This is a genomic window from Pseudomonas simiae (assembly GCF_900111895.1).
Lineage (GTDB): Bacteria > Pseudomonadota > Gammaproteobacteria > Pseudomonadales > Pseudomonadaceae > Aquipseudomonas > Aquipseudomonas simiae.
This window is the reverse complement of record NZ_FOKB01000004.1, coordinates 400,523-455,613: the sequence shown is the minus strand read 5'-3', so window position 1 is coordinate 455,613 and position 55,091 is coordinate 400,523. Positions and strand designations below refer to the sequence as shown.

Sequence of the window (55,091 nt, the reverse complement as noted above, 5' to 3'; positions counted from 1 at the left end):
GGATTTCACCTACAGCTGCGCGCTGCGGATCCAGGGCGAATTGCCCGAAGGTTTGGCCCAAGTGTGGAACGCATCGCGACGCTTTGCGCGGTTGTCGGTGCAAGGCGAGTTTTTGTTGATGGAAATGGACGTGGTGGTGGCGGGTGTCGGCGCCACGCACCTGCGCAGTCATTTGGAATTGTGGGACCGCCTGTTGCAGGAGTTCATCGTCTACCTGCGTGAATACAGCCAGCAGGCGGCGCAGTTGCAGGCTGAAGCCGAGGCACCGGTATTGTGAAGAAGCCAACCCTGATGGTCGGCGCGGGTGCGTTGGCCTTGCTGGTGGTGGCGGTGGGCTTGAGCCTGCGGCCGGGCAGCGACCCGGTGGCGGCGCAGCAACCGGCACCGGTGCTCAACCCTGTATCGGCCGGACCGGCGGTGGCCCGCCTGGGCAATCAGCAGATCGACCTGACGGAACTGAAAACCGTGCTGGCCAGCCTGCCTGCCGAGTCCCGCGAGCAATTGCGCGGCAACCGCAGCGCGTTGGAGACCTGGATCCGTTCACGCCTGGCGCAAAAGGCCGTGCTCGAACAGGCGGACGCCCAGGGCTGGCGTCAGCGCCCGGACGTGGAACAGCAGACCCGCGCCGCCGCCGAGCAAATCGTGTTTCGCGACTACATGCTGTCGGTCAGCCAGGTGCCGGCCGATTACCCCAGCGCCGCGGAGTTGCAGTTGGCCTACGACAGTGGCAAGGCGCAATGGGTGACGCCGCCGTTGTACCAGGTGAGCCAGATTTTCCTGGCGACCCATGACCCGCAAACCGTCGACAGCGTGCGCCGCCAAGCGCAGGAACTGAGCCGTCGTGCCCAGGCTGCGCCGGCTGATTTCGCCGCCCTGGCCACGCAGTTTTCCCAGGACACCGACTCTGCCGCGCGCGGTGGCGACTCGGGCATGCAGCCCTTGCAACAGCTGGTGCCGGAGGTTCGCAGTGCGGTGTCGCGCCTTAAGGTCGGCGCGGTGTCGGACGTGGTGCAGAGCGCGGCGGGGTTTCATGTGCTCAAGCTCACCGGCCAGCAACCGGCGCGTACTGCGACCCTCGACGAACTGCGCGAACGTCTTACGCAGGCTCTGCGTGCCCAGCGTCAGGAACAGATCGCCAAGGCCTACCTCGAAGGCATGCTCAACACCGCAACCCTGAGTATCGACGGCGCCGAACTGAACAAGGTGCTGGAGTAGCCCGCGTCAACCCGCATTGGATGCACAGACCGACAAGACAGGGAGTCTCCCATGGCATTTCTAGAACCGTCCGCCCCGCAGGTGCCGTCCTCTTATCGCGCCCCGGCGGAGGGGCGCAGTCGCTGGCTAGCCCTGGCCCATGAGATCGACCCGGAGGTGGCGCGCTACTTTCTGGTGAGCGCGCGCTGCGGCTGTTTCATGCAGGCGGCGCGCAGTCTGAATATCAAGGCGACGCTGTTGCGCAAGCGCCTGGCGCAGCTTGAAGAGCACGTGCGCCATTCGCTGTTCAGCTACCAGGGCAATGGCTTGGTACTCAGTCGCGACGGCCAGCAATTGCACGCCCAATTGATTGCCCTGGCCCATGAACGGCGTTTGCCGGTCACGGAGCAGCCGCTGATTCGGCTGGCGGTGGCCGAACCGATCCTGCACGACATCCTTGGGCGCGACCTGATCGCCTTGCTGCGTCGCAATGCCAGCGTGCGCCTGGAGATCATCTCCATCGACAGCCAGTTGTCGCTGCAAGCGGTGGATGTTGACGTGGTGCTGTGGCTGTCGGACGCCGATGGCCCCGTGCCTGGCCCGAGCTTTGCCACCGAGCCGCCACAGGCCCTGGCGCGCTTGCACTACGTGCCGCATATCGCCAAGCGATATTCACGGTTGACGACGCGGCCAGACAGCCTGGAAGACCTCGACGACTACATGCTGGTGCAATGGCAGCCCGATGCGCAGGTGGGCGCCTTGCGGGCTTGGAACCATGTGGTGGAACAGCGCCTGGCAGCGGTGGTGCAGGTGCATGCGTATTCGCTGATGCTGGAGATGATCCGCTGTGGCGCGTGCATTGGGTTGCTGCCGCATTACATGAGCAGTTTTGACCGGGGCTTGGTGGCGTTGCCGGGGTTGTTGACCGAGAGCATGCAGCGGCAGGTGTGGCTGGCGGTGAATGCGCAGGTGGCGGATAGGGAGGCGGTGCGGATGATTGTGGCGTTGATTGTGGGGACGTTTGAGGGGCGGCGGGAGTGGTTTGACTGACGGTTTCGATTTCATGCCAAACCCGGTTGAAAAGGTGGAGCTGGCTTGCCAGCTCCCACGGAAAGCCTACTGGCGGGCCTGATTTCAGCGCTGTAGGACGCCGCGAAAGGTCGTGCTCAGGGCTCGCAAGGTTTCCCTGGAGCGCACGTCACTGATACGGCTGTAAAGCACCACTTCACTGACTGGCAATGGCGGCAAGCCGTATTGCTCGCTCACCTCCACCGCACCCGTCGGCGCCACGCGATGGGCGAGGGCCGCCACGCCGAGCCCGGCGCTGACGGCGGCGCCCACGGCCATGACGCCACCGCCAACGAACACTTCGGTCCAGTCGATGCGTGCCTCATCCAGTGCGCGTGTCGCCAGGTGGCGAACGCCGCAGGGCGCGGCCATGGTGGCCATGCGCAGGGGCGTGCCGGGACTGTGTTGCCAGGTGGGCGCGGCGAACCAGCCAAAGCGTTCCACCGCCAACACTTCGCCGTCTTGGCGGTCGCCCTCGTTGCGCACGATGACCGCGTCCAGCTCATTTCGATCAAAGGCGGCGACCAGATCGCGGGAGGAGGCGATGCGCACTTCGAGGATCACCAAGGGGTCATAGGCGGCCAGGCGGCTGAGCCAAGTCGGCAGGTCGGGGCCGGCCACGTGGTCGCTGATGCCGATCACCAGGCGCCGCAGCAAGGGGTTGCCCATATCGGCCAAGGCGCGTTCATGGGCATTGAGCAGGGCGCGGGCGGCGACGATGAACTGTTCGCCGCGGGGCGACAGCCGCACATGCCGAGGCGTGCGTTCGAGCAGGCGATAGCCGAGGCGTTCTTCCAGGCGTTTGAGCTTGAGGCTGATCGCCGCCTGGGAGGTGTCGAGGGCTTCGGCAGCGCGAGTGAAACTGGCGAAATCGGCTACCAGCACAAAGGCCTGGACGGTGTCGATATCCAGCGGTTTTAGCGCGTCAGTCATATTGACTCCTTATCGCACCTATATTGGCTGATATCTTGTTGAAATGATCGTCGCTGCGCAAGCTCATCCCTCATCTTGCACAGGAGTTTTCGCATGTTTGCCAAACAATATTCACACCGCTTGCCTGCTGACTACGACATGGGCGTGATTCGCCGCCGCGCCGCGCAACTGGGGCCGTTGTGGGATCACGCCGAGGGGTTGCTGTTCAAGGCATTTATCGCCCAGGAGCACGGCGGCAATGTGTATTCGTCGGTGTACCTGTGGGCAGACCCGTTGCAGGCCGCTGACTTTTTACTCGGCGAGCGTTTTCAGAAGGTGCTCGATAGCTTTGGTCGGCCGCACATTGAGAGTTGGTTACCGCTGGATGTGCAACGTGGCCCGGCGCAGGGTGCGTTGAGCTTGTATCGCGAGGAGTGGCCGCTGGCGCCGGGAGCGGACAGGGCGGCGGTGCTGGCCGAGGAGAAGCAGCGCAATCGGCAGCTGGCTGACAACAGCGACACCTTTGCGGTGTTCCTGGCGCTGGATGTGCAAGCGTGGCGTTTGGTGCGTATTACGTTGTCGGCCAAGGCATTGGATACGGAGCACCCAGGTAGGGGTTACCAGGTGCTCTATCTGGCACAGGGCGTTGCGTCCCTGCGCTAACTGCTCCAATCTTGCTGGCCTCATCCCTATCTTTCAGGAAACCTGTGATGCAGGCCACTCGTTTGACACTTATTTGTCATGCCGTGACGCCACAGCAAAAAAAGGGCAGCTTCCCCGATAACGAGTCCGTTGCGATGGACTGGCAACATGCGGGCCTGTCCCTTGCCGGCCGCTATAAGAAAAGCCTGCGCCTGGTCTGCGGCCCAGAGGCGCGTACCCGCCAGACAGCAGGCTTGTTCGGTCGCAATCCCCAGGTGGATAACGCCTTGCGTGATGGCGACTTGGGTCGTTGGAAAGGTAAGGACATCGATGATATCGACCGTGAGGAGCTGATGGATTGGCAGGGCAACAGCGCCAGCACATCCCATGGTGGCGAATCGGTGGACCAGGTGTGCACACGGGTAGGGCAATGGATGAAGTCCCTGGAAACCCAACCCGGCCATATCGTCGCTGTCACCCACCCCTTTGTGATCCGTGCCGCAATGTTCTACGCCCTGGGGTTTCCCATTTCGATGTTCTACCTGATCGATGTCGAACCGCTGTCTGCCACTGAACTGCGCTTCAACGACGTGTGGCGCCTGCGCCTGGAAACTCACGCCTAGCCGCCTGAACATGGCAAAATCCACGCCCCGCAATGAGAGCAACCCATGAAACGCATCCTGATCATCGGCATTGGCGCCGGCAACCCTGACTACATCACGATGCAGGCCGTGAAGGCGCTCAATCGCACCGACGTGTTTTTCCTGATGGACAAGGGCCAGAGCAAAGACAAGTTGATCGACCTGCGTCGCGAAATCTGCGAGACCTACATCACCGAGCCTGGCTACCGTTTCGTCGAGGCCGACTGCCCCGAGCGTGTGCGCGGCGATATCGACTACACCACCGCCGTGCAGGACCTCAACCGCGACAAGCAGCAGACGTTCGAACGCATGATCAACGAAGAAATGGCTGACGGTGAAGTGGGCGCTTTCCTCGCGTGGGGCGACCCTGCGTTGTATGACAGCACCATCCGCATTCTGCAGGCGATTCTCGCCAGCGGCCGCAGTGAGTTCGAGTTCGAAGTGATCCCTGGCATCACCAGCGTGCAAGCCCTGGCAGCCCAGCACAAAGTGCCGTTGAACCGAATTGGCAAGTCCGTTGAGATCACCACCGGGCGCCGTTTGGCGGCGGGGCAGGCGAGTGATGCCGACACGCTGGTCGTGATGCTCGACGCCGAAGACTCCTATCGCACCCTGGCGGATCAGGACCTGGATATCTACTGGGGGGCCTACCTGGGCACGCCGGATGAGATCCTGATCAGCGGCAAAGTCAGTGAGGTAGCGCAAGAAATCGAACGGGTGCGCAAGGCGGCGCGCCTGCAAAATGGCTGGATCATGGACACCTATCTGTTACGCAAACCCTGAGGTAACGTCCCATGCTCAAACGCTTCGCCCTGGCGCTGACGCTGGTAGTCGGCACCGCCCATGCCGACGATGTATTGCACACCGACTTGCCTTTGTCGTACCTGGAACAGGCCCAGGGCGATGCGCGTAACCAGCCTCTGGTGATTTTCCTGCATGGATTTGGCAGTAACGAGGAGGACCTGTTCGGCATCAAGGATGCGCTGCCGTCCACCTGGACCTACTTGTCGGCCCGTGCGCCGATGCCAGTGGACCCGCACGGTTATCGCTGGTTTACCAAGACACCCGGCGACGGTGATTACGATGGCGAAACCGCTGACCTGCAGCGCAGCGCCAAGCTGATCGAAGACTTTGTCGGCAAAGCCACCGCCAAGTACCACACGCAACCGGATCGGGTGTTCCTGGTGGGCTTCAGCCAGGGTGCGATCATGTCCTACGAGGTGGGCCTGCGCCGGCCGGAACTGCTGCGCGGCATTGCGGCGTTGAGTGGCAGCGTGTTGCCGGTGCTCAAGGCTGAGCTGCAGCCGAACGCGTCACTGGGCAAACTGGCGATCTTTATCGGCCATGGCACGTTGGACCAGGCTTTGCCGTATGTGTCAGCGACACGGGCGAATGAGGTGCTGACCGGGTTGGGATTGAAGCCGGAGTTCCATGGGTACCCCGGCATGCCGCATACCATCAGCGAGGCGGAAGTGCAGGACCTGAAAGCCTGGTTGGAAAAAAGCCTGCACTGACCGTCGAAAGGTTATTTGCCGCCGGTAATCTGTTTGACCAACGCCGCATGCCCCTTGGCGTCATCCGCCCGTGAAATAGCCTGGATCACCAGCAGGTGGTTGCCCGAACCACCCAGGAACGTGGAGTTCAGCGTCTTGCCGCCGCCCTGGGTGGCGGTGCTGTCTACCTGGCGCAGGCCCAGGCCTTTGAACGTCAGTTTCTTCTCGCTCTGTTTCTTGAAGTCAGGCAGCGCAGCGCTCTGGTCCTTGACGAACCCGGCCACAGCGCCATCCAGGAATGGCGCGTCGTTGTCGCCGATGGTTACCCCATCGTTACGCACGGTTTCGGCGACGATCACCACACTTTTCGTGGTCTGGTTCGCATACATCGTGCCCTGGGTGTCGGCGGTGCCATCCTCGGCCTTGCCGGCCGGCAGGGTGTCGGCGACGTAGGCCTTGGGCAGTTTGAAGGTGAACTTGCCACCCAAGGTGGAGATGGTTTGCGTGGTCGGCTTGGAAGCGGCGAATACGCTGCCGGCGGTCAGCGCGAGGGCCAGCAGGACGGCGGTCTTGGTGAAAGTGGCCATGAAGCGCTCCGGGGATGAACGAAATTGCGCCGTATTCTGTCAGAAATTTCGCAAAATCGTTCATCCATAGCCTCACACCTTGTCGGACTCTTCCTCAAGTCGGTCCATCTCAAACAATCGCGCCAGTTCTGTCCGGGCTTCCTGGGCGGTTTGCATGACTTTGGCGGCGTCGTCGTACACCGCGTGTTGCGCGGCCAGCACTTGCAGGTCGTGGTTCTTGAAGCGGGTGATGCGCGCATCGGCCTGGGCCTGGCTCAATCCGAGGCCGACCAGGGTGCGACGGCTCATTTCCAGGCTGGAGTAGAAGGTCTCGCGAATCGGCGATGCGTCCAGGTCCACCAGGCGGTGCACGTGCTGGCGGTTACGCGCGCGGGCGATGATCTTCATGTGCGGGTAGAGGTTGCGCACCAGCTCGGCGGTCTTGATGTTGATCTCCGGGTCGTCCATGGCGATCACGAAGAATTCCGCCTGGTCGACCTTGGCGGCGTGCAGGATCTCTGGGCGCTGCGGGTCGCCATAAAATACCGGCATGCCGCCGAAACTGCGGGTCAGTTCGATGGTTTCCACCGACGTGTCCAGGGCAATGAACGAGATGTTCTGAGCTCGCAGGATCCGCGCCACGATCTGGCCCATACGGCCCATGCCGGCGATGACCACACGGGGCGCGTCGCTTTCGATGGTGCGGTACGCCTCGGGGATTTCCACTGGTTTGACCTTGGGCTTGAACAGCTTCGGGCACACCAACAGCAGCAACGGCGTCACCGCCATGGACAGGGTGATGGTCAGCACCAGGATGTCGTAAAGGTGCGGTTCGAACAGGCCCTGGTCGCGGCCTATCTTGAACACCACGAAGGCGAACTCACCGCCCGCTGCGAGCACCACGCCCAGGCGCAGGGCGCTCTCGCGATTGAGATCACCCACCATGCGGCCCACGGCATACAGCAGCGGCAGTTTCAAACCGATCAGCAGCAGCGTCAGGCCGATCACCACCAGCGGTGAGCTGAGCAGCAGGCTGAGGTTGGCGCCCATGCCCACGCTGATGAAGAACAGACCCAGCAGCAGGCCCTTGAACGGTTCGATCTGGGATTCCAGTTCGTGGCGGTATTCCGAGTCCGCCAGCAGCAGGCCGGCGAGGAATGCGCCGAGGGCCATGGACACGCCCACCAGTTCCATCAACCAGGCGGTGCCGATTACCACCAACAGTGCGGTGGCGGTGGACACTTCGCGCAGGCCGGTCTTGGCGACGACGCGAAACACTGGCCGCAACAGGTAGCGTCCGCCGATGATCACCACCGCAATGCTGCCGAGAATCTGCAACACATGCTGCAGGCCCTGGGCTTCGGTGGTCGGGTGATCGCTGCCGGCCAGCAACGGCACCATGGCGATCAGCGGGATCGCGGCGATGTCCTGGAACAGCAGAATCGCAAAGGCCAGGCGGCCATGCGGCTGGTTCAGCTCCTTGCGCTCGGCCAGGCTTTGCAGGCCAAACGCGGTGGATGACAAGGCCAGGCCCAGACCGAGCACGATCGCACTGTTCCACGACTGGCCGAACAGCCACAACGCCACCGCGCCCATCACCAGACCCGTGAGCAGCACCTGCGCCAGACCTACGCCGAACACGGCCTTGCGCATCACCCATAAACGCTTGGGCGACAATTCCAGGCCGATGATGAACAGCAGCAAGACCACGCCCAGCTCGGAGAACTGCGCGACGCTTTGCGGGTTGCCGATCAGGCCCAGCACCGACGGGCCGATGATCACGCCGGCGAACAGATAGCCCAGCACCGCGCCCAATTGCAGGCGTTTGGCCAGGGGCACGGTCAACACGGCGGCGAGCAGGAACACCACGGCTGCTTGTAACAGGTTGCCTTCATGGGGCATTAGGAACTCCAGGATCTTCAAAGCCAATCAACAGACGGGTATTAGAGCGCCTTTTACATTTCGATAATTGTGTTTTTGCCGCGTATGCGTGTGATGGAGCAACGTTTTTACAAGGGACTGAGCGCACGGGGGTCGTTGCTGAAGGATGTACAAACAATTTTCCGACCCCTGCGAGTGGAAGCCAGGCCACTTCATCTTCTAGTTTTAGGCTCTTGAGTTTATATTCCCTGGGTGGAATATTTTCATGGGTTGAAACATTGAGTACACGGATGAATTCGGCACCGGTGGTATGAGGAGCACGTCCCTGTGGCTGAAAAGCTGTATGACGTGCATTTGGAAGCATTGCGTAAAGAGGGCCGTACCCATGGCGAAGCAATTCGCTGAACTTCAAGCTCGCATGACGCCGCAGGCGCGTGCTGAAGCGCAGCAGCTGGTCCAGCAACATCTGCAGGAAATGCCTCTGCATGAACTGCGCAAAGCTCAGCAGTTGAGCCAGCAAAGCCTGGCCAAGGCATTGAATATCAACCAGGCCGCCGTCTCCAAGATGGAGCGGCGCACCGACATGTACATCAGCACGTTGCGCGACTATATCCGTGCGATGGGCGGCGAGCTGGAAATCATTGCGACGTTTCCCGATGGTCAGGTCAAGATCGACAATTTTGCCTGCTGAACGCGGTCGCGAACGCCTGGCCTCAAGGCAATGCTGCTCGCCGGCCAGGGCGTCGGGGATCTGGAACTCATCGTCCCTGCCCCCTTGGCCTGAGGTTTGCACGCGATGAGCGACTTTTATCGCCGGCGAGTCATGCAGGTGCTCGCGCAGCCCATACGCGAACAAAATCCTGAATTCATGCCATGACTATCTATCCATGTGGGCAATCGGCTGCGGTTCCACGGGCGCGAGATTGACTGGCCTGCGGTACAGGCCCACCGCCAGGCCAACAATGATGATCCCGATCGAGATCAGGTTCGGTGTGGAAATGCGCTCGTCGAGGATCAGCATCGAACTGGTGATACCAAACACCGGAATCAGCAACGACAGCGGCGCCACGGTGGACACCGGGTACAGCTTGAGCAGCGAGTTCCAGCCCCAGTAGGCAAAGTGCGTGGCCAAGTAGACCTGGAACAGGATCGAGAGGATCGCCGTCAGGTCGAGGCTACTTTGCAAACCTTCGAATGCCGCGCTGCCGTGCATCAGCCAGGCGGTGAGGAACAGCGGGATCGGCGGGATCAGGCTGGCCCACACCATGAACGAGAAGATCTCCTTGACCCCGGATTTCTTGATGATCACGTTACCTACGCTCCAGGCCACCGCACTGAGTACGATCAGCAGGACGCCCAGCACCGCATGGTTGCCCTCCTGAGTGGAGATGATCCCGGCCAGGCCAATCAAGGCCAGCACGGCGCCGATCATCTGCGCACCACGGATTTTCTCCTTGAACAGCACAAAGCCCCAGCCCATGGTGAAGAACACGCTGAGCTGAATGATCAACGACGCAATACCGGGACTCACGCCCACCTGGATGCCGTAGTTGATCACGCCCCACATGCCCAGCCCGAAGATAAAGCCGTAGGCGGCCACGTAGCTGAACTTGACGGCGGGGCGTTTGATAAAGAACACCAGGGGCAGGGCGGCGAGGGCAAAGCGGATGCCCGTGAGTACAAACGGATCGATGGCGCGCAGGCCCAGTTTGGTGATCGGGAAGTTGACCCCCCACACCAGGGTAACGAGCACGGCCAGAAACAAATGTTTTTTCAGCATGGACCCTCCTTGGGTCAGGCGGCACAGCGCGATCGCGATGTGCCGCCAGGAAGTCAGTTCAAGGCGAAGCGTTTTTGCATCAGGCACAGCCCGGCGATTTCCATCAGCAGGTTGTCTGCCGAGGCGCGTTGGGCGGTGGACAAGCTTGGCAGGGTTGCCAGCAACGCGCGCACTTTACGCGGATCGAAGAACGGCACGTTATTCAATGTCGGGCCGCTCAACACATCGTTGATCATTTCATACAGCTTCGATTGCGGGCTTTCGGACGCCGGTGGCGCGCGGAAGTACTGCTTCTTGCGATCCAGCACAGCCTGGGGCACGTAAGGGCGCATGGCTTCGCGCAGGGCGTACTTTTCGGTGGCGCCGCGTACTTTCATGTTCACCGGCAGGCGGCAGGCGGCCTCGATCACTTGGTGATCGAGCAGCGGTGGGCGGCCTTCCAGGCTGCCGGCCATTTCCATGCGGTCACCCAGGGAGGTGAGCACCACGTTGGGCAGGCTGGACTTGGCGACCATGTACAACGAGCGGTTCACCGGCTCCCAGCCGTTGAGTGCCCGTGGGCTCAGACGGTCGTAGAACTCGCGATAGGCATCGGTATGGCTGAAACGCTCACGGAAATCGTCGCTGTACAGTTGCGCCAGAGGGCCGAACAACGCCGATTGAGTTTGCAGCCAGGACACGCCGTGGCCCAGCTCGTCCTGTACCCATTTCACGTCATTCTTGCCGCCAGGCAGGTAACGGTCTTCACTGGCGTGCAGGCGTCGGCTGAGTTCGGCAATCGCCGACGGGTCCTGGTTTTCATGGTTGTACAGCACCATGTCGCGACGATAATGCGGGTAGCCGCCGAAGACTTCGTCGGCGCCTTCACCGGTCAGTACGGCGCGCATGCCCTGGTTCTGCACGTATTTGCACAGCAGGTACTTGGCCACGCTGTGAGCGTTGGCGAAGGGCATTTCGGCGTGCCAAAGGGCATTTTCGAAGTTGTCCGCCATGTCGGAAGAGTTCACCGACAGCACGTTGAGGTGGGCGCGGTTATGCCGGGCGGCCACTTCGGCGTACTGGCGTTCGTCGTAGGCTTGCTCGCCCTCGAAAGACAAGTGGAACGCCTGCAAAGATTGGCCGGTCAACTCGGTGGCGATGCCCAGCATGGCCGACGAATCGAGGCCGCCGCTAAGGCACACGCCCACCGGCACATCGGCGTGCAGGCGCAGGCGTACGGACTCCTCGATGGTGTTGCGCAGGGACTCGATCATCTCGGCTTCGCTGCGCTGTTCGGTCGCCTCGGCATCCGGGAAGTCCCAGTCCCAGTACTGTTCGGTCTGCAGGCCGCTTTCGTCGGCGATAATCCAGCAACCCGGTTTCACGCTGCGGATGTTGTTGAACACGGTACGGTCGCGCAGGATAAAGCCGCGATTGGCGTAGGCTTCGTGGTCCCACTGTGCCGGCACGCCGGCTGCAAGCAAGGCTTTGATCTCGGACGCGAAGTACCAGGCACCTTCATGTTCGGTGTAGTACAGCGGCTTGACGCCCACCCGGTCGCGCACGGCAAACAGCTTTTTGCGCAAGCGATCGAAAATCAGGATGGTGAACTCGCCGCGCAGTTGTTTGAGGCCACGCACGCCATGGCGGCGGTACAAGTGCATGGCGATCTCGCTGTCGGACGAGGTCTTGAAGCGGCAACCGTAGCCTTCCAGCTCGGTGCGGATGCGTTGATAGTCATAGAACTCGCCGTTCACCATCATCACCAGGTCGCCTTCGTCGGCAACGATAGGCTGGGTGCCGTTACCCAGGCCGACCAGGCCCAGGCGTACGTAACCAAAGGCCGCTTGGCCCTTGGGGTCGAACCATTGGCTGGAGCTGTCCGGGCCGCGATGATGGATGGCACGCAGGGCGGCATCGAACATGTTCGGGTTGAACGCACGAGGTTGTTTGGCAAAGACGCCAATGTATCCACACATGACAATTACTCTATTGAATTTGTAGTGATCAGCAGCACGCTGGTTTCAAACGGTGGTGACCGGTTCGTTCATCACCTGCAACTCGGGCAGCACCACTTCGGGGTGTATGCCGATGGAGCTGAGGATCTCGGGCATGGCCGAGTAGTCCGCTTCGCCGGTCTCGGTAAATTGAGTCGGTAGCAGCAGCGAGGGATCGCCGAATACTTCGAGCAGTTGCGGCAGGATGATTCGCCACGCTGAAATCTCGCGCATCGGGAAGATCCGGATGGAGTTGGCGATGCCGCGGGTGAACAAGGCGGTTTGCTGCGCGGTGAAGCCACCGACGACCTGCTGCACGAACAGCGGAAAGATGTGCTTGTGCACCAGTTCGTCTTTTTTGTGCAGGGCTACCACATGGCGGAACACCGGCTGGATGTCCGGCGCGTTGCTGAGGTCGGCCAGGTAGTCGCTGATGAATGTCTCCGAGACCAGCGAGAAGGCCAGGCGATAGATCTTGAAATCCGCCTCGGACAAGGTGGCCTGGGCCTGGCTCAGGTGGCGGGTCAGTTCCAGCTCCGGCCATTTGATGCGCATGCCGCGCTGGGTGATCGCCAGCTCACACATGTTGATCGAAAACAGCGTGTGATAAGCCTCATCCGCCAGGGTTTCAGAAATCGTCGCGGCGCTGGCGGAGCTCAGGCGCGAGCCCAGCTGCAGCAGGTCGATGCAGGACGGGCAAATGATCTCGGTTTCGATGGCGATGGTTTTCTGGTTGTAGATCACCCAGCCGGCCGACAGGATCAGCAGCTTCAGGGCATGGGGGTAAGCCTGGTAATGCGGGTCATGGGCGAAAGGTAACAGGGCCTCGAGAAAGTCCGGCGCCTGCAGGTCCAGCTGGATATCCGGGCGTTGGGAATCGAGCTTGATCTGTGCGCGTTTATGCCAGCTGCGTTCGATTTTGATCAATCGTTCATCGGTCGCGTCATTGCTGCGATAAAGATCGTCTTGAGTGCTGTGCTGAAACATGGTTTCACCGGGTTAATAGTGAGTTGTGACGGCCATCCATGGTTTGCCGAGGTGTGCCCGGCAACGTTCACGACCGGGAGTTACACCGCTGGCGCGGTCTGGATCTTGTCCTTCTTGCGATCCAGGAAGTCGGCCAGGCGATCCTGTGTGCGGATGTCGGAAGACACCACGGCGGCGATCAAGGCTTCCGTCATCAGGCCGTCCTGCTGGCTCTGATCGACAATGCGTGGCAACACATGGGTCACCGCGTAGTTGGTCATGGGCAGGTTGCCGGCGATCTTGTGTGCCAACTCGGTGGCCTTGAGTAACGCCTGGCCGACCGGCACCAGGTACTGGGCCACGCCGCGTTCATAGCTTTCCTTGGCGTAGAGCGTGCGGCCAGTGAGCATCATGTCGGTCATCAGGGCGATGCCGGCGATACGTGGGAAGCGTACCGAGGCGCCGACGCCGACATACAGGCCACGCATGGCTTCGGGCAGCGAGAAGAAGGCGCTGTCATCCACCACGCGCAAGCTGCAGGCGGTGGCGATTTCCAGGCCGCCACCGATGGCGGCACCGGTAATGGCGGCTACCACGGGCACCTTGCCAAACTGGATCAGTTCGAAGGTCTTGTGCCATTCGCGGAAGGCCTGGACGTTATCGATGACCGATTGGTCGCGGATTTCCGACAGGTCCAACCCCGTGCAGAAATGCTGGCTGGTGCTGTAGAGCACGGCGGCACCAATGCCGTCGGGTATGTTGGTGAAGGTATCGCGCAGTTCGTGCATCACTTCCAGAGACATCGCGTTTCGCTTCTGCGGGCGGTTGAGACCCACCATCAAAACGGCGCCGTCTACGCTTACGTCCAAGTAGTTTTTGCCACTCATTTTCCGAATATCCCTTCGATATGAACCCAACTTGGGGAGCGACGATTCTAGGTGGCAGAGTAATGGCCCGCTTGCTATGTCAGGTCATACTTTGACAAAATTGGGCCATGCCACCGACCTTCAGTTTTTCTCCTTATGAACCCGATAGCCCCGAAGCGGTGGTGACGCTGCGCGAGTACCCGTCCGGTACGGTGTTTCCACGGCATACCCACCGGCGCGGGCAGTTCGCCTATGCGTCCACCGGCGCGTTGAAAATGTTCACTGACCTCGGCAATTGGGTCGTGCCGCCGCAGCGCGCCATTTGGGTGCCGGGCGGGATATCCCATGAGATGCACATGCGCGGCGACGTGGTGATGCTCAATACCTACCTGAATGACGACGCGGCCCAACGCGCCGGGTTGCAGGACTATTGCCAGGTGTTTGGTGTCTCGCCGCTGTTGCGCCATCTATTGGAGGCGGCGCTGGCGATTGGGCCATCGGCGTCGCCGAGCGTGCGCGATCGGTGTGTGCTGACCCTGCTGATCGATGAAATCGGCGCCATGCCCGAGTTGCCCCTCAGTGCGCCATTGCCCTCCGAAGCGCGGCTGGCCCGTTCTTGTCAGCGTTTCCTTGAGGCACCGACGCAGAAAATTTCCATCTGCGAGATGGCCGACTGGTCGAGCATGAGCCGGCGCACCTTTACCCGTAACTTCCGTGAATGCACCGGCATGACCTTTGTGTCATGGCGCCAGCAGGTGTGCCTGTTGGAAGCGACGGCGCGGCTCAGTCATGGCTCGTCCATTACCGATGTGGCGTTCGAGTTGGGGTTCAGCAGCTCCAGCGCGTTCACCTCGGTGTTTCGCCGTAACCTGGGCGATTCACCGGCGCGTTACCTGGCCAAGTCCAAGGCTGCTTCCATCTTCTGAAAGAAAGGGGGGGCCAACGTGGTGCCTTTTCCCCCAGCGGTACGACGTTGAGCCGTGGCCTTTGTTACTATCGCCGTCCCTTGTCACCCGGAGTCACCGGCCCATGCAACACCAGTGGGATGAAATGCACCGCACCCGCAAGCCCACGTTCCTGATGTGCGGTGAGCCTCAGGGCGATGTGCTTAATCTCTATGTCCACGGCTATTCGGCGTTCTTCAACCGGCAACAACTGGGCAGCTTCAAGGCACAGTTGGCGGGTATCGAAGGCTCCACCAACCTGATGTTGTTCTGGCCGGCGGGGCATTTCCTGGAGAACCTGTTTGCACCGTTCAGGATGTGATCGGCGCGATGCTCGGCGGCGGCAGCCTGGGCGCGGCGACTGTCGGGTTGGGCAAGGCGATTGCGTATTTCCTCGACCACTACAAAAGCGTCGAGGCCCGTGTGGACGAGGTCGCCAGGAGCCTGCTGCCGGAACTGGCTCACTACCTGCACAGCGAGTCCCTGGCAGTCCGGCGTATCAACCTGATCGGCCATTCCCTTGGCGCACGCATTCTGGTCAAGAGCCTGCTCGCCAGCCCCGACACCGCCCGCGAACTGCCATTGGACAATCTGCTGTTGATGGGCGGGGCAATCTGTACGTCGAGCCCGTGGGATGATGTATCAGCGCCGCTCAACGGGCGCGTGATCAACTGCCACTCCAGCAAAGACTGGGCGCTGGCGCTGAAACCGGATACTGAGCGTTGCATCGGTCGCTATGCGATCCCGGTGACGCCGGCGCTCAAGGCCAAGGTCACCAACGTGCACCTGGCGACCTTCGATCACGCCGCCTATTGGCCGCAGTTGCAGACGGTGGTGCAGTACACCGACCTGCTGCACGAGCGACGCGGCATGATCCGCTCCGACCAGCGCAGCGCTGAAGTGCGTTTTGCCGAAGAGGACGCGGAGTTGTTCCCGGCGTTGGTACAGGCGCGACCTGAAGAGTTGAAATTCCTCGCCGAACTGATGGCGCAAAAACGCAGTGCATCCATAGACGCCACTGCGCGCGAGCCGCTCAAGCTGGCCATTGAGTTGCAGCGCATGGGCGGCGATACCTTTATGAACCTGGCCCGAGGCCATGGCGTGAGTTACCGCCAGATCGCTGAAGATGTGGTGCAGCGGCTGGGGATCAAGTTTGATGAGCCTCTTGATAGTGTCGCGCTGGCCGATCTTGAAACCGAGGTCGCCGAAAAACTCATCGAACAGTACAAAGACAAGCTCAGCAGCGCGGATCGGCAGGTATTCGACGCCGAACTCAAGGCCGCCGCGCAAAAGGAGCAGGGGCTGTTCAGTCGTTTTGACGTAGGCCGGTCGGCCACCACCGCGTTGAGCGGTACGGCGCTGGCCGGGCTGACCGGGTTTATCCTGCGTCGCGGTGCGGCCACGGCGATTCCGGTGGTGGGGCAGGCGGTGGCGGCGGCGATGCTATTGGTCAGCGGCGTGCGCGCGTTTTCCGGCCCGGCGTATTCGATCACCACGCTGGCGGTGCTGGTGGTCGGCGTGATTCGCCAGCGCATGGAGCGTGAAGCGCTGAACCAGGAGATGGACCTGGTGGTGCAAGTGGTCGAAGCGTTCGACCTGCCGCGGGACACGGTGATGCGCACCGTCGCGTCCGACTGATAAGCTGCGCCTCTATCGAGAGTGTTTGCCTGGGATACCGCGTGAAATTCAGCCTGCCAAAAATCGCTACTGCCCCATTTTGCCCGCCGGAAGTGGCCGGTTCCGTTGCCGTTGATCCCAAGGCTTCGTTTTTCAAGCGCGCGCTGATGTTCGCCGGCCCAGGCCTGCTGATCTCCATTGGCTACATGGACCCCGGCAACTGGGCCACGGCCATCGAGGCGGGCTCACGCTACGGTTATAACCTGTTGTTCGTGGTGCTGCTGGCCAGCCTGGCGGGGATGGCGGTGCAGTGCCTGTGCTCGCGGCTGGGCATCGCCACCGGCAAGGACCTGGCGCAGCTATGCCGCGAGCGCTACAGCAGGCGGTCTGCACGCACCCAGTGGGTGTTGGCGGAAATCTCCATCGTCGCCACCGACCTTGCCGAAGTGCTGGGCTGTGCCCTGGCATTCCACTTGCTGCTGGGGGTGTCGCTGACCACCGGCATTGTCATTACTGCCTTCGACACGCTGCTGATCCTGGCCCTGCAGAACCGGGGTTTCCGTCGTCTGGAAGCGATCATGCTGGCACTGGTAGCGACGATCGGCGTGTGTTTCTTCATCGAACTGGTATTGATCAAACCGTACTGGCCGGACGTGTTCAGCGGTTTTACTCCGTCACTGTCGGCCATCAGCGATGCTGCACCGCTGTACCTGGCCATCGGCATCCTCGGTGCCACGGTGATGCCGCATAACCTCTACCTGCACAGCTCCATTGTGCAAACTCGCCTGATTGGCAAGGATCTGGCCAGCAAACAGGACGCGGTCAAGTTGGCGCGTATCGACACCATTGGCTCGTTGGCCCTGGCCTTGTTGGTCAACGCCGCGATTCTGGTGCTCGCCGCCGCAGCCTTCCACAAGACCGGCCACACCGACGTGGTCGAGATCCAGGATGCCTATCACCTGCTTGATCCATTGGTCGGCGGTGCCTTCGCCAGCATCCTGTTTGGCATTGCCTTGCTGGCCTCTGGGCAGAGTTCCACCTTTACCGGCACCATCGCCGGGCAGGTGATCATGGAGGGCTACCTCAACCTGCGTATTCCTTGCTGGCAACGGCGTTTGATCACCCGTGGGCTGGCGTTGATCCCCGCGTTCCTGGGGGTATGGCTGATGGGCGACGATGCCATTGGCAAATTGCTGATCCTCAGCCAGGTGGTGCTCAGCCTGCAGTTGCCGTTTGCGCTGTATCCGTTGATTCGCATGACCGGCGACAAACAGCTGATGGGGCCGTTCGTGAATCGGCTGCCGACACGCTTGCTGGCGTGGTTTCTGTTTGCGCTGATCAGTGGGGCGAATGCCTGGCTGATTGGGCAATGGGTGTTTGGATAGACGCAACAAAGCTCACCGATCCCAATAAGGCACCCCGCCAAAGCACTCTACAAAGTAATCAATCACCGTCCGCACCTTCAGCGACAACCGTCGGCTCCCCGGCCACAGGGCTGCAATCTGCTGTGGCTCCAATGTTGTCGCCACTTCGTACTCCGTCAGCACCGCCTGCAAAGTGCCCGCGCGCAAACTGTCGCCGATCAACCAGGAAGGAAACACCACCAGTCCCAACCCTTGTTCGGCGGCGTGGGTGAGGGTGTCGGCATGGTTGCCGGTGATCGGGCCCTTGACGCTATAAGGTGCCCAGTCGCCCTGGCCCTTGCGGAAGAACCAGCGTTGCTGGCCGGTGATGCCTTTGTAGGCCAGGCACTGGTGGTTGATCAGTTCGTCAGGATGTTTGGGGGTGCCATGTCGGATCAGGTAGGCAGGGCTGGCGGCGATGCGAAAGCGTTGGGGAGCGAAGATGCGTGCCTGCATGCTGGAGTCGTTGAGCACACCGATGCGAAAGAGCAGGTCGGTGCCGTCTTGCAGCGGGTCGACGTAGGTGTCGGTTTGCTGGATATCCAATTGCAGTTTTGGATAACGCCGGCACAACTCGCCCAGCCAAGGGGAGAGATGGCGCTGCCCGAACACCATCGGCGCATTGATGCGCACCAGGCCGCTGGGCTCGCTTTCCTGTTCCTGCAGCGCCTGGCCGGCGGCTTCCAGTTGTTCCAGCATCAAGCGGGCATGTCGCCCGAGCAGGCGTCCGGCTTCGGTAGGGCTGACTGCGCGGGTGTGACGGTAGAGTAACTGCTGGCCGAGGGCCTGTTCCATCAGCTGGATCTGCCGGGAAATGGAGGAGGGCGCCAGGCCCTCACGGCGCGCCACTTCGGAAAAGCTGCCTAAGTCCAGCACGGCGACGAACAGGCGCAGTGCCTTGAAGCTCAGTTCATTCAAGCCTTGCATGGTGTCTCCAGGCTGTGCGTTTTGCGCAAAGGTGTTGTAGGCATGCTCCCATTTATTGCATAGGACTGCCACCGGATAATGCGCGCCATCCAATCCTTTGTTGATGTGCAGGTGATGTATGCAAGCGAGTTCCATTGAGGGTGTGGCGCACGCCAAGCCGAAAAAAAATGTCCTGCGGCTACTGCTTTTGCCGCTGGTGATACTGGCTGGCATGGGATTGTCGATTGAAGCCGGCCTGCTCGGGCCATTGGGTGTGCAGGTCGGGCATTTGTGGGCGACATTGAGCATCTTTGGCGTGGGCTCGGCCATCCTGTTTCTGCTGCTGTTGTTCAGCGGCCCGCAAAAAGGCCCGGCACTCTCCGAGCTGCCACGTTGGCAGTTGATCGGCGGTTTCCTAGGGCCGATCTATGTGGTGGTGCTGACCCTGGCCACGCCCCATATCGGCATCGCGATGACCATGATCGCGATTCTCTCGGGTCAAGTTGGCAAGAGCGTGCTGATCGACCATTTCGGCTGGTTCGGCACGGCGCGCAAGCGGGTCAATGGCGAACGCTGGATCGCCTTGACCTTGATTGTGGTGGCACTTGTTCTGATTGCACGAGGTTAAGGCGATGAATCTGATTCTGTTACTGGTTGTTGTGGTCGCCGCAGGTGCGGTGTTGAGTGTGCAAGCCGCCATCAATGGTCGCTTGGGCCAGACGGTGGGTGTGTTGCGCGGCAGCCTGGTGACCTTTGTGGTCGGGGCGATTGTCACCGCGTTGTTGATTCTGTTCTTTGAGCCCGCCCAGGCGGTGAGCTTGCTGGAGGTGCCGAAATGGCAACTCACGGGGGCCTTGTTCGGCGTGGTGTACATGATGGTCATGGTCGGCGCAGTGCCTGTCGTCGGCACGGCGGTTGCGACGGTGGCGGTGATCGTCGGGCAGTTGGGCATGGGCATGCTGATCGACAACTTTGGCTGGCTGGGCAACCCGGCGATTGAGTTGTCGGGGGCGCGGATCGTGGCGATGGTGTGCCTCGCCCTGGCCCTGGTGTTCATGTACCGCAGCAATACCCGCACCGACTGACGGTTTGAACCATCGCCGGCGGGCCGCAGTCACTGATTAAGGTGCCGGCGCCCGCCGCACCTGGACGACCATGAAAAAGGAGTCTGACCATGCCAGATAAAACCTGTGCCTGCCCACACTGCAAGTGTGTGCTGGGAGCTGACGCGGTAATGAAGGACGGCAAAGGCTATTGCTGTCAGGGCTGTGCGGAGCACCATGCCCATGGTGAGCCGTGTGCGGCGGCAACCGGCTGCGAGTGCGCCAAGTCCGCCAAAAGCTGACATGTTTGCGGGAGCCGGCTTGCCGGCTCCTATTGCCGCTCGAGTTCGAGCCGCAAGCTATGGTCCGCCAGGTTTCGACGATGCTTTACAACCCCGCTGGTGCGACGCCCCTCCAGCGCCAACACCACCGTTTGCGCATCACGTAGATCGTCCGGCAACGGTTGGAACACGTTGAGTACCGTCCAGCCAGGTTGATGTTGCACGCTCACTTGGCATTCGACATGCCGGGTAATCGGCCCGAACAGGGTGTCCTGGGTGTAGTCGATCTGTGCCTTGCCGTTGACCGATTGTGTTGAATCCATTGTCTCTCTCCTTGATCAAGCGGGTGGCGCGCGCTTCCGAGCTGCGCCGGTATAAGCCAATGATCCCCGCGGGTCGCAAAAATTCACTCGGATTGTCGGGCGGTGGTCATTACCATGGCGGCTCACCCTTGCTTGATGTGCACTCCATGGCTCTGGCTGCGCCTCCCGACCTCAGTGATCACGCCGTCCCCGTGCAGCCCCTGGCGCGCACTTATCCGCGTGGGCTGTACGTTGAACCCCATAGCCATGACTGGGGCCAATTGCTCTATGCCATGAGTGGCGTGATGTGGGTCGAGACACCGCGCGAAGCCCTGGTGGTGCCGCCACAACGCGCCGTTTGGCTGCCGCCCGGGGTGGCGCATGGGATTCGTGTGGTGTCGGATTTGCAGATGCGCAACATCTACCTGCGCCCGGCACTGGCGGCCACGTTGGACAGCCAGGTGCAGGTGATCGAAGTCGGTGGGTTGCTGCGTGAGTTGATCGTCACGCTGGTGGAGGAGGGCGATAGCGGCGAGGCGGCGTATTACGACGCCGTGGTCAGCCTGGCCTTGCTGGAGTTGCAGCGGGCGCGGCGTTCGCAGATCCGCATCGCCATGCCGGTGGGCGCTGACCGACGGCTGATCACTGCGTGCCAGGCCATCATGGCTGCGCCCTCCCTGGAGGTTGCTTTCGAACATCATGCCGAAACCGCCGGTGCCAGCGTGCGCACCTTGTCGCGACTGTTCCAGAACAATTTGGGCATGGGCTTCGCCGAATGGCGCCGCCAGGTGCAATTGGCCACCGCAGTGGCGGAGTTGATCCAGGGCCAGTCTGTCAGTGCCATCGCGCGGTCCCTCGGTTACTCCCCCAGCAGTTTCAGCGACATGTTCCGCCGCGAACTCGGTGTGGCGCCTTCGCACTACGTCGACTGAGGGTTTGGCCGAAATCCTGAAGCACTTGGCCGATGCTTCAGGAAGGTGCTCTCTACACTGAGCGCATTCACCTCTAAGGCACGGTCCTCATGAACTACCTGATTTCCCTCGCCATCGGTTTGTTTGTCGGCGTGATCTACGGCGCCTTGGATTTTCGCTCACCCGCACCGCCGGCCATCGCCCTGGTGGGCCTGATGGGCATGTTGCTGGGCGAAAAGCTCTGGCCCATGGGCCGGCAGCTGATAGGCGCCTGGTTCTCCTGATCTCTTTTTTCACTTCGATGGATATTGGCCATGAACGCACTGCAATTTTCCGCCACCGGTGACCTCGCCGCCCTCCACTTCGTTGACGTCGCCACTCCGGTGCCGGCTGCCGGTGAAGTGCTGGTGCAGATCAAGGCCGCCGGTCTTAACCCCAGCGACGTCAAAAACGTGCTCGGCCGCTTTCCCTACACCACATTGCCGCGCATTCCCGGCCGCGATTTTGCCGGGGTGGTGGTGGAGGGGCCGCAGGACCTGGTAGGCCAGGAAGTCTGGGGCACCGGCCGCGACCTGGGCTTTTTTGCCGACGGTTCCCACGCCCAATACCTCACCGTGTCGGCCAAGGGCGTGGCGCCTAAGCCCAGCCATCTGAGTTTTGCCCAGGCCGCCAGCCTCGGTGTGCCGTACACCACCGCCTGGGATGCGCTGGAACGCAGTGGCGTGACCAAGGGCACGCGCTTATTGGTGATGGGGGCCAATGGCGCCGTGGGCAGCGCAACCCTGGCCCTGGCGAAAATCCGTGGCGCACAGGTACTGGCCGCTGTGCGCCGGCCGGAGCAGGTCGAGGTATTGCAGGCGCAAGGTTTCGACGCGATGACCTTGGGTAAACCCGAAGACCTCGCTGTGCAGGTCAATGGGGTGTTCAAGGGCGGTGCCGATGTGATCTTCGACACCACCGGTTTCTGGCTACCGGCGGCCGTTTCCGCGTTGGCGCCGTTCGGACGCATCGCCATCATCGCTGCGCCGGGGGATGGCTATGTACAGTTACCCGCCCTGGCCTTGTATCGCAAAGGTGGCTCGGTAGTGGGGATCAATTCGTTGCTCTACACCTGCGAGCAATGCGCGGTGATGCTGGAGCAGTTCGGACGTTTCTTTGATGACGGCTTGCTGCCGCTGCCCACCGGCCTGCGTGAAGTGGCGCTAGCCGATGGGGTGCAGTGCTATGAGGCGGTGAATCAAGGCAGCGCAGACAAAATCATCCTCCTGCCCTGATCCTGTCGGTCATGCCTGCGGAACGCCTTTTTCCCAGGCTGACCAGTTCTTGAGGATTGCCTGTACCAACGGGTTGCCCGTGCGGTACAGGTTCTCCAGCGCTGGCACAAAACCGCCCTGATCCGCGTACTTCAGCAGGTTGTCCACTTCGCTGTAGCCAGGGTACGGACGGTCGAAGTCCGAGCCTGCACGTACCACCGCCAGGCGCTGGATATCCACCAGACCTTCGCGGCTGGCGCGCAGCAGTGCTTCATAGGTGGAATTGTCTTCCTGCTGGGTGGTGCAGTATTCGCCTTTGTTGTCGGTCAGCAGCTTGGTCCAGACTTCGGCGCGTTCGCTCAGGCGCGTACCGGAAAACCAGGTGTTGCCCGCCAGGGTGTCGCAGCGGGTGACTTGCGGCGGCTGGTTGGCCGGCGCGGCGGGATAGTGTTTGCGCCAGGCGGCGGATTCCTTGCTTTCAGTGAGTTCGACGTTCTGCGACAAGGCGAATGCCTTGGCCTGCAACTTGGGGTTCAGCTCGAACACTTCGGTCTTGTAATCCAACGGGGGTTTCTCGTTGGGGCCTTTGGTGTTGATGCCGATGTAGCCCGTCGGCCAATCCTTGGGCGCGTCCCGCGAATCCAGCTCCCACTGGGTGCCGAACTCCACCAGGTAGTGGGCCCAGGCGGCGGTGCCGATGGTGCCGTGCTTGGGGCTGATGCCGGCGATCCCCGCGATCAGGAAGTAGCTCTTGCGCAAGTCGAATTTGGGCGACAACGCCAAGGCCAGCGTGGACGCGGCAGCGTTGGTCTGGCCCATGCCGGTGACCAACAGGCACACGTCCTGGGTGTTGCAGCGGATCACCGGGTATTCGGCGGACAGTCCTGGCACGCGCACTTCCTGCTTGAGTTCCAGGCGATCGATCCAGGTTTGCGCCTCGGGGGCGAACATGGTGATCAGCATGACCTTGGGTTTGATCGGCGCAGGCGTATCAGCCAGTACCACGTGGGGCAGCATGGCCAGGCCGATGGCTATTAAGAGACGTGTAAACGCTTTCATCTAAAGCTCCTTTATCAGAATTGGTAGCCCACGCCGGCGTAGTAACCCCAGCCGTCGGAACGGGCGCGGAAGTTGCCTTCGCCGAAATTCAACTCACTGCCGTCTTCCCAGTTGCCGCCGTTATGGAAGTAACGGCCGACCAGGGTGAAGCGCAGGTGGGTAAACGAGTACAGCAGCACGTTGGTCGCCACCAGGGAGTTGGCGGTTCGCGCCGGGTTGTCCTTGTGCAGGTCGGAGCCGAAATCGTAGTTGGTAAAGCCGATGTAGGTCAGCGAGGCGCCGTTATCAAACTTGCCGATGGGCACGATGTACTTCATTTGCGCGCGGTAGCCGTCCCATGAATATTCATTGCTGGCGCCGTAGTTTTCCCACTGGTAGCGCCCGTAGAAATTGGCCGACAGGTTCACCCGCGAATGGGTGTCGATGTCGGTGCCGAGGCCGCTGTACAGGGTGTTGGCGCGGTTTTCCTTGCGGCTGCCGTGGTCGTAGATCCAGTCGAACGCCACGTACCATTCTTTGAATGGCCCGATCGCCAGGCTGCGGCCGGCCAGGTAGTCGATGGAGATACGGGGTTCGTGTTCCATGAACACCGGCGAACCATGGTCCCACACGCCTTTGTCATTACTGTTACCGATGGTGAGGATCTTAGGCACGTCGATATAGCCGTACAACTCGAAGGGCCCCTTGCGGCCGAAGTACTCGTATTCCAGGTAGATGTCATCCTGCGGCTTGGGGCCGAAGCTGATGTCTTTGCTGCCGATCAATGTCAGGTCTTGGTTGAACCAGTCCGACAGGTACACGCCTTTTTTCGCCGGGCTGGCTTCAGGGCTGAGGGTTTCGCCCTGTGCTGAGTCATCGATGGGTTTGGCCTGCGCCAAAATGGGGGCGCTGAGTACTCCCGTAACGGCGGACAGTAGCAAGGAAACACCAAAGAGGGCAGGACGCCTTGAGGTGGAGTGCATTGAAAATCCCTATTCGTACGCGGTTTGAACCCGATGCTTCGGGTAAGGATGAACTTGGCAGGCAAGTTCGTACCGCAAACGTTTGCACAGGCTGTACCAAGTTTGCTCAATGGCTTGATCAAACTGGAAAAAACGCGATTTAGTCGACCTTTTGGTCAGAATTGACTGGGTGTCATTTTCTCAATGCACTGGAACAGATGCATCGCGGTTTCCCGTCGATAATCGCTCGGCGTCTGGTGCATCTCGATGCGAAAGTGCCGGTTGAAATTGGACAGGTTGGCGTAGCCCACTTCAAAGCAGATGTCCGCCACTGACATGTCGCTTTGCAACAGCAGCCGGCAGGCGCGCTGGACACGGAACTTGCGCATCAGGTCGATGAACCCGTGGCCGGTGTTGCGCTTGAAGAAACGTGAGAAGCCCGGCTCGCTCATCTCCAGTTGCTGTGCGATTACCGACAGGCGCACATCGCCGGTCAACTCGCGCATCAGATAATCGAACGCCTGGTTGATGCGTTCGGCGCTGCGTGCATCCAGCGTCGGCGCATAGCAGGGGCTGGCCAGGGCCTTGACCTGTTGCGTCGGGGCGTTCTTCAGGGTATCGAGCAGTTGCAGGAACAGGATCAAGCGTTGCAGACCGTGGGCGGTGCCGATGGCTTCCATCAAGCGCGCAGCCTGCAACGCGGTGTCGCCAGTGAATTCCAGCCCGCGGCGGGCATGCTCGAACAGCGGTTGCAGGTCACCGAGTTCTGGCAGGGTTGTGCGCAGGGCGAGGAGGGCGGCGCCGTCGAATTGCAGTACCACATCGCGGCCGGTCAGGTAATCGCCGGGCGCCAGTTCGCCGATCCAGTCGTGGGGCAGGTCGGGGCCGATGAGGGCCACATGCCCGGCACTGAACGCACCGATGTAGTCGCCCGCTACCAGTTTGCCGCTGCCTTGACGGATCAGGTGGATTTCAAATTCGGGGTGGTGGTTCCAGCGCGCCAGGTCATAGGGGTAGTCGTGTTCAAACCAGCGAAAGCAATGCTCTGGCTCGGGCAGGATCACTTCGAGTTCGGCGGGGCGGTGCTCGAACAGCTTGGCGCGGCTGATGGGCATGGCGGGGATTCTTATGATGCTTGGAATCGCTCCAAAATACGCGCCTCGGACAGGGGCGCGCTACCCCTGGTTTTGCCTGGCACTGATACTTTTTTAACCTTCACACCAAGGTTAAAAAAGTACCACTCGCTCATCCTCCACGCGTTTGTGGGGGCTTGGTCAAGCTGCTGTAATCGGCCCTCAACAACAAAAACAACAGGTAGAAACCGCTATGTCCAAGCTCCCGCAAGCGTTGTTCCTGCTTTCCGGCCTGGCGCTGGCCATACCCAGCCACGCCGCCGACACCGTGACCATCGCCACGGTCAACAACAGCGACATGATCCGCATGCAGCGCCTGTCCAAGGTGTTCGAAGAGCAGCACCCGGACATCAAGCTCAACTGGGTGGTACTGGAAGAAAACGTGCTGCGTCAGCGCCTTACCACCGATATCGCCACCCAGGGCGGGCAGTTCGATGTGCTGACCATCGGCACCTACGAAACCCCATTGTGGGGCGCCAAGCACTGGCTGGAACCCTTGACTCAACTGCCGCCCGACTACGACGCCGACGACATCTTCCCTTCGGTGCGCCAGGGCCTGTCGGTCAACAACACCCTGTACGCCTTGCCGTTCTACGGCGAAAGCACCGTCACCTACTACCGCACCGACCTGTTCAAGCAGGCCGGGTTGAGCATGCCCGCGCATCCTACCTGGAGCCAGCTCGGCGAGTTCGCCGCCAAGCTCACCGCCAAGGACAAAGGCCAATACGGCATGTGCCTGCGCGGCAAGGCCGGCTGGGGTGAAAATATCGCCTTGCTGAGCACCATGGCCAACGCCTTTGGCGCACGTTGGTTCGACGAGCAGTGGAAGCCCGAGCTGACCAGTCCCGAGTGGACGGCGGCCGCCAACTTCTACGTCAACACCCTCAAGCAATATGGCCCGCCGGGCGTTTCCAGCAATGGTTTCAACGAAACCCTGGCACTGTTCAACAGCGGCAAATGCGCGATCTGGGTCGATGCCAGCGTCGCCGGCTCCTTCACCACCGACAAGCGCCAGAGCAAGGTCGCCGACAGCGTTGGTTTCGCCGCCGCGCCTACCGAAGTCACCGACAAAGGCTCGTCCTGGTTGTACGCCTGGTCCCTGGCGATTCCGGCCACCTCCAAGCACAAGGACGCCGCCAAGGCGTTCATCAGTTGGGCGACATCCAAGGACTACATCCAGTTGGTCGCCGACAAAGAAGGCATCACCAACGTACCGCCAGGCACTCGCCAGTCTACCTACAGCGAGGCGTACTTGAAGGCCGCACCGTTCGCCCAGGTGACCCTGGAGATGATGAAGCACGCCGACCCCGCGCATCCTTCGGCCAAGCCAGTGCCGTACGTGGGCATCCAGTACGTGACCATTCCCGAGTTCCAGGCGATTGGCACCTCGGTCGGCAAGCTGTTTTCGGCGGCGTTGACTGGCGGTATGTCGGTTGACCAGGCCTTGCTGGACGCCCAGTCCACCACCGAGCGCGAAATGAAACGCGCCGGCTACCCGAAATAACTTCAACAGGACTTTTCCATGAAACGACTTGAAGGCAAGAGCGCACTGATCACCGGTTCGGCGCGTGGTATCGGCCGCGCCTTTGCCCAGGCCTACATCGCCGAAGGCGCCACCGTGGCCATCGCCGACATCGACCTGCAACGGGCCCAGGCCACCGCCGCTGAATTGGGCCCACAGGCCTATGCCGTCGCCATGGACGTCACCGATCAGGTGTCCATCGACGGCGCAATTACCGCGGTGGTCGCCCAGGCTGGCAAGCTCGATATCCTCATCAACAACGCCGCATTGTTCGACCTGGCGCCCATCGTCGACATCACCCGCGACAGTTACGATCGGCTGTTCTCGATCAACGTCGCCGGCACGCTGTTCACCCTGCAGGCTGCGGCGCGGCAGATGATCAGGCAGGGCCACGGCGGCAAGATCATCAACATGGCCAGCCAGGCCGGGCGCCGGGGTGAGCCGTTGGTGGCGATCTATTGCGCGACCAAGGCGGCGGTGATCAGCCTGACGCAATCGGCGGGGTTGAACCTGATCAAGCAGGGGATCAACGTCAACGCCATCGCACCCGGTGTAGTGGATGGGGAGCATTGGGATGGCGTGGATGCATTGTTTGCCAAGCACGAGGGCCTGGCACCGGGCGAGAAGAAGCAGCGCGTAGGGGCGGAGGTGCCGTTTGGGCGCATGGGCACGGCGGAAGACTTGACGGGTATGGCAATCTTCCTGGCTTCCAAAGAGGCCGACTATGTGGTGGCCCAGACCTACAACGTCGACGGCGGCAACTGGATGAATTGAACTCCGGCAGCGAGTGTTTTACTCGGCAAAACTGCGGTCGAAGAAATAAATATCCCCGGGCTTCAGGTTTTCCACCGTTGCCTGGGGCCTGCCGCCTTCACCTTGCTTTTTACGCCCCGTCTCGCGCAAATACCCCGCCTCAGTCAGCTTCAGCAAGCGCTGACGAATACTGGTCTTCAACACCGGCCGCGCCAGCACCAGGGAAAAAATCGTGGTCGCTTCCGGCGCGCTGAACTCATTGCCCAGGAACATCAGCGGCAAGCTGCTGTACAGCGACTTGGAGAACAAGCGTTCCTGCACGGCGGCCACGATGCTGTTGTGATCGAAGGGCAGCTTGATGCTGCCATCGGCCACTGCCTTCAGTGAAAACCAGTCTTGGTGCTCACCCAACTGCGTCTCATCGCTCACGATCGCCAGGTAATAGGTGGACGACGACCAGCAGCGCGGGTCGCGAAATGCATCGCCCACCGTACCCACTTGCTCGCTCCAGGCCAGGCTCAGCCCGACCTTGTCACTTGCACGCAAACGCTCCACCGCAGCCTGGAGGCTCAGATCTTGCACATCGCCATTCACCACCACACCCGGTAGCGCCCAATGCCCGGCGAACGGCTCGGCCTCGCGCTTGTTCAGCAACAGTTTCAGTTCGCCAGCGGCGCGGCAGTAAAACAGTACGCACAGGTCGACCGTGTGCAGGTAGGGGCTAAGGGGCATGTTGACGTCCTTCTAGACAGCTGTGGGGCACAGTCTAACGAATCGAGCAGATATGTCATGTACTGGCTCAAGCGTAGATAACCAAATGTTTCTTGCAATGAAAGTACATGACGTGTACTTTTGTTTCCAGGCCACAGGAGAACCGCCATGACCCTCGCGAAAACTGCCATTGCTTCATTCGATGTCGACGCCCAGAAGAGCTTCACGCCACTGTGCCCCAACGAATTGCCGGTGGCCGGCGGCGACCAGATCGGTGCCGAGCTCAACTACATGGCCAGCCTGGCCGGCCATCGCGTCGGCAGCAAGGATGCCCACACCCCGCATGCGCCCTGGGTGGTGTCGCAGCACAGCGAGATGTTGCAACCCACCGGCCTGGCCCATGCCGATGTGACCTGGGTGAGCCATTGCGTACCGGGCACCGAGGGCTTCACCTTGCTGGACGCGTTGCCTACGCCCTATGACTATGACTACTTCATCTGGAAAGGTGTTGAACCCGACCTGCACCCCTACGGCGCCTGTTACCACGACCTGCACGACAAACTGTCCACCGGCGTGATCGAGTACCTGAAAGCCCAAGGCGTGACCCGCGTGATCGTCGGCGGCCTGGCCCTGGACTACTGCGTCAAGACCACCGCGTCGCAATTGCTCAAGGCCGGCCTGGAGGTGATCCTGCATTTGCCGGCATGCCGAGGTATCACGGAGGAGGGGGGTGTGCAGGCGGTCAATGAGTTGCTCAAGGCTGGTGCCGTCATCAGCAGCACCCGCGAAGAACTGGCCGCGATGGCCGCGCGTTAAGGAGAGACACCATGGAAAGTGCCTACGACTACGAAACGCCCGTTATCCAGGGTTTGCTCGACACCGATTACTACACCTTCACCATGATGCAAGCCGTGTTGCACCAACACCCGAATGTCGATGTGGAATACAACTTCATCGTCCGCTCCAAGGAGAAACTCGGCCACTTGATCCCCGAACTGCGCGCCGAGCTTGAGAAAATGGCCGGGCTGCACATGCGTGAAGGTGAACTGCGCTTTCTGTTCAACCCGCGCTTTCGCGAATACCTCACCCCGGATTACGAGCGTTTCCTCGGCCTGTTCCGCTTCAACCTGCGTTACATTCACGTCAGCGAAATCGACGGCCAACTTAACATCCGCGTGGTTGGCCCGATGCTGCACTGCATCATGTTCGAACAGCCGGTCTTGGCCCTGGTCAGTGAGCTGCGCAACCGCGACAAATACCCCGATGTGACCCTGGAAGACGTCACCCGCAAGCTCTACCAGAAGTTCGACTGGTTGGAGAAAAACCTCAGCCGCGAAGAGCTGGCCGACCTGCGTGTGTCCGACTTTTCTACCCGGCGGCGCCTGTCATTCAAGGCCCAGCGCGAGGTGGTCGATATCATGCGCCGCGACTTCCCCGGTCAGTTCGTCGGCACCAGTAACGCGCACCTGGCCTACGAATTCGACCTGCCGCTGATCGGCACCATGGCCCACCAATGGCTGATGGTGCACCAGCAACTGGGGCGGCTGCGCGAAAGCCAGAACGCTGCGCTGGAAAACTGGGTGCGCGAATACCGTGGCCGCCTGGGTATCGCCCTGACTGACTGCATCAGCACCGACTTTTTCCTCAAGGACTTCGACCTTTACTTCGCCAAGCTGTATGACGGCCTGCGCCAGGATTCCGGTGACCCCATCGTCTGGGCCGACAAGGTGCTGGCCCGCTACAAGCAACTGGGCATCGACCCGATGACCAAGGACTTGATGTTCTCCGACGGCCTGAACTTCGAAAAATGCCTGCCGATCCTGCGCCACGTGCGTGGCAAGGCCCGGTTCGGGTTCGGCATGGGCACCAGCCTGGCCTGCGATGTGGAGGGCGTGGAGCCGTTGAGCATCGTGATGAAGCTGGTGCGGGTGCATGGCGAACCGGTGGTTAAATTCTCGGACGACCCGGTCAAGAACGTCTGCGAAGACGCCTCGTTTTTGCAGTATGCAGCCAAGGTATTCAACGTCGGCCACGTGGAGGTATGACATGCAAGACCGTATCGTGCAGGAACTGAATATCGACCGCACGCTGGTGAAGGGCGGTGAGGCCAACGAAATCCAGCGGCGCATCGACTTCATCAAGGCCACTTTGCGCGGCTCCGGCTGCAAGGCGTTGGTACTGGGCATCAGTGGGGGTGTTGACTCCCTCACGGCCGGTCGTCTGTGCCAGTTGGCAGTGACGCAATTGCGCGACGAAGACTACGCCGCGCGCTTCATCGCCATGCGCCTGCCTTATAAAACCCAGGCCGACGAAAGCGACGCCCAGGCCTCCCTGGCGTTCATCACCCCGGACCAGATCGACACGCTCAACATCGCCGCCAGCGTCGACGGCCTCATGGCCAGCCTGACCACCACTGAAGTCAGCGCCGCCCATGTCGATTTCATCAAGGGCAACGTCAAGGCACGCACGCGGATGATCGCCCAGTACGCCGTGGCCAACTTGCATGACGGCCTGGTGGTCGGTACCGACCACGGCGCTGAAGCCTTGATGGGATTTTTCACCAAGTTCGGTGACGGCGCCTGCGATCTGGCCCCGCTGTCAGGCCTGACAAAAACCCAGGTGCGCCTGCTCGCCACGGCCCTTGGCGCCCCCGACAACCTGGTGCACAAACACCCCACCGCCGACCTGGAAGAACTCGTACCCGGCAAGCTGGATGAATATGCCTACGGTTGCACGTATGCAGAGATCGACGCCTACCTGATGGGCGAACCGGTGAGCGAGCGCGTGAGAACCATTGTCGAGCAGGCCTACCTGAAGACCGCCCACAAACGCGCGCTGCCCATTACCCCCTTGTAGGCGCTGGCGAGCCAGTTGCTACAGGGGATTTCGGTCAACGTTCGATTGAGCGGCTCCAGCGCGCATTCCACTCCGGCCGCGCCTGGTTGACCTGGTCCCAATCAATTGAAATCGCGGTCTGCAAGTAACCCTGCATGGCTTCGACCCGTGCCCGGGTCTTGTCGGTGGTCGGCGTGGTCGGGTTCGATGGGATCTGGTCACCTTCTTCCAGCGCCGGGGCCTGGGCTTCGGCGGTGAGCAGGAAGGCTGCCAGTTTCTGCGCCAGTTCCGGCTGGTCGTTACGGGCAATCACACATTCAGCCACGTTCAGCACCACCGCACCTTCCTTGGGTTGCGCATATTCCATGGGCACGCCGAGCAGTTTCTGGGTGGCGACCTGGGTGGGCGTCAGCGGGAAGATCGCGGCTTCGTCGGTCTGCACCATTTCGGAGATCTTCGCGGAGCTGGCGATGTATTCCAGCACATTGGGGCCGACAGTTTTCGGCCAGGCCTTGAAGCCGGGGTCCACGTTGGTTTCGTCGCCGCCCTGGATACGGTTGAACATCAGGAAACCGTGCAGGCCGAAGGTGGATGAAGCCAGGGACTGGAACACCACTTTGTCCTTGAAGCGCGGGTCGGCGAGGTCCATCCAGGAGGTGGGCGCGGCCCAGCCTTTTTCCTTGAACATCTTGGCGTTGTAGCCCAGGCCGGTGACGCCGAGGGTTACGGCCACGGCTTCTTCCTTGATCTTCGCCTTGGCGGGGATCTGTTCCAGGGTCGGGCTTGGCGCCAGCTTGTCGCACAGGCCCATGGCGATGGCGCGGTACATGATCCCATCATCGAGGAACATCACGTGCATCTGCGGGTTGTCTTTGTTGGCCTGGACCTTGGCGAGGATGTCCGACGAGGTGCCGGGCACGATCACCACGTTGACGTTATTGGCCTTTCGAACGCGGGCAGCACCTTATCGGCGTACACCCGCTCCATGGTGCCGCCGTTCATGCCCAGGTACAGCGTGGGCGCGGCGTGCGAGGTGGAGGCGAGCAGGGCGAGGGACAAGCAGGACAGCGCAATACGTGGGTTCATGGATGTTTTTCCTCTCAGGCTTGGAAACGACGGATGGAAAACGCTTCGATGGGTTGGCGGCTGGCTCCGTCGCAGACGATCTCTGCCAGGGCTTCACCGACCGCAGGACCGAGCTGGAACCCGGCGCCGGCAAAGCCGAAACCGTGGAGCAGGCCGGGTTGAGTGCTGCTGGGGCCGATCACCGGTTCATGATCGGGGAGGTAACCTTCGGTGCCACTCCAGGTGCGGATGGCCTGGGCACCTTTGAGGAACGGGTACAGCTCGCCGGCATTGCGCAGGATCTCCAGCACCGCGGCCTGCCCAGGTCGTGCTTGCTGCGGGCCGAGGGCAAAGCCGCGACCGCCGCCGAGGATGCAATTGCCCCGGGCGACCTGTCGTGCATAGATCCCACCACCTTCGACGCCAGTGCTCACGTCCATCACTACCGGCAAGGGCTCAGTGACCAGCATCGCCGGGTGTGCCGAAGTCATAGGCACTGCTTCGCCAAACTGCTCGGCCACCGCACCTGCCCACGCCCCTGCGCAATTGAGCAGCCACGGCGCTTGCAGATGCAGGCCGTTGGCGCAGTGCACCTGGAAGTGCTGGCCGTCATGCTCGATACGCGTGACCTGCGACTGTTCATAAATGTGCGCACCGCGGTGTTTCGCCGCGCGAGCAAAGGCGGGCGACACCAGACGTGGGTTGGCGTGGCCATCTTCCGGGCAGAGCGAGGCGCCTACGGCGATATCACCCACCCACGGGAAGCGTGCACGCAATGCGGTGTAGTCGAGCAACTGCAAACCCAGGCCAAATCCCCGTGTCTGCTCGGCATACGCCTGCAACGCTGAGAAATCGGCGTGACTGCGCGCCAGCTTCAAATGCCCGGAGCGCACGTATTCGCCGTCAATGCCGATCAATCCCGGCAAGTCCGCCCACAGCTGGTGGGCGCGTTGCGACAGTGGTAACTGGTGCAATGGCCGGCCTTGGCGCCGCACGCCGCCATAGTTGACGCCGCTGGAATGGGAGCCGCAGAAATCCCGCTCCACCAGCGCCACCCGCTGGCTTTTCTGCGCCAGCATCAGCGCTGCCGAGGCGCCGACGATCCCGCCGCCCAGTACGATGACGTCGATCATGGCTGTACCTCCACGCCAAACGGGAGCGGTTTGATCGGCGCCTGGCCCCGCAAGCGGCCGACGTGTTCGATGGCCCGACCACTGCGTTCGGCGACAATCTCCGCTGCCGCCAACCCGCACATCCGGCCCTGGCAGCGGCCCATGCCTACCCGACAATGGGCCTTGACGCGATTGATCTCCCAGTGACCTTCATCCACCACCGCGCGTACGTCGCCGACGCTGACTTCTTCGCAACGACAGAGGATCAACTCATCGGGGGCTTCGGCTGCCCATTCCTCCGGGAACGGGAATGCGGTTTCCAAGCCATGGCGAAAGCGCTGGATGGCCGTCAGTTGTTGCTCCAGCACAGCAGGGCGGCGGTGATCGATGGCAATGCGCGAATCCTCGAGCACGGCCAGCGCCGCACGTTCACCCGCCATTTGCGCCGCATCCGCGCCCATGATTCCGGCGCCATCGCCCGCCAGGTACACGCCGTTGACGCTGCTGCGTCCGGCGCTGTCCCGATGGGGCAACCATGCGCGGTTCAGGGCACTCCAAGCGAACTCACAGCCGAGCAAGTCCGCCAGCTGCGTCTCGCTGCGCAGGGCGTGGGCGAAGGCCACGGCGTCGCATTCCAAGGCCTGATCATCCCATTGAATGCCGCTGACCCGTTGCGCGCCGTCGATCTGTTGAAGCGTGGCGCCTTGATGCACGGGAATCCCATGGGCCGTCAGCCAGGCGCGGTAATACAAGCCTTTGGCTAACGTCGCCGGTTGCCCTAACAGCGCGGGTAATGCACGGCACTGGGCACTGAACGGCGCGCTGTCGAGCACCGCCACCACCCTGGCGCCGGCCTTGGCGTATTGATAGGCGACCAGGTAGAGCAACGGCCCGCTGCCACAAAACGCGACGCGCTCACCGATGGCGCAGCCCTGGTACTTCAGCGCGATTTGCGCCGCACCCAGGCTATACACGCCCGGCAAGGTCCAGCCCGGCACGGGCAGGATGCGGTCGGTGGCGCCCGTGGCGACGATGAGTTGCGCGTACTCGATGCTTTCGGCGCGGCCGTTGTTGAGCATGTCCAGGCGCCCGTCCTCGGCATTCCACACCAGGGTTTCAGGGCGGTAGTCGATCATGGGGGCGAGCTCATCCATCGTGCGGTGTATGGCTTGGGCCTTGCGCGCTTCAAATCCGTAGATCTGCTTGGCGGTGCGTTGAAAGCCCAGCGGTTGACGTCGATAAATCTGCCCGCCGCCGCGCAAGCTTTCATCCACCAGGCAAGGTTTGATGCCGTGGTCGAGCAACGTGCGCGCCGCGCTGATTCCGGCCGGGCCTGCGCCCACAATCACCACGGGCTTCATGGTCGGCGCCCCGGATCGCGGCTGATGGCCTGGCCTTCTTCCAGTAGCGTCGAACAGGCGCGCACGCGGCGCCCGTCTTCAAGCCGCACCCAACAATCCTGGCACGCGCCCATCAGGCAGAAACCGGCCCGTCGTTCGGCGCTGAAGTCACTGCCACGCAGGTGTTCGGCGCAGGTCAGTACGGCGGTCAGCAGGGTGTCACCGAGCAAACCGCTGGCAGGTTGCCCATCAAGGGTGAAGGCCAGGGCAGGGCGCTGGGTTTCGGCCAGGCGTTTGAACAGGGCCATCAGTGTTTCCCCACCAATACACGGTCCAGGCCGTAGACCCGGTCCAACAGGATCATGGTGGCCGCTGTCAATGCAATCACCAGCGCCGACACCGCCGCCATCATCGGATCGATGGACTCGGTGGCATACACATACATGCGCACCGGCAAGGTCTGGGTCGCCGGCGAACTGACGAAGATCGACAACGTCACCTCATCGAAACTGTTGATGAACGCCAACAGCCAGCCGCCCGCCACGCCGGGCAGGATCATCGGCAGGGTGATCTGGCGAAACAGCGTAAAGCGGCTGGCGCCCAGGGACTCGGCAGCCTGCTCGGCGCTGCGATCAATACCAATCGCGGCGGCCAACACCAGGCGCAGCACGTACGGGGTGATGATCACCACATGGGCCAGCATCAGCCAGGTGAAGCTGCCATTGACGCCCATCAGCGCGAACAAGCGCAGCATCGCCACGCCCAGCACCAGGTGCGGGATGATGATCGGCGACAGGAACAACGCGCTGAAAAAATTGCGCCCTGGGAACGTGTACCGGCTGATCGCCAAGGCCGCTGGCACGGCGATCAAGGTGGCCAGGGTCGCGGCGGTGAATGCCAGAATGAGGCTGTTATAGAACGCCTGGATGAAATCCGCGCGCTCGAACACCGCGCGAAACCATCGCAGGGAGAAGCCCGACGTGGGCAGGCTCAAGGTGTTTTCCGGCGTGAAGGCCACCAGGCACACCACCACCAGTGGCGCCATCATGAACAGCACCACCACACCGTGGAAACCGAGGGCCAAAGGACCGTTTCTGGACATGCGCTTAAACCCCCAGGGACTTTTTGTAGCGGCCTTCGACCATGCGGTTCCAGCTCAGCATGATCAGCAGATTGACCAACAGCAGCACCACCGCGATGGTCGCGCCCATGGGCCAGTTGAGTTCCGAGAGGTATTGGTCGTACACCACGGTGGCGACCATTTTCAGGCGACGCCCGCCGAGCAGGCCAGGGATCGCAAAGGAACTGGCGGCCAGGCCAAACACGATCAAGGTGCCGGACAGCACGCCGGGCATGACCTGCGGCAACACGATCTTGCGCATCACCGTGGCCTGGCTGGCGCCCAGGGACAACGCGGCTTGTTCAGCCGACGGGTCGAGCTTCTGCAGGGAGGTCCACACCGGGATGATCATGAACGGCAGCATCACGTGCACCAGGGCAATGATCACCGCGAACGGCGTGTACAGCAGCTTCACCGGGCGCCCGCCGAGGAACTGGATGACCTGGTTCGCCAACCCGTCTGCGCCAAGCAACAGGCTCCAGCCAAAGGCGCGCACCACCACCGAAATCAGCAAGGGCGTAAGGATCAGGATCAGGAAGATCGAGCGCCATGGCGTGCCCATGCGGCTGAGGATGTAGGCCTCGGGCACACCGATCAGCACGCACAGCAGCGTGACCAGTGCACTGATCCAGAAGGTGCGCCAGAAGATCTCGTAGAAGTACGAGTCGCTCAATAGCGACAGGTAATGCGCGAAGGTCCATTCATCGGCCTTCACGCCCACCTGGTAGTCGAACACGTTGAACGACAACACCAGGGTCAGCCCCAACGGCAGGATCAGCAACCCGGCAAACAGCACCAGGGCGGGCAATGACAACAGGTAGCCCCGGCTCATGCGTGCACCTCATCCTTCGCCAGCACGCGTAGCAGACTGGCTTGCCAGTCCAGGCCCACCGCCGCACCGCAACCGAGCGGCGCGCTGCCGTCGTTGCTGCGCACCACGATGATTTCGCCCAGGCTGGTGTGGATGCGATACAGCCATTGGCTGCCGAAAAAGTAGCTGTCGAGGACCTTGCCTTGCAGTCGGCCGCTGCCTGCGTCGACCAATTGGATCTTTTCCGGACGCAGGCTCAGGGTCAGTTCGCCGTCGCCGCTTTCGTGACGTACTTGTGGGCTTCCCAACAGGTCGTAGTCGCCCGGCAACAGGTTAGCCTTGCCGACAAAGTCCGAGATGAAGCGGGTACGCGGGTGTTCGTAGAGCTTGTACGGTGCGTCGATCTGGGTCACGCGCCCGGCTTGCATGACCACCACGCGGTCGCTGATGGACAGCGCTTCGGCCTGGTCGTGGGTGACCATCAAGGTGGTGATACCGACGGCGCACTGGATGCGGCGGATTTCGAACTGCATCTCTTCGCGCAAGTTGGCGTCGAGGTTGGACAGCGGTTCATCCAGCAGCAACACCGGCGGCTCAATCACCAGTGCGCGGGCCAGGGCCACGCGCTGGCGTTGGCCGCCGGACAGTTCACGCGGGTAACGGTCGGCGTGGGGGGCCAGGCGCACCAGTTCCAGCACAGTCTTGACCTTGCTGGCGATCTCGGCGGCCGGCACTTTGCGCATCTTCAGGCCGAAGGCGACGTTGTCGCGCACGCTCATGTGCGGGAACAGCGCGTAGCTCTGGAACACCACGCCCAGGCCTCGACTGGCGGGCTTGGCGTGGGTGATGTCACGGCCGTCGAGCAGGATCTGCCCGCCACTTACATCAACGAAGCCGGCGATCATTTGCAGCGTGGTGGTCTTGCCACAGCCCGAGGGGCCGAGCAGGGAAACGAACTCGCCTTTTTCCACCGCAAGGTCAGTGGCGACCACCGCATCGACGGCGCCATAGCGTTTGCTCAAGGCGTTGAGTTGGAGAAATGCCATGTCTGCGTTCCACCTTTTTTGAGTCGCGTCGAAACGCGCTTTTTTGTTTTGGGCAGATGCGAATGAGGTGTAGCCGGTGCGTTGGCGCTCGATCTTGAGTCGGCTGCCGTTAGTTGTTCAATTCGCCCCTGTAGACGCAGATTAGGACGAAGACTAGGATGGGCGGAAGATGGAATTTCACTGAATGGACTACTATTTTCAAATTTATTCACTCACCGGAATTAACTAAGATATTGGTTATTATGGATTCCACTGATCGAAATGATGGCGGTAAAGAAGTGGGTGCCGGTGCGGTGTCTCGGCTGTTCGCGCTGCTGCGCACCCTGGGTCAGGTGCCGGAGGGCGGCGAACGCGTTACCCAGCTCGCGCAACAGGTGGGCCTGTCCCAACCCACCACTCACCGGCTGCTGCGCAGCCTGATGGACGAAGGCATGGTCGAGCAGGACGCACGCAGCAAGCGCTATCGCCTGAGCCTGGAGTTCTTCGCCCTGGCGGCGCATGCGGGCAAGACCGGCAACCTGCGTGACCTGGTGCGGCCAAGCATGTTGCGCCTGAGCGCATCATTGGGTGATTCGCTGTTCCTGCTGGCGCGTTCAGGCTTCGATGCGATCTGCCTGGACCGCAGCGAAGGCCCGTACCCGATCCGCACCTTCACCGGCGATATCGGCGGGCGCGTGGCATTGGGTGTGGGGCAGGGCAGCCTGGCGATCCTGGCGTTCTTGCCGGAGGAGGAGCGCGAGACGGTGATCCGTTACAACTTGCCACGGCTCAAGGACTTCCACCTGTATGACGAAGTGCTGCTGCGCTCGGAAGTGGAGAACGTGCGCAACCTGGGCTATGCCGCACGCAATACCGGGGTGTTGGAAGGCATGGCGGGGTTGGCGGTGCCGATCCTCAATCGTGACGGACATGCGGTGGCGGCATTGAGTGTGGCGACCATCAGCGATCGGCTGGGGCCGAGCCGGTTGCCAATGGTGGTGGAGTTGTTGAAGCGCGAAGCGGCGGCGATCGGGCCCCGGATCAATCCGTTTGATCCGACGTTGCGCCGGCCCTCACAAACCTTCGGCGGGTAACGATTTCAGCCACGATGAAGAGCAAAAAATGGGGGAGCGGGCCTCACACACATTCAGATGGCGGCCAGGGCGACTGAGGTGGCCGCCGTGCGGGTCTCCACGCCCAACTTCACATACACATGCTCCAGATGCTTGTTTACCGTCCTCGGGCTCAACCCCAGAATATCCCCGATATCCCGATTGGTTTTCCCGCACGCCACCCAGCGCAGCACCTCTACCTCACGCTCGGTCAACTGAAACCGGGCTGACAGCAGCCTCTGCGCCGGCTCATCTTCAAGCGTCAACACACTCGGCTGCTGCGCCTCCCGCGCCGACAACAAAATACGTGACGTGCGCAAATGTGCCGCCACCCGCGCCAGTACCTCGTCGGTCTGGATCGGCTTGGTCACGTAGTCACTGCCACCCACTTCAAAACCCTGCACCACGTGCCTGGTGTCGGTCAGCCCGGTCATGAACACCACCGGGATGTCCGCACTGGCGGGTTGCGCCTTGAGCCGGCGGCAGGTTTCGAAGCCGTCCAGGCCGGGCATCATTGCGTCCAGCAGGATCAGGTCCGGGCGCCGGCGTTGTACGCGGTTCAACGCGCTGAGGCCATCGAGGGCCACCAGCACCATATAGCCCGCGTCGTCGAGGGCGTCAGAGAGCATCGCCAGGTTATCCGGCGTGTCGTCGACGATCAGCACAACGCCGGGTTCAGTGCTGCGGGTGAGTGCATTCATCTTCGGCCTCCTTGAGGGTGCGGTTGAGTTCATCCAGGCGAAAACCCTTGAGCAGCCCGCGTACCTTGCTGATGAAAGGCTCGGTGTCGGGCTGCTGCGCAAGGATCGTGTCGAGTTTTTCGTGCAGGCCGCGCACGTAACCGATGGCGCTGAGTTCGGCGAGTACCGCCAGGTCTTCGGCGCCGGGCAGCACACGGGGAGGCGGTGGCGGTATCGAGCGCTGGGTGCGCCGCAGCCAGTGCAGGTCCAGGTGCTGTTGCAGGCGCCCGAGCAGCTCCGGCGTGCGCACGGGCTTGGCCAGGTAGTCGTTGCAAGCGGCGGCAATGCTGCGTTCGCGGTCGTCGGTAAAGGCGTTGGCCGAGATCACGATGATCGGTGCGGTGCACAGCGCATTACGGCGGATCAGGCGGCTGGTTTCGTAGCCATCCAGGGTCGGCATCGACAGGTCCATCAGGATCAGGTCCGGCGCCAGCAGCGCCACCTGGCGGATCGCGTCCTGGCCATTACTGGCCTGGATCACCTCGAAGCCCAGCGGCGTGAGCATGCCGCTGAGCACCTTGCGATGGTCTACATGGTCATCCACCACCAGGATGCGCCGCCGCTCGCCTTGATAACCGATGATGTCGTGCTCCACATGCACCACCGCTTGCGGCGCGCGCACCTGAGACAGGAACAGCCGCACCTGGAAGCAGGTGCCCTTGTCCAGCTCGCTGGTTACTCGCAGTTCGCCGCCCATCAACGCAGTCAGCATGCGCGTGATAGTCAGCCCCAGGCCCACGCCGTTGTCCTGGCGCATCAGGTCGCCGCGCTCGAACGGCTGGAATATCCGCTCCAACTGCCCAGGATCGATGCCGATGCCGGTGTCGATAATCTCGAAGTTGGCGGTCTCGCGCATATAACTGACCCGCAGGCGCACTTCGCCGCTGTCGGTGAAGTTCACGGCGTTGCCCAGCAGGTTGATCAGGATCTGGCGCACGCGTTTTTCATCGCCGCGCACCACCGCCGGGATCTTGCCCACGCAGTCCAGGCGAAAACGCAGACCCTTGTCGTGAGCTTGCGGGGTGAACATCTGCTCCAGGTCGTGGAGCAGCTCGGGGAAGGGGATTTCGGTGAGTTCCAGGCGCAACTTGCCGGCCTCGATCTTGGCCACGTCGAGCAAACCGTCGATCAATGACACCAAGTGCGAACCACTGCGCAGGATGGTCGCCAGTGCATCCTGATGCTGTTCGGGCATGGCGCTGTCGCGCTGCAGAATCTGGGTGAAGCCAAGGATGCTGTTGAGCGGCGTGCGCAGTTCGTGGGACAGCCCAGTGACGTAGCGGCTCTTGGCGGCATTCGCGGCTTCCGAGGCTTCCTTGGCTTGCTGCAGGGCCTGGTCGGTGAGGCTGTGGGCGTCGATTTCCTGCATCAGCAGCAGGGTTTGGCGGTCGGATTCCTCCTGGGCTACGCCACGGCTTTCGCGGGTCAGCACCACCCACCAGGCGAGCACGGCGGCCAGGACCGAGAGGGTCAGGAACGCCTTGAAGAACGCCTGGTACAGGGTTTCCGAATGGGGCAAGCCCTGGGCCGCCTGTACGTAGATCAACGCCAATGCGCCGGCCAGCATCAGCACCAGGGCGAGCAACAATCCCAGGTAATGGGCCAGGCGTGTGTGCAGGCGCGGCATCATCGTGTTCGGCAGCAGCCAGCGCAGTACGCCTTCGAACTGGGTGACCAGGCGGGCGTGGGGCTTGCAACGATCACCGCAGCGCGCATCCAGCGAGCAACACAGTGAGCAGATCGGCGTGCTGTAGGCCGGACAGAACGCCATGTCCGCGGTCTCGAACGGGTTGCTGCACAGCCCGCACACCGCGTGGGTCGCGGGGGCAACCGGGTGAATCAACTGCACGTCGCTGGTGCGGGCGATGTAGTACTTGCCCTGGGTCAGCCAGGCCAGCAGCGGCGCCATCACCAGCGCCGTGCTCAGGGCCACGAAGGGCGGTGCCGCCTGGGCCAGGGCGCCGAACAGGCCGAAGTGGGCGAGGATCGACAGCAACGACGCAATCAGCATCGAGCCGACGCCCACCGGGTTGATATCGTAGAGGTGCGCGCGCTTGAACTCGATGTGCCGGGGCGACAGGCCCAATGGCTTATTGATCACCAGGTCCGCCACCAGCGTGCCGATCCACGCGATCGCGATATTGGCGTAGAGCCCCAGCACCTGGTCGATGACGTCGAACACGCCCAACTCCATCAGCATCAGCGCGATGGCCACATTGAACACCAGCCACACCACGCGACCGGGGTGGCTGTGGGTCACGCGGGCGAAAAAGTTCGACCAGGCCAGGGAGCCCGCATAGGCATTGGTCAGGTTGATCTTCATTTGCGAAATGATCACGAACAGCACCATGGCGCCGAGCGCCCATTCCGGCGAACTGAACACGTAGCGGAACGCAACCAGGTACATCTGGGTCGGCTCGGCGGCGCGCTCCATGGGGATTTCATGTTGCAGCGCGAGAAACGCCAGGAACGCCCCGGCGAACATCTTCAAAGCGCCGGGGATGATCCAGCCGGGGCCGGCGCAGAGCAGGGCGGCCCACCAGCGCTTGCGGTTGGCAGCAGTTTTTTCCGGCAGGAACCGCAGATAATCCACCTGTTCACCGATCTGCGTCACCAGCGACAACGCCACCGTGCAGGCGGCGCAGAACGCCAACAGGTTGAAGCCGCCGCCGTCACCGCTGCGTCCGACAAAGCTGGTCCAGTCGCTGAAGGCGTCGGGGTTCTTCCACCCCACAAAGCCATACGGCAGCACCAGCAACAACAGCCAGATCGGTTGCGTCCACAGTTGCAGGCGGCTGATCAGCGTCACGCCGTACGCCACCAGCGGGATCACCAGCAGCGAGCAGATCACATAGGCCAGGGCCAGCGGGATATGGAAATACAGCTCCAGTGCCAGCGCCATGATCGCCGCTTCCAGGGCGAAGAACAGGAAAGTGAAGCTGGCGTAGATCAGCGAGGTGATGGTGGAACCGATATAGCCGAAGCCGGCGCCACGGGTGAGCAGGTCCATGTCCACGCCGTAGCGCGCGGCGTAATAGCTGATGGGCAGGCCGGTGAGGAAGATCACCACGCTGATGGCGAGGATCGCCCAGAAGGTGTTGGTAAAACCGTAGTTCAAGGCCAGCACGCCGCCGATGGCCTCCAGCGCCAGGAACGACACCGCGCCGAGTGCGGTGTTGGCAATGCGCAGCTCCGACCACTTGCGGAAGGACTTGGGGGTGTAGCGCAGGGCGTAGTCTTCCATGGTCTCGTCGGCGACCCAGGTGTTGTAGTCGCGGCGGATCTTGACGATGCGCTGGGTGCCGGAAGGAGGGTGCACGGCGGGAGACTCCGGAAAGAGGGCGGGTGTTAATGAGCAAGTTCCATGCCCCGATTCAAAATGTGGGAGCTGGCTTGCCTGCGATGGCGGTGGGTCAGGCATGGGGAAGTCGGTTGATACACCGCCATCGCAGGCAAGCCAGCTCCCACATTGATCGGTGCTGTCAGGGCGGGCGGGATCCTGCTCGAAAATGGTGCGCAGTGGCATACGTCAAATGACGTACGCCGTTACGTCAGGCTGCGTATACCCGCCCCAGTCCTCTGCCGCCATGCTGGACTCCTCATTGCAGAGGAGTCGCCCCATGGCACCACGATTGATCCGCTCCACACCGCTGTTGGCCCTGTCATTGCTGGCGGCCGCTCTGTTCAGCCAGGGCGTGCTGGCCGATAACGAAGGCCTCGCCGTGACCCCGACCGAAGTCACCGTCGGCCAGTTGCACTCCGCCACCGGCACCATGGCGATTTCCGAAACCGGTTCGATCCAGGCCGAACGCTTGGCCATCGAACAGATCAATGCCTCTGGCGGGATCCTCGGACGGCAGATCAAGGTGATCCAGGAAGACGGCGCCTCCGATTGGCCGACCTTCGCCGAAAAAGCCAAGAAGCTGCTGGTCAACGACAAGGTCGCCGCCGTGTTCGGCTGCTGGACCTCGGCCTCGCGCAAAGCCGTACTACCGATCTTCGAAAAGGAAAACGGCCTGCTCTACTACCCGACCTTCTATGAAGGCCTGGAACAGTCGAAAAACGTGATCTACACCGGGCAGGAAGCCACCCAGCAAATTCTCGCCAGCCTCGACTGGATCGCCAAGACCAAGGGCGCCAAGACCTTCTACCTGGTCGGCTCCGACTACATCTGGCCGCGCACGTCGATGAAGATTGCGCGCAAGCACATCGAAAACGTCCTGCACGGCACCGTGGTCGGCGAAGACTACTACCCGCTGGGCAACACCCAGTTCGGTTCGCTGATCAACAAGGTCAAGCTGAAAAAGCCTGATGTGGTGTTTGCGGCGGTGGTGGGTGGGTCCAACGTGGCGTTCTACAAACAACTCAACGCGGCGGGCGTTAATTCGGCCAAGCAGACCCTGCTGACCCTGTCGGTCACCGAGGACGAACTGCTCGGCATCGGCGGTGAAAACATGGCCGGTTTCTATGCCTCCATGAAGTACTTCCAGAGTCTGGATAACCCCAACAACAAAGCCTTCGTCGAGGCCTTCAAGGCCAAATACGGCAAGGACGCAGTGATCGGCGACGTGACCCAGGCGGCCTATCTGGGGCCGTGGCTGTGGAAAGCGGCGGTGGAGAAGGCCGGCAGTTTCGACGTGGATAAAGTTGTGGCCGCGTCGCCTGGCATCGAGCTGAAAACCGCGCCGGAAGGCTACGTGAAGATTCACGAGAACCATCACCTATGGAGCAAGTCGCGCATCGGTGAAGTGCAGCCCAACGGTCAGTTCAAGGTGATCTACGAGTCGGATCTGATCGAGCCGAATCCGTTTCCCAAAGGCTACCAATAACCCCGGTCTTGACGCTGACCTAAGTGTGGGAGCGGGCTTGCTCGCGAATGCGGAGTGTCATTCGCCGGTGTATTGACTGATCCACCTCATTCGCGAGCAAGCCCGCTCCCACCTAAAGCGGAAGCAGATTGCAATTCAACCTGGCGCTCAGGAGACCATCATCATGGAATGGCTATCGGAATTTGGAGCCATCGCGGCGATGCAGGGGTTCAACGGCTTGTCCGTGTTCTGCGTGCTGTTGCTGATGGCATTGGGGCTGGCGATCATCTTTGGCCAGATGGGTGTGATCAACATGGCCCACGGTGAGTTCCTGACCATCGGCGCGTACACCACCTACGTGTGTTCCAGCCTCACGGCGCACTTTGCGCCGGGCTTTCAACCCTATTACTTCTTCTTCGCCATTGCCCTGTCATTCCTGGTGGCCGGTGCGATTGGCTGGCTGGTGGAGTGGGCGATGATCAGCCGCTTGTACAAGCGCCCGCTGGACACTTTGCTCGCCACCTGGGGGCTGTCGCTGGTGATGCAGCAGACCTTCCGCTCGGTGTTCGGCGCCCGTGAGGTCAGCGCTGAACCACCGGCCTGGTTGATGGGCTCGGTGAATTTCACCGATGCCATCGAGATCCCGCGCAATGGCCTGTTCATGATGGCCCTGACCCTGCTGCTCACCGCCGCGATCTTCCTGATGCTCTACCGCTCGCGTTGGGGCCTGCAAGTGCGCGCCACGGTGCAGAACCGCCTGATGAGCCGCGCGGTGGGCATTAATACGCGCAAGGTCGACCGCATGACCTTCGCCTTGGGCTGCGGCGTCGCCGGGGTGGCCGGCGCGGCGTTCACCACCATCGGCTCCACCGGGCCGACGGCGGGCTCGCAGTACATCGTCGACACCTTCCTGGTGGTGGTCTTCGGCGGCGCGCAGAGCCTGTTCGGCACCATCGCTTCGGCTTTCGTGATTGCCCAGACCCAATCGCTGTCGGAGTTTTTCCTCAGTGGCTCGATGGCCAAGGTACTCACCTTGTCCTCGGTGATTCTGATCCTGATGCTGCGCCCGCAAGGGTTGTTCTCCATCAAAGTGCGCAAGTAGAGGCGAGCGGATGAAGGCTTTAGACAAGCTGCTGGGCGGCCAGCAAAACCTGATCGGCATCGTGTTGCTGGCGCTGTTGATCCTGGTGGTATTCCCCCTGACCCTGGATGCGTTCCGCCTGAACATGGTCGGCAAATACCTGACCTATGCGTTTGTCGCGGTGGGCCTGGTGTTGTGCTGGGGCTATGGCGGCATCCTCAGCCTGGGGCAGGGCGTGTTCTTTGGCGTCGGCGGCTACTGCATGGCAATGTTCCTCAAACTGGAAGCCTCGGACCCCGAAAGCACCAAGATCCAGTCCACACCGGGCATTCCGGACTTCATGGATTGGAACCAGATCACCGAGCTGCCGTGGCTGTGGCAGCCGTTCCACAGTTTCAGCTTCACCTTGGCGGCGGTGATTGCGGTGCCGGTGCTGCTGGCGTTCATCATCGGTATGGCGCTGTTCAAGCGGCGCGTGGGCGATGTGTATTTCTCCATCGTCACCCAGGCGATTGCGCTGATCCTCACGGTGCTGATCGTCGGCCAACAAGGCTTGACCGGTGGCGTCAACGGCATCACCGACCTCAAGACCCTGCTTGGCTGGGACCTGCGCACCGACAGCGCGAAGATGATCCTGTACTTCATCAACGCCGGGTTGCTGTTCGGCTGCATCTTCATTGGCCGCTTCATCCTTGCTTCCAAGCTCGGCCGGTTGCTGATGGCGATGCGCGACAAGGAAGAACGCGTGCGTTTCTCCGGGTATGACGTGGCCAGCTTCAAGATCTTCGTGTTCTGCGTGGCCGCCGCGTTCTCGGCGATTGGCGGGGCGATGTTTGCCTTGCAGGTGGGCTTTATGTCGCCGTCGTTCGTGGGCATCGTGCCGTCGATCGAGATGGTGATCTTTGCGGCGGTGGGCGGGCGCATGTCACTGCTCGGTGCAGTGTATGGCGCGTTGCTGGTGAACTACGGCAAGACTTACTTTTCCGAGTCCTTCCCCGAGTTGTGGTTGTACCTGATGGGCGGGCTGTTTATCGCGGTGGTGATGTACTTCCCCAACGGCCTCGCCGGTTTGTGGGACAGCCATGGGCGTCAGGCACTGGCGAAAATGTTGCGGCGTAAACCTGTAGCGGCGACCCCGGTGAACGCACCGTTAACACCCAAGGCCACAAGCAAAATCCTGGAGACCCAGCCATGACCGCCGTCGGCTTTGAAATGAAAAAACCGGTGCTGGCCATTGAAGGCCTCACCGTGTCGTTCGACGGCTTCAAGGCGGTCGACAACCTTAACCTGTACATCGACCGCAATGAAGTGCGCGTGGTGATCGGCCCAAACGGCGCCGGCAAGACCACCGTGCTTGACCTGATCTGCGGCAAAACCCGCGCCACCAGCGGCAGCATCCAGTTCGATGGCCAGGAGCTGACCAACATGCGCGAGTACAACATTGTGCGTGCCGGCGTGGGCCGCAAGTTCCAGAACCCGTCGATCTACGAAAACCTCACGGTGTTCGAGAACCTGGAGATGTCTTACCCGGCCGGTCGCAAGGTATGGGGCGCGCTGTTCTTCAAGCGCAACGCCCAGGTGATCGCCCGGGTGGAGGAGGTGGCGCGGGAGATCTTTCTCGGCGACCTGCTGCAACAACAGGCCGACCTGCTGTCCCACGGCCAGAAGCAGTGGCTGGAGATCGGCATGCTACTGATGCAGGACCCCGAGTTGCTGATGCTCGATGAACCGGTGGCTGGCATGAGCGTCAATGAGCGCGCGCAAACCGCCGAGCTGCTCAACCGCATCAGCCAGGGCCGTTCGGTGCTGGTGATCGAGCACGACATGGAGTTCGTCAAAAGCATCGCCCACAAGGTCACGGTGCTGCACCAGGGCAAAGTGTTGGCCGAGGGCAGCATGGCATCGGTGCAAAGCAACCCGAAAGTTATCGAAGTGTATTTGGGCCACTGAGGAGCCGCGCATGTTCAAGATCGACCAGTTGTCCTGCGGCTACGGGCAGAGCCAGATTCTCCATGACTTGAACCTGAATGTCGCCAAGCGCGAGATTGTCGCGGTGATGGGCCGCAACGGCATGGGTAAGACCACGTTGTTCAAGAGCCTGATGGGCATCCTGCCGCAGTGGCAGGGCCAAGTCAGCGTGGATGGGCAGGATGTCTCGGCGCTGGAAACCCATGAACGGGTCGCGCGGGGGATCGCCTATGTGCCCCAGGGCCGCATGATTTTCCCGAGTATGACCGTGCTGGAAAATATTCAGACCGGCTTGCCGGCATCGGCACGCGGCAAAGTGCCGGAAGACTTGTATGCGCTGTTTCCGGTGCTCCACGACATGCAGTCGCGAAAGGGCGGTAACCTGTCTGGCGGGCAGCAACAACAACTGGCGATAGCCCGGGCGCTGGCGACCAACCCCAAAGTGTTGTTGTTGGATGAGCCGACAGAGGGTATCCAGCCGTCGATCATCAAGGACATTGCCCGCACGCTGAAGGAAATCCGTAACCTGCGCGATTTGACCATTGTGGTGTCGGAGCAGGTGCTGTCGTTTACCCTGGACATCGCGGACCGTTTTCTGGTGATCGAGAAGGGGCGGTTTGTGATTGAAGAGACCCGCGACCGAGTGGATGAGGCGATGATCAGCCGGTACTTATCGGTGTGAATGCAGGTTGGGTTGCCGCTTCGTAAGTGCTGGTTTTAACCTATGTTTTACTGGAACCGTTGCTCTTTGTGTGGCCACAGATGGATGTCGACAAACTGTCCAGCCGAACGTTGGTCGGCTGTGATGCATCTACTCCCTGAGGTGTTGCCATGGTAAATACTCAATACGGTCAAAATTACCCACTCAGTTTCAATAGGCCTGATCTTGACGGGCAACCCACCTCGCGGGAGGACAAATACAAGAACACTTCAAATTTGAATCTGGTAAAGACGTTTGGGAATAACTTTGATTACTTCGTCAATACCAAGACCGGCTTCGTGGACCAGGCCAGACTCCGTGAAGTGGCGGCTCGTCCGCTGACCGGTCATTCCGTCGACGACAATATGACGCTATTGGCAGGCGAAATCCTTAATCGCCCGGACGTGAACCGCAAGTTGGATAAGTTGAATGAGCGCGGTATACACGACGGTCTAGTTGACCGTGAAAACGTTGAACAGCTCGTTGATTACTACACGAGCGATGACGCGTCTGCCGGCCAGCAGTCCAGGGCCGGAGAGCCGAGCACTGCACCGTCATTTTCGCAGGCTTACCCTGCGCAATATGAGCGCCCCATTAATAACGTCGGAGCGTTCAACCAGCCCGCAATGAATCATTCACCGGGGGACTATCGCGCGCCTTCGAATACCACGGTTGCACGGGATTTTGCCGATAACTTCAGCTACTTCCAGGGCCCGTCCGGCTTTGTCACACGTGCAGTCCTTGAGGACGCTGCCAATCGTCCGTTGACCGGTAACCCGGTAGAAGACCGGATGACACTGCTGGCCAACGAGATTCTCAGCCGTCCTGAAATGAGTCATTTGCTCGATGCAATCAACCACAGTGGTCTTGAAGACGGGCTGATCAGCCAGGGGGACGCGAACAGGGTGGTTGATTACTACCAATCCCAAGAGACACCGTCCATGCAGAGTTGGGCCGGAAGGTACACCGGTTCCATGCAGCGCCAACGTGTTGAAAACACCTACGACGAGTACTATCGCCCGCAGGCATTCGGCAGCAGGTCCGCATCGTCGCAAGGCGAAGGCATGAGCCCGCAGAGTGGTGAGGTTTTTCGTGAGTTGAGAGGTGCCACAAACGCTGATTTGGCGAAAGAGCTGGGTAATAACTTTGACTACTTCGCTCCCAACGCCAATGACAAAATCAGCCAGCAATCATTACGTGAAGTAGCAAGCCAGACGATGGACGGCAATCCCGTGAACGATAGGATGACCCTGCTGGCCCGGGAGATCCTTAGCCGGCCGGAGTTCAACCGTCAGTTGGACTCCGTTACCGACAGCGATCTACCGGACAGGCTGATTGGACGCGATACAGTCCAAACATTGGAGTTATGACTTTTCATGCTCAGGTAGAGCGCCTTGCGGGGGTGTCGGACTGAACGTCCTGTCGGGCAACGTTCAGTCGTCGCTGGGTGTGATCATCCTTTCCGGCCGCACCTGTCGCTCATAATCTTCGGCGGTTATCAGCCCTAGTTGCACCGCCGCGTCCTTGGGTGACAGGCCCTCGTCCGCGGCCTTACGGGTGATCTGCGCCACGCGGTCATAGCCCAGCACCGGGTTCAGTGCGGTCGCCATCAATAATGAGTGCTCCACATTGTGCGCCAGTTGCCGGCGGTTCACTTCCAGGCCGCCCAGCAGCTTGTGGGTGAACAGGCTGGCGCAGTCGCTGAGTACCTCGATCGAGTGCAGCAGGTTGTGGATCAATACCGGCTTGGCCACGTTCAATTCGAAGGTGCTGGAGGCCCCCGCCAGGGTGATGGTGGTGTGGTTGCCGATCACCTGCATCGCCCCCTGCACCAGCACTTCGGCGATGGTCGGGTTGCGTTTGCCGGGCATGATTGAAGAGGTCAGGCCGTCGTCGGGCACGATCAATTCACCCAGGCCGCAGCGCGGCCCCGAGCCAAGCAGGCGGATGTCATTGGCGATCTTGGTCAGTGACACGGCGAGCACATTCAATGTCCCAGAGGCTTCTACCAAGGCATCGTGGGTGCCCATGCCTTCGAACTTGCACGGGTTGGTTTCGAAGCGTTCGCCAGTGAGTCGGCTGATTTCCTCGCAGAACGCCAGGTCAAAACCCGCCGGTGTATTCAGTCCAGTGCCCACCGCTGTCCCCCCTTGGGGCAGCAGGCGCAGGCGCGGCATGCACGCTTCGATGCGCGCGATGCCGTGCTGGATTTGCTGGGCAAACGCGCCAAATGCCTGGCCTTGGCTCATGGGCACCGCATCCATCAGGTGGGTACGGCCGATTTTAAGCACCTCCTGCCAGGCGTCGGCTTTGTTACCGAGCGCATCACGCAGATGGCCCAGCACAGGCAGCAGTCGACCGCGCAGTTCCAGCACAGTGGTCAGGTGCATCACCGTGGGGAAGCTGTCGTTGGACGACTGTGAGCGGTTCACATGGTCGTTGGGGTGCACCGGCGACTTGCTGCCCAGTTCGCCGCCGAGGGTGAGGTTGGCGCAGTTGGCGATCACCTCATTGGCGTTCATGTTGGTCTGGGTGCCGGAGCCGGTTTGCCAGATCGACAGCGGGAAGTGCTGGTCAAGATCGCCCTTGGCCAGTGCTTCGGCGGCCTGTTCGATCGCTTGCGCCAGGGCCGGCGCCAATACGCCGAGGCGTGCATTGGCACGCGCACACGCACGTTTTTGTTGGCCAAAGGCGCGGATCAGGCTGGCGGGGAACGGCTGCTTACCGCCGAAGACCTCCAGCGCCCGTTGGGTTTGCGCGCCCCAGTAGCGGTCGGCCGGTATGGACACGGGGCCGAACGCGTCATGTTCGATTCGCAGAGTCGTCATCACGAGGCTCCGTTAAAGCGCAGCGCCGGCAGCACGCCCGAGCACGCGTTGGTATTCATCCTGGGCAGTCTGTTGGGAGAACTCCCCGGACCATTTCGACACCACCACCGTCGCGACGCTATTGCCGATGGTGTTGCAGGTGGCAATGGCCATCGACATGAAGCGGTACACGCCGAACAGCAGCGCCAGGCCTTCTGCCGGCAGCACGCCGATGGCCGTGACCGTCGCGGCGAACACCACGAAGCTGCCACCCGACACCGCCGCCGCGCCTTTGGAGGTCACCAGCATGATCGCGATGATGCCCAGCTGTTGTTCCCAGCTCAGCGGCACTCCGTAGGCATTGGCGATAAACAGCACGCACAGCGACATGTAGATCGAGGTGCCGTCGAGGTTGAACGCATAGCCGGTGGGCAGCACCAGGCCAACGCTCTGTTTGGAGCAACCGAATTTCTCGAGTTTTTGCAGCAGGCGCGGCAGGGCGCTTTCCGACGAGGCGGTGCCGAGCACGATGAAGATTTCATCCTTGATATAGGTGAGGAAACGCCACAGGCTGAAGCCGCTCAACCGGCATACGGCGCCGAGCACCACACAGATAAAGAATGCGATGCCGACGTAGAACATCAACACCAGGTTGGCCAGGGACATCAGCACCGCCGTGCCATTGCTGCCAACCGCGTAAGCCACCGACCCGAAGGCACCCAGGGGCGCGAACTTCATGATCAGGTTGATAAACTCGAAGAAGCACTCGGAGATGCGGTTCAGGCCGTCTTCGATCACTTCGCGGCGTTCGGGCTTCAACGCCAGCAGGGCGAAGCCGAACAACACCGAGATCACCAGTACTTGCAGCAACTGGCCGCCGGCGAAGGCACCGACGAAATTGTCCGGAAAGATGCCGTAGATAAAGTCCAGGGTCGACGCCGGCGCATGCCCCTTGGCCACGGCGGCACTCGCGGCGGTCGCGGCGGCGCTGCTCGGGTGGGCGTCGTGCATGCCGGAGCCGATCTGCAACAGGTTGCCCCACAACAGGCCGATGGCCAGGGCAATGGTGGAGACCACTTCGAAGTAAATCAACGCGCGCAAGCCGACCTTGCCGACGCGCTTGATATCGCCGGCCGAGGCGATGCCGTGGACCACGGTGAAAAACACCAGCGGCGCGACGGCGGTCTTGATCAGCTTGAGGAAGATATCGCCAAGGATCTTGAAACCGGCGGCCAGCTCGGGGGCGAGAAAGCCGAAGGCGATGCCGAGGAACATGGCGGCGATGACCTGGAAGGTCAGGTCCTTGTAGAGCGGTTTTTTTGCGGTGGTGGATGACATGTCTGTGCTCTCATTGTTGTTATGGTTCGGGTGTTACACAGGCTTGTGAAACGAAAGAGAACCCCTGTGGGAGCGGGCTTGCTCGCGAAAGCGCTCTGTCAGTTGATGCATTGGTTGACTGAGGCATTGCATTCGCGAGCAAGCCCGCTCCCACAGTTGGATCTTCATCCGCGTTGGCGTCAGCGTTTCACGGCACCCTGGCGCGCCAGCGCGATATCCACCATCTGCGGCGCCAGCCCCAGGTAGTTGGCGGGATCGGTCAGGCGTTGCAGCTCGGCCAGGTCCAGTTGCGCGGTGGCTTCACCCTGGGCGAGCAGGGCGTCGAGCAAGCTGGTGCCCTGGTCGTTAGCCATGCGGCACGCGGCATACACCACGTCATGGGCCACTTGGCGGCCAAGGGCCGGGGCGAGGCCCATCATCACGGCTTCGGCGACGATCAGGCCCTGGGTCATGTCGAGGTTCTTGCGCATGCGCTCGGGGCGCACCTCCAGGCCGGCGAGCATAAAGGTCGCCTGGCCGAGGGACGCGGCGCTGAGCGCAAAGGCTTCGGGAATGGCGATCCACTCCGCCTGCCACGGGCCGGTGGAGCGTTCGAAGTCCTGGATCATCGCGTCGAGCATCAGCCCGGCGTGTTGGCGCACGCCCTTGGCGGCGGCGTACATCAGCTCGCAGGAAATCGGATTGCGCTTTTGCGGCATGGTGCTGCTGGCGCCACGGCCCTTGACGAACGGCTCGTACACTTCGCCCAGTTCGCTGGTCATCATCATCATGATGTCGAGTGCAATCTTGCCCAGGGAACCGGTGACCAGCCCGAGGAAGTTCAGGGTCTCGGCCAGGCCATCGCGGGCCACGTGCCAGGTGGCCTGCGGTACGCCCAGGCCGAGTTCGCTCATCAACGCTTCCTGGACTTCCAGGCCTTTGTCGCCGAGGGAGGCGAGGGTACCTGCAGCCCCGGCGAACTGGCCGATTTCGACGCGTGGGCGCAGTTCCACCAAGCGCTCGGCGTGGCGATCGAACATGCTCAGCCACACCGCGCACTTGTAGCCGAAGGTGATCGGCAGCGCGTGCTGCAAGTGTGTGCGGCCGGCCATGGGCGTGTCGCGATAACGCTCGGCCAGGCCGGCTAGCAGCCCGCGCACGGTCTGGATATCGCGCTCGACGATGGCCAGTGCGGCGCGTACTTGCAGGACCACGGCGGTGTCCATGATGTCCTGCGTGGTGGCGCCCCAATGCACGTAGCGGCCCGCTTCACCACAGATCTTCGACAGTTGCTCAACCAGCGGGAGGATCGGGTAACCGACGATTTCTGTCTCGTGCTGCATCAGCGCCAGGTCCAGGGCTTCGTACTGCGACAGCGTGGCGATCTGCTCGGCCGCGTCGGTCGGGATAACGCCGCAACGCGCTTCGGCACGGGCCAGGGCCACTTCCACTTCGATATAGCGTTCGATCAGGGCTTTATCGGAGAACACGCCGCGCATTTCGGCGGTGCCGAACATGTCGCGGAACAGGGCGGAATCAAAAACGGTACTCGACATGGGAAAATCCTAATTGTTATTTTTAAACCATACATATTTTATATGTCCGTACATTATGATTGCGCTTGTGCTGATACACTGTCAACTCGATAACGAGGGTAAAAATGGAAAGCGTGAGCCAGAGGCGTTATGCGGCGGTTGCCAAGGATTTGATCGACCAGATTGGCAGCGGCCATTACCCGGTGGGTTCGTTGTTGCCGACTGAGTTCGAACTCTGCTCGCTGTATGCGGTGAGCCGCCACACCGTGCGCGCGGCCATTGACCAGTTGCAGGGGCAGGGCATGGTCTCGCGGCGCAAGCGCGTGGGCACGCGCGTCGAAGCGTCGTCGCCCCAGGGGGGGTACTCCCAGGCGATGGCGTCGGTGGCCGACCTCGTGCAAGTGGCCGAAACCCATATCCGCGATATCCAGGCGGTGCGCGAGTTCGTTGTCGACATCGCCCTGGCCCGGCGCCTGGGGTTGGAGCCGGGCGGGCATTACTTCTGTGTGTCGAGCATCAAGGTCGATGCCGGCGCTGGCAATGCGCCGTTGTGCTGGACCGATGTATATGCCGAACAGACCTTTGCCGAGGTGATTCCTGAAGCACGCAAGCACCCGGATGAACTGATCGCGGCACTGATCGGCAAGGCCTTCTCGCGGCACATCGATGTGGTGGACCAGCAAGTGCGCCCGGTACAGTTATCGTCTGAATTGGCCGCCAGCCTCAAGGCGCAGAGCGGTGCGCTGGGGCTGACCATCATTCGCCAGTACCGCGATGAGGCCGGCGTGCTGATCGCCGTATCGGAATCGGTCTACCCTGCCGACCGTTTCACCCTGACCATGCAGATGAAACGCGACAAACGCTAGGCCACGTTGAAAAACGCCACCTTGGTGCTCAAGCGATCCGCCAGCTCCGCCAGTTCGTGATTGGAATTTTCCACCTGCTCGGAGC

Annotated in this window: 54 protein-coding genes and 2 pseudogenes (2 of these 56 running past the window's edge); 30 read left to right on the top strand and 26 right to left on the bottom strand. The window is 61.5% G+C overall.

Annotated features, from left to right (window positions below):
- The 3 genes in view from BMZ57_RS15540 to BMZ57_RS15530 are tightly spaced (at most 51 nt apart) and all read left to right on the top strand, a layout consistent with a single transcriptional unit that may run on beyond the window.
- Positions 1 to 277: the 3' portion of a YbjN domain-containing protein gene (locus BMZ57_RS15540; protein WP_010211132.1), read on the top strand. 176 nt of this gene lie to the left of the window's left edge; only the last 277 of its 453 coding nucleotides appear in the window; the start codon falls outside the window, past its left edge; the stop codon is at positions 275 to 277.
- Complete coding sequence (locus BMZ57_RS15535; RefSeq protein WP_021493301.1) at positions 274 to 1,215, top strand: peptidylprolyl isomerase; 942 nt, start codon at positions 274 to 276, stop codon at positions 1,213 to 1,215. Before BMZ57_RS15540 ends, BMZ57_RS15535 begins: the two co-directional genes overlap by 4 nt.
- Before the next feature lie 51 nt (positions 1,216 to 1,266).
- Positions 1,267 to 2,244 carry a LysR family transcriptional regulator gene (locus tag BMZ57_RS15530; protein WP_010211130.1) on the top strand — a complete coding sequence of 326 codons (978 nt, stop codon included), beginning with the start codon at positions 1,267 to 1,269 and terminating at the stop codon, positions 2,242 to 2,244.
- Between the two features lie 84 nt (positions 2,245 to 2,328).
- On the opposite strand, the gene BMZ57_RS15525 is transcribed toward BMZ57_RS15530, so the two are convergent.
- Positions 2,329 to 3,195, bottom strand: a complete 867-nt coding sequence (locus BMZ57_RS15525; RefSeq protein WP_021493300.1) for a LysR family transcriptional regulator — start codon at positions 3,193 to 3,195, stop codon at positions 2,329 to 2,331.
- Between the two features lie 93 nt (positions 3,196 to 3,288).
- Here BMZ57_RS15525 and BMZ57_RS15520 point away from each other — a divergent pair, with 93 nt between their 5' ends.
- From BMZ57_RS15520 to BMZ57_RS15505, 4 genes are read left to right on the top strand one after another with little or no spacing between them, the layout of a single operon-like run.
- Positions 3,289 to 3,837, top strand: coding sequence for a DUF4865 family protein (locus BMZ57_RS15520; protein ID WP_021493299.1), 549 nt, complete (start codon positions 3,289 to 3,291; stop codon positions 3,835 to 3,837).
- A 47-nt stretch (positions 3,838 to 3,884) separates the two neighbouring features.
- The gene (locus tag BMZ57_RS15515; protein ID WP_029529167.1) at positions 3,885 to 4,439 is read left to right on the top strand and encodes a histidine phosphatase family protein; all 555 of its coding nucleotides are present in this window, start codon (positions 3,885 to 3,887) and stop codon (positions 4,437 to 4,439) included.
- 45 nt (positions 4,440 to 4,484) lie between these two features.
- The gene (gene cobF, locus BMZ57_RS15510; protein WP_010211126.1) at positions 4,485 to 5,240 is read left to right on the top strand and encodes a precorrin-6A synthase (deacetylating); all 756 of its coding nucleotides are present in this window, start codon (positions 4,485 to 4,487) and stop codon (positions 5,238 to 5,240) included.
- Positions 5,241 to 5,251: 11 nt separating this feature from the next.
- Entirely contained in the window at positions 5,252 to 5,971 is a 720-nt protein-coding gene (locus BMZ57_RS15505) for an alpha/beta hydrolase (protein WP_010211124.1), read from the top strand.
- 11 nt (positions 5,972 to 5,982) lie between these two features.
- Here the strand turns inward: BMZ57_RS15505 and BMZ57_RS15500 are convergent, their stop codons facing one another.
- Complete coding sequence (locus tag BMZ57_RS15500; protein ID WP_010211123.1) at positions 5,983 to 6,537, bottom strand: DcrB/PsbP domain-containing protein; 555 nt, start codon at positions 6,535 to 6,537, stop codon at positions 5,983 to 5,985.
- 72 nt (positions 6,538 to 6,609) lie between these two features.
- Positions 6,610 to 8,418 carry a monovalent cation:proton antiporter-2 (CPA2) family protein gene (locus BMZ57_RS15495; protein ID WP_010211122.1) on the bottom strand — a complete coding sequence of 603 codons (1,809 nt, stop codon included), beginning with the start codon at positions 8,416 to 8,418 and terminating at the stop codon, positions 6,610 to 6,612.
- 364 nt (positions 8,419 to 8,782) lie between these two features.
- On the opposite strand from BMZ57_RS15495, the gene BMZ57_RS15490 reads away from it, so the two are divergent.
- Positions 8,783 to 9,088, top strand: coding sequence for an XRE family transcriptional regulator (locus BMZ57_RS15490; protein ID WP_010211121.1), 306 nt, complete (start codon positions 8,783 to 8,785; stop codon positions 9,086 to 9,088).
- 186 nt (positions 9,089 to 9,274) lie between these two features.
- On the opposite strand, the gene BMZ57_RS15485 is transcribed toward BMZ57_RS15490, so the two are convergent.
- The 4 genes from BMZ57_RS15485 to BMZ57_RS15470 all read right to left on the bottom strand — a co-directional run bounded on the left by BMZ57_RS15485 (position 9,275) and on the right by BMZ57_RS15470 (position 14,006).
- On the bottom strand, positions 9,275 to 10,177 hold the full coding sequence (locus BMZ57_RS15485) for an amino acid metabolite efflux pump (protein ID WP_010211120.1): 903 nt from the start codon (positions 10,175 to 10,177) through the stop codon (positions 9,275 to 9,277).
- Between the two features lie 53 nt (positions 10,178 to 10,230).
- Positions 10,231 to 12,135, bottom strand: a complete 1,905-nt coding sequence (gene asnB, locus BMZ57_RS15480; RefSeq protein ID WP_069672677.1) for an asparagine synthase (glutamine-hydrolyzing) — start codon at positions 12,133 to 12,135, stop codon at positions 10,231 to 10,233.
- A 45-nt stretch (positions 12,136 to 12,180) separates the two neighbouring features.
- Positions 12,181 to 13,140 carry a diiron oxygenase gene (locus BMZ57_RS15475; RefSeq protein WP_010211118.1) on the bottom strand — a complete coding sequence of 320 codons (960 nt, stop codon included), beginning with the start codon at positions 13,138 to 13,140 and terminating at the stop codon, positions 12,181 to 12,183.
- A gap of 80 nt (positions 13,141 to 13,220) precedes the next feature.
- Positions 13,221 to 14,006 (bottom strand): crotonase/enoyl-CoA hydratase family protein, encoded by a 786-nt coding sequence (locus tag BMZ57_RS15470; protein WP_010211117.1) that lies wholly within the window; start codon positions 14,004 to 14,006, stop codon positions 13,221 to 13,223.
- A gap of 107 nt (positions 14,007 to 14,113) precedes the next feature.
- On the opposite strand from BMZ57_RS15470, the gene BMZ57_RS15465 reads away from it, so the two are divergent.
- From BMZ57_RS15465 to BMZ57_RS15455, 3 genes and pseudogenes are all read left to right on the top strand, one after another.
- Complete coding sequence (locus BMZ57_RS15465; RefSeq protein ID WP_010211116.1) at positions 14,114 to 14,911, top strand: AraC family transcriptional regulator; 798 nt, start codon at positions 14,114 to 14,116, stop codon at positions 14,909 to 14,911.
- Positions 14,912 to 15,014: 103 nt separating this feature from the next.
- Positions 15,015 to 16,567 (top strand): annotated as a pseudogene (locus BMZ57_RS15460) (DUF726 domain-containing protein).
- A gap of 41 nt (positions 16,568 to 16,608) precedes the next feature.
- On the top strand, positions 16,609 to 17,931 hold the full coding sequence (locus tag BMZ57_RS15455; protein WP_010211114.1) for an Nramp family divalent metal transporter: 1,323 nt from the start codon (positions 16,609 to 16,611) through the stop codon (positions 17,929 to 17,931).
- Positions 17,932 to 17,943: 12 nt separating this feature from the next.
- Here BMZ57_RS15455 and BMZ57_RS15450 read toward each other — a convergent pair whose 3' ends face one another.
- Positions 17,944 to 18,876 (bottom strand): LysR family transcriptional regulator, encoded by a 933-nt coding sequence (locus BMZ57_RS15450; protein ID WP_021493295.1) that lies wholly within the window; start codon positions 18,874 to 18,876, stop codon positions 17,944 to 17,946.
- 118 nt (positions 18,877 to 18,994) lie between these two features.
- On the opposite strand from BMZ57_RS15450, the gene BMZ57_RS15445 reads away from it, so the two are divergent.
- The 3 genes from BMZ57_RS15445 to BMZ57_RS15435 all read left to right on the top strand — a co-directional run bounded on the left by BMZ57_RS15445 (position 18,995) and on the right by BMZ57_RS15435 (position 20,200).
- Positions 18,995 to 19,483, top strand: coding sequence for a DMT family transporter (locus BMZ57_RS15445; protein ID WP_044287003.1), 489 nt, complete (start codon positions 18,995 to 18,997; stop codon positions 19,481 to 19,483).
- A gap of 4 nt (positions 19,484 to 19,487) precedes the next feature.
- A complete protein-coding gene (locus BMZ57_RS15440; RefSeq protein WP_010211110.1) occupies positions 19,488 to 19,940 on the top strand; it encodes a DMT family transporter in 453 nt (150 codons plus the stop codon).
- A gap of 89 nt (positions 19,941 to 20,029) precedes the next feature.
- A complete protein-coding gene (locus BMZ57_RS15435; RefSeq protein ID WP_010211108.1) occupies positions 20,030 to 20,200 on the top strand; it encodes a metallothionein in 171 nt (56 codons plus the stop codon).
- Between the two features lie 29 nt (positions 20,201 to 20,229).
- Here the strand turns inward: BMZ57_RS15435 and BMZ57_RS15430 are convergent, their stop codons facing one another.
- Complete coding sequence (locus tag BMZ57_RS15430; protein ID WP_010211107.1) at positions 20,230 to 20,502, bottom strand: hypothetical protein; 273 nt, start codon at positions 20,500 to 20,502, stop codon at positions 20,230 to 20,232.
- Between the two features lie 146 nt (positions 20,503 to 20,648).
- Here BMZ57_RS15430 and BMZ57_RS15425 point away from each other — a divergent pair, with 146 nt between their 5' ends.
- From BMZ57_RS15425 to BMZ57_RS15415, 3 genes are all read left to right on the top strand, one after another.
- Entirely contained in the window at positions 20,649 to 21,413 is a 765-nt protein-coding gene (locus tag BMZ57_RS15425) for an AraC family transcriptional regulator (RefSeq protein ID WP_021493294.1), read from the top strand.
- A gap of 89 nt (positions 21,414 to 21,502) precedes the next feature.
- On the top strand, positions 21,503 to 21,676 hold the full coding sequence (locus BMZ57_RS15420; protein ID WP_010211105.1) for a DUF1427 family protein: 174 nt from the start codon (positions 21,503 to 21,505) through the stop codon (positions 21,674 to 21,676).
- 30 nt (positions 21,677 to 21,706) lie between these two features.
- Entirely contained in the window at positions 21,707 to 22,666 is a 960-nt protein-coding gene (locus BMZ57_RS15415; protein WP_044287004.1) for a quinone oxidoreductase family protein, read from the top strand.
- A 9-nt stretch (positions 22,667 to 22,675) separates the two neighbouring features.
- On the opposite strand, the gene BMZ57_RS15410 is transcribed toward BMZ57_RS15415, so the two are convergent.
- From BMZ57_RS15410 to BMZ57_RS15400, 3 genes are all read right to left on the bottom strand, one after another.
- Complete coding sequence (locus BMZ57_RS15410) at positions 22,676 to 23,704, bottom strand: purine-nucleoside phosphorylase (RefSeq protein WP_069672676.1); 1,029 nt, start codon at positions 23,702 to 23,704, stop codon at positions 22,676 to 22,678.
- A gap of 14 nt (positions 23,705 to 23,718) precedes the next feature.
- Entirely contained in the window at positions 23,719 to 24,666 is a 948-nt protein-coding gene (locus BMZ57_RS15405) for a nucleoside-specific channel-forming protein Tsx (RefSeq protein ID WP_047542662.1), read from the bottom strand.
- A 155-nt stretch (positions 24,667 to 24,821) separates the two neighbouring features.
- Entirely contained in the window at positions 24,822 to 25,760 is a 939-nt protein-coding gene (locus tag BMZ57_RS15400) for an AraC family transcriptional regulator (RefSeq protein WP_021493291.1), read from the bottom strand.
- Positions 25,761 to 25,971: 211 nt separating this feature from the next.
- Here BMZ57_RS15400 and BMZ57_RS15395 point away from each other — a divergent pair, with 211 nt between their 5' ends.
- A complete protein-coding gene (locus BMZ57_RS15395; protein WP_044287007.1) occupies positions 25,972 to 27,282 on the top strand; it encodes an ABC transporter substrate-binding protein in 1,311 nt (436 codons plus the stop codon).
- 18 nt (positions 27,283 to 27,300) lie between these two features.
- A complete protein-coding gene (locus tag BMZ57_RS15390) occupies positions 27,301 to 28,074 on the top strand; it encodes an L-iditol 2-dehydrogenase (protein ID WP_044287008.1) in 774 nt (257 codons plus the stop codon).
- Positions 28,075 to 28,092: 18 nt separating this feature from the next.
- Here BMZ57_RS15390 and BMZ57_RS15385 read toward each other — a convergent pair whose 3' ends face one another.
- Positions 28,093 to 28,785 carry an NUDIX hydrolase gene (locus BMZ57_RS15385; RefSeq protein WP_021493289.1) on the bottom strand — a complete coding sequence of 231 codons (693 nt, stop codon included), beginning with the start codon at positions 28,783 to 28,785 and terminating at the stop codon, positions 28,093 to 28,095.
- A 147-nt stretch (positions 28,786 to 28,932) separates the two neighbouring features.
- Between BMZ57_RS15385 and BMZ57_RS15380 the strand changes: the two genes are divergently transcribed.
- Genes BMZ57_RS15380 through nadE form a run of 3 tightly spaced genes read left to right on the top strand, consistent with a single transcriptional unit; the run spans position 28,933 to position 31,620 of the window.
- Complete coding sequence (locus tag BMZ57_RS15380; protein ID WP_044287009.1) at positions 28,933 to 29,580, top strand: nicotinamidase; 648 nt, start codon at positions 28,933 to 28,935, stop codon at positions 29,578 to 29,580.
- Between the two features lie 11 nt (positions 29,581 to 29,591).
- Positions 29,592 to 30,809, top strand: coding sequence for a nicotinate phosphoribosyltransferase (gene pncB, locus BMZ57_RS15375; RefSeq protein WP_010211096.1), 1,218 nt, complete (start codon positions 29,592 to 29,594; stop codon positions 30,807 to 30,809).
- Between the two features lies 1 nt (position 30,810).
- Complete coding sequence (gene nadE, locus BMZ57_RS15370; protein ID WP_044287011.1) at positions 30,811 to 31,620, top strand: NAD(+) synthase; 810 nt, start codon at positions 30,811 to 30,813, stop codon at positions 31,618 to 31,620.
- Between the two features lie 34 nt (positions 31,621 to 31,654).
- Here nadE and BMZ57_RS15365 read toward each other — a convergent pair.
- The 7 genes and pseudogenes from BMZ57_RS15365 to BMZ57_RS15335 form a co-directional block, all read right to left on the bottom strand.
- Positions 31,655 to 32,685: pseudogene (locus tag BMZ57_RS15365) on the bottom strand (ABC transporter substrate-binding protein).
- Positions 32,686 to 32,699: 14 nt separating this feature from the next.
- A complete protein-coding gene (locus BMZ57_RS15360) occupies positions 32,700 to 33,797 on the bottom strand; it encodes an NAD(P)/FAD-dependent oxidoreductase (protein ID WP_010211092.1) in 1,098 nt (365 codons plus the stop codon).
- On the bottom strand, positions 33,794 to 35,137 hold the full coding sequence (locus BMZ57_RS15355) for an FAD/NAD(P)-dependent oxidoreductase (RefSeq protein ID WP_069672675.1): 1,344 nt from the start codon (positions 35,135 to 35,137) through the stop codon (positions 33,794 to 33,796). The genes BMZ57_RS15360 and BMZ57_RS15355 overlap by 4 nt, the downstream gene beginning before the upstream one ends.
- Positions 35,134 to 35,424, bottom strand: a complete 291-nt coding sequence (locus tag BMZ57_RS15350; protein ID WP_010211090.1) for a (2Fe-2S)-binding protein — start codon at positions 35,422 to 35,424, stop codon at positions 35,134 to 35,136. The genes BMZ57_RS15355 and BMZ57_RS15350 overlap by 4 nt, the downstream gene beginning before the upstream one ends.
- Positions 35,424 to 36,218 carry an ABC transporter permease gene (locus tag BMZ57_RS15345; RefSeq protein WP_010211089.1) on the bottom strand — a complete coding sequence of 265 codons (795 nt, stop codon included), beginning with the start codon at positions 36,216 to 36,218 and terminating at the stop codon, positions 35,424 to 35,426. The genes BMZ57_RS15350 and BMZ57_RS15345 overlap by 1 nt, the downstream gene beginning before the upstream one ends.
- A gap of 4 nt (positions 36,219 to 36,222) precedes the next feature.
- On the bottom strand, positions 36,223 to 37,068 hold the full coding sequence (locus BMZ57_RS15340; protein ID WP_021493287.1) for an ABC transporter permease: 846 nt from the start codon (positions 37,066 to 37,068) through the stop codon (positions 36,223 to 36,225).
- Entirely contained in the window at positions 37,065 to 38,093 is a 1,029-nt protein-coding gene (locus BMZ57_RS15335; RefSeq protein ID WP_069672674.1) for an ABC transporter ATP-binding protein, read from the bottom strand. The genes BMZ57_RS15340 and BMZ57_RS15335 overlap by 4 nt, the downstream gene beginning before the upstream one ends.
- A 242-nt stretch (positions 38,094 to 38,335) precedes the next feature.
- On the opposite strand from BMZ57_RS15335, the gene BMZ57_RS15330 reads away from it, so the two are divergent.
- Positions 38,336 to 39,166, top strand: a complete 831-nt coding sequence (locus tag BMZ57_RS15330; protein ID WP_021493285.1) for an IclR family transcriptional regulator — start codon at positions 38,336 to 38,338, stop codon at positions 39,164 to 39,166.
- A gap of 53 nt (positions 39,167 to 39,219) precedes the next feature.
- On the opposite strand, the gene BMZ57_RS15325 is transcribed toward BMZ57_RS15330, so the two are convergent.
- Together BMZ57_RS15325 and BMZ57_RS15320 are read right to left on the bottom strand one after the other, a co-directional pair.
- Complete coding sequence (locus BMZ57_RS15325) at positions 39,220 to 39,885, bottom strand: response regulator (protein ID WP_010211084.1); 666 nt, start codon at positions 39,883 to 39,885, stop codon at positions 39,220 to 39,222.
- Positions 39,860 to 43,243, bottom strand: coding sequence for an ATP-binding protein (locus tag BMZ57_RS15320; RefSeq protein WP_010211083.1), 3,384 nt, complete (start codon positions 43,241 to 43,243; stop codon positions 39,860 to 39,862). The genes BMZ57_RS15325 and BMZ57_RS15320 overlap by 26 nt, the downstream gene beginning before the upstream one ends.
- A gap of 301 nt (positions 43,244 to 43,544) precedes the next feature.
- Here BMZ57_RS15320 and urtA point away from each other — a divergent pair, with 301 nt between their 5' ends.
- From urtA to BMZ57_RS15290, 6 genes are all read left to right on the top strand, one after another.
- Positions 43,545 to 44,753, top strand: coding sequence for an urea ABC transporter substrate-binding protein (urtA, locus tag BMZ57_RS15315; protein ID WP_010211081.1), 1,209 nt, complete (start codon positions 43,545 to 43,547; stop codon positions 44,751 to 44,753).
- A 163-nt stretch (positions 44,754 to 44,916) separates the two neighbouring features.
- Entirely contained in the window at positions 44,917 to 45,834 is a 918-nt protein-coding gene (urtB, locus tag BMZ57_RS15310; protein ID WP_010211080.1) for an urea ABC transporter permease subunit UrtB, read from the top strand.
- 10 nt (positions 45,835 to 45,844) lie between these two features.
- Positions 45,845 to 47,008, top strand: a complete 1,164-nt coding sequence (gene urtC, locus BMZ57_RS15305; RefSeq protein ID WP_010211079.1) for an urea ABC transporter permease subunit UrtC — start codon at positions 45,845 to 45,847, stop codon at positions 47,006 to 47,008.
- Positions 47,005 to 47,763, top strand: coding sequence for an urea ABC transporter ATP-binding protein UrtD (urtD, locus tag BMZ57_RS15300; RefSeq protein WP_010211078.1), 759 nt, complete (start codon positions 47,005 to 47,007; stop codon positions 47,761 to 47,763). The genes urtC and urtD overlap by 4 nt, the downstream gene beginning before the upstream one ends.
- Before the next feature lie 10 nt (positions 47,764 to 47,773).
- Entirely contained in the window at positions 47,774 to 48,463 is a 690-nt protein-coding gene (gene urtE, locus BMZ57_RS15295) for an urea ABC transporter ATP-binding subunit UrtE (protein ID WP_010211077.1), read from the top strand.
- Between the two features lie 149 nt (positions 48,464 to 48,612).
- Positions 48,613 to 49,851, top strand: coding sequence for a hypothetical protein (locus BMZ57_RS15290; protein WP_010211076.1), 1,239 nt, complete (start codon positions 48,613 to 48,615; stop codon positions 49,849 to 49,851).
- Positions 49,852 to 49,914: 63 nt separating this feature from the next.
- Here the strand turns inward: BMZ57_RS15290 and BMZ57_RS15285 are convergent, their stop codons facing one another.
- The 3 genes from BMZ57_RS15285 to BMZ57_RS15275 form a co-directional block, all read right to left on the bottom strand.
- Entirely contained in the window at positions 49,915 to 51,309 is a 1,395-nt protein-coding gene (locus BMZ57_RS15285) for a class II fumarate hydratase (RefSeq protein ID WP_010211075.1), read from the bottom strand.
- Between the two features lie 12 nt (positions 51,310 to 51,321).
- On the bottom strand, positions 51,322 to 52,626 hold the full coding sequence (locus tag BMZ57_RS15280) for a cation:dicarboxylate symporter family transporter (protein WP_010211074.1): 1,305 nt from the start codon (positions 52,624 to 52,626) through the stop codon (positions 51,322 to 51,324).
- A 179-nt stretch (positions 52,627 to 52,805) separates the two neighbouring features.
- A complete protein-coding gene (locus BMZ57_RS15275; protein ID WP_010211073.1) occupies positions 52,806 to 54,161 on the bottom strand; it encodes a class-II fumarase/aspartase family protein in 1,356 nt (451 codons plus the stop codon).
- A 113-nt stretch (positions 54,162 to 54,274) separates the two neighbouring features.
- On the opposite strand from BMZ57_RS15275, the gene BMZ57_RS15270 reads away from it, so the two are divergent.
- A complete protein-coding gene (locus tag BMZ57_RS15270; protein WP_029529164.1) occupies positions 54,275 to 55,006 on the top strand; it encodes a GntR family transcriptional regulator in 732 nt (243 codons plus the stop codon).
- Here the strand turns inward: BMZ57_RS15270 and BMZ57_RS30155 are convergent.
- Positions 55,003 to 55,091, bottom strand: the 3' end of a protein-coding gene (locus BMZ57_RS30155; protein ID WP_406550083.1) for a methyl-accepting chemotaxis protein. It continues 619 nt past the right edge of the window; the window shows 89 of its 708 coding nt (coding positions 620-708); its start codon lies beyond the right edge, outside the window; it ends in the stop codon at positions 55,003 to 55,005. The genes BMZ57_RS15270 and BMZ57_RS30155 overlap by 4 nt on opposite strands.

What these genes read in the sequence shown, in the direction of transcription:
- BMZ57_RS15530 (WP_010211130.1), top strand. Translation starts at nt 1,267, where the DNA reads ATGGCATTTCTAGAACCGTCCGCCCCGCAGGTGCCGTCCTCTTATCGC.
- BMZ57_RS15525 (WP_021493300.1), bottom strand. Translation starts at nt 3,195, where the DNA reads ATGACTGACGCGCTAAAACCGCTGGATATCGACACCGTCCAGGCCTTT.
- BMZ57_RS15520 (WP_021493299.1), top strand. Translation starts at nt 3,289, where the DNA reads ATGTTTGCCAAACAATATTCACACCGCTTGCCTGCTGACTACGACATG.
- BMZ57_RS15515 (WP_029529167.1), top strand. Translation starts at nt 3,885, where the DNA reads ATGCAGGCCACTCGTTTGACACTTATTTGTCATGCCGTGACGCCACAG.
- cobF (WP_010211126.1), top strand. Translation starts at nt 4,485, where the DNA reads ATGAAACGCATCCTGATCATCGGCATTGGCGCCGGCAACCCTGACTAC.
- BMZ57_RS15505 (WP_010211124.1), top strand. Translation starts at nt 5,252, where the DNA reads ATGCTCAAACGCTTCGCCCTGGCGCTGACGCTGGTAGTCGGCACCGCC.
- BMZ57_RS15500 (WP_010211123.1), bottom strand. Translation starts at nt 6,537, where the DNA reads ATGGCCACTTTCACCAAGACCGCCGTCCTGCTGGCCCTCGCGCTGACC.
- BMZ57_RS15495 (WP_010211122.1), bottom strand. Translation starts at nt 8,418, where the DNA reads ATGCCCCATGAAGGCAACCTGTTACAAGCAGCCGTGGTGTTCCTGCTC.
- BMZ57_RS15490 (WP_010211121.1), top strand. Translation starts at nt 8,783, where the DNA reads ATGGCGAAGCAATTCGCTGAACTTCAAGCTCGCATGACGCCGCAGGCG.
- BMZ57_RS15485 (WP_010211120.1), bottom strand. Translation starts at nt 10,177, where the DNA reads ATGCTGAAAAAACATTTGTTTCTGGCCGTGCTCGTTACCCTGGTGTGG.
- asnB (WP_069672677.1), bottom strand. Translation starts at nt 12,135, where the DNA reads ATGTGTGGATACATTGGCGTCTTTGCCAAACAACCTCGTGCGTTCAAC.
- BMZ57_RS15475 (WP_010211118.1), bottom strand. Translation starts at nt 13,140, where the DNA reads ATGTTTCAGCACAGCACTCAAGACGATCTTTATCGCAGCAATGACGCG.
- BMZ57_RS15470 (WP_010211117.1), bottom strand. Translation starts at nt 14,006, where the DNA reads ATGAGTGGCAAAAACTACTTGGACGTAAGCGTAGACGGCGCCGTTTTG.
- BMZ57_RS15465 (WP_010211116.1), top strand. Translation starts at nt 14,114, where the DNA reads ATGCCACCGACCTTCAGTTTTTCTCCTTATGAACCCGATAGCCCCGAA.
- BMZ57_RS15450 (WP_021493295.1), bottom strand. Translation starts at nt 18,876, where the DNA reads ATGCAAGGCTTGAATGAACTGAGCTTCAAGGCACTGCGCCTGTTCGTC.
- BMZ57_RS15445 (WP_044287003.1), top strand. Translation starts at nt 18,995, where the DNA reads ATGCAAGCGAGTTCCATTGAGGGTGTGGCGCACGCCAAGCCGAAAAAA.
- BMZ57_RS15440 (WP_010211110.1), top strand. Translation starts at nt 19,488, where the DNA reads ATGAATCTGATTCTGTTACTGGTTGTTGTGGTCGCCGCAGGTGCGGTG.
- BMZ57_RS15435 (WP_010211108.1), top strand. Translation starts at nt 20,030, where the DNA reads ATGCCAGATAAAACCTGTGCCTGCCCACACTGCAAGTGTGTGCTGGGA.
- BMZ57_RS15430 (WP_010211107.1), bottom strand. Translation starts at nt 20,502, where the DNA reads ATGGATTCAACACAATCGGTCAACGGCAAGGCACAGATCGACTACACC.
- BMZ57_RS15425 (WP_021493294.1), top strand. Translation starts at nt 20,649, where the DNA reads ATGGCTCTGGCTGCGCCTCCCGACCTCAGTGATCACGCCGTCCCCGTG.
- BMZ57_RS15420 (WP_010211105.1), top strand. Translation starts at nt 21,503, where the DNA reads ATGAACTACCTGATTTCCCTCGCCATCGGTTTGTTTGTCGGCGTGATC.
- BMZ57_RS15415 (WP_044287004.1), top strand. Translation starts at nt 21,707, where the DNA reads ATGAACGCACTGCAATTTTCCGCCACCGGTGACCTCGCCGCCCTCCAC.
- BMZ57_RS15410 (WP_069672676.1), bottom strand. Translation starts at nt 23,704, where the DNA reads ATGAAAGCGTTTACACGTCTCTTAATAGCCATCGGCCTGGCCATGCTG.
- BMZ57_RS15405 (WP_047542662.1), bottom strand. Translation starts at nt 24,666, where the DNA reads ATGCACTCCACCTCAAGGCGTCCTGCCCTCTTTGGTGTTTCCTTGCTA.
- BMZ57_RS15400 (WP_021493291.1), bottom strand. Translation starts at nt 25,760, where the DNA reads ATGCCCATCAGCCGCGCCAAGCTGTTCGAGCACCGCCCCGCCGAACTC.
- BMZ57_RS15395 (WP_044287007.1), top strand. Translation starts at nt 25,972, where the DNA reads ATGTCCAAGCTCCCGCAAGCGTTGTTCCTGCTTTCCGGCCTGGCGCTG.
- BMZ57_RS15390 (WP_044287008.1), top strand. Translation starts at nt 27,301, where the DNA reads ATGAAACGACTTGAAGGCAAGAGCGCACTGATCACCGGTTCGGCGCGT.
- BMZ57_RS15385 (WP_021493289.1), bottom strand. Translation starts at nt 28,785, where the DNA reads ATGCCCCTTAGCCCCTACCTGCACACGGTCGACCTGTGCGTACTGTTT.
- BMZ57_RS15380 (WP_044287009.1), top strand. Translation starts at nt 28,933, where the DNA reads ATGACCCTCGCGAAAACTGCCATTGCTTCATTCGATGTCGACGCCCAG.
- pncB (WP_010211096.1), top strand. Translation starts at nt 29,592, where the DNA reads ATGGAAAGTGCCTACGACTACGAAACGCCCGTTATCCAGGGTTTGCTC.
- nadE (WP_044287011.1), top strand. Translation starts at nt 30,811, where the DNA reads ATGCAAGACCGTATCGTGCAGGAACTGAATATCGACCGCACGCTGGTG.
- BMZ57_RS15360 (WP_010211092.1), bottom strand. Translation starts at nt 33,797, where the DNA reads ATGATCGACGTCATCGTACTGGGCGGCGGGATCGTCGGCGCCTCGGCA.
- BMZ57_RS15355 (WP_069672675.1), bottom strand. Translation starts at nt 35,137, where the DNA reads ATGAAGCCCGTGGTGATTGTGGGCGCAGGCCCGGCCGGAATCAGCGCG.
- BMZ57_RS15350 (WP_010211090.1), bottom strand. Translation starts at nt 35,424, where the DNA reads ATGGCCCTGTTCAAACGCCTGGCCGAAACCCAGCGCCCTGCCCTGGCC.
- BMZ57_RS15345 (WP_010211089.1), bottom strand. Translation starts at nt 36,218, where the DNA reads ATGTCCAGAAACGGTCCTTTGGCCCTCGGTTTCCACGGTGTGGTGGTG.
- BMZ57_RS15340 (WP_021493287.1), bottom strand. Translation starts at nt 37,068, where the DNA reads ATGAGCCGGGGCTACCTGTTGTCATTGCCCGCCCTGGTGCTGTTTGCC.
- BMZ57_RS15335 (WP_069672674.1), bottom strand. Translation starts at nt 38,093, where the DNA reads ATGGCATTTCTCCAACTCAACGCCTTGAGCAAACGCTATGGCGCCGTC.
- BMZ57_RS15330 (WP_021493285.1), top strand. Translation starts at nt 38,336, where the DNA reads ATGGATTCCACTGATCGAAATGATGGCGGTAAAGAAGTGGGTGCCGGT.
- BMZ57_RS15325 (WP_010211084.1), bottom strand. Translation starts at nt 39,885, where the DNA reads ATGAATGCACTCACCCGCAGCACTGAACCCGGCGTTGTGCTGATCGTC.
- urtA (WP_010211081.1), top strand. Translation starts at nt 43,545, where the DNA reads ATGGCACCACGATTGATCCGCTCCACACCGCTGTTGGCCCTGTCATTG.
- urtB (WP_010211080.1), top strand. Translation starts at nt 44,917, where the DNA reads ATGGAATGGCTATCGGAATTTGGAGCCATCGCGGCGATGCAGGGGTTC.
- urtC (WP_010211079.1), top strand. Translation starts at nt 45,845, where the DNA reads ATGAAGGCTTTAGACAAGCTGCTGGGCGGCCAGCAAAACCTGATCGGC.
- urtD (WP_010211078.1), top strand. Translation starts at nt 47,005, where the DNA reads ATGACCGCCGTCGGCTTTGAAATGAAAAAACCGGTGCTGGCCATTGAA.
- urtE (WP_010211077.1), top strand. Translation starts at nt 47,774, where the DNA reads ATGTTCAAGATCGACCAGTTGTCCTGCGGCTACGGGCAGAGCCAGATT.
- BMZ57_RS15290 (WP_010211076.1), top strand. Translation starts at nt 48,613, where the DNA reads ATGGTAAATACTCAATACGGTCAAAATTACCCACTCAGTTTCAATAGG.
- BMZ57_RS15285 (WP_010211075.1), bottom strand. Translation starts at nt 51,309, where the DNA reads ATGACGACTCTGCGAATCGAACATGACGCGTTCGGCCCCGTGTCCATA.
- BMZ57_RS15280 (WP_010211074.1), bottom strand. Translation starts at nt 52,626, where the DNA reads ATGTCATCCACCACCGCAAAAAAACCGCTCTACAAGGACCTGACCTTC.
- BMZ57_RS15275 (WP_010211073.1), bottom strand. Translation starts at nt 54,161, where the DNA reads ATGTCGAGTACCGTTTTTGATTCCGCCCTGTTCCGCGACATGTTCGGC.